The following is a 57,671-nucleotide window of genomic DNA, read 5'->3' on the forward strand; positions in this document are numbered from 1 at the left end:
AATCAAATTATTATGGAACAAACGGTGAACTTACGCTTGCAAGAAGATTTACGAGCTTATCAAGCTGAAGTTAGGGCGCTGGAAGAGGACCTTGCAACACATGATGAGGAAAAAGAGGTGTTAGCAACTAATTTACTAGAAGATGTTGAACGTTTAAGAAAATTAGTTGGTAGTGTGAAAGTTAAGGGGCCAGGAATTGAAGTATCCCTTGAGGATTCTTCCTATGTACCTGAAGGTGCTAATGTAAATGATTATATTGTCCATGAAGCTCACGTACAGTTAGTTGTTCATGAATTATTTGTTTCCGGTGCAGAAGCAATTGCTATTAATGGATACCGCCTTTCACATCAATCTTATATACAATGCGCGGGGCCTGTTATTATGATAGACGGTAATGCTTCAAGTGCACCATTTGTAATAACGGCAATTGGAGACGCAGATAAGTTAGATTCTTCACTTGGATTAATTGGCGGAGTAAAAGATCAACTATTAAATGACGAGATTACTGTACGGATACAGAAAAAAGATGTAATCGAGCTTAATCCTTATTTATCGGAGAGAGGATGAGGCGAAGATGGATAGAAAGTGGATTTTTACGATTATTACGCTCGTCATCGGCTTTATGCTCGCTATTCAGTTCCAAACAACACAAGAACCAGTTGTTCGTGATACAAGAGACATTCGTGAATTAAGAAATGAACTTAGATTTGAGCAAGAAAGACGTCAACAATTAAATGAAGAAATTGAAAAAACGCGTTCGTTACTCTTTCAATATGAAACCTCATTAGAAAATAGAGATGACAACATAATTGAGGTGTTACAAGAGCAGATTGAATTATTACGAGAAGAGGCAGGTCTTACTGAGAAAAAGGGAAAAGGAATCGTAATAACAATTGATAGTCTTAATCAGGATTTTTATCTTAACGAAACGAGAAGAACGCCACCTCCAGCTCTTTTTCGTTATCTAGTAAACGAGTTAAACATTTACGGAGCGAAAGAAATTGCAGTTGGTGATGAACGGATCATATCGATATCGGCGTTTCGTGATGTGAACGGTATTACTCATTTAAATACAAGAAGATTACCACCATTACCGGTTGAAGTGAAGGTAATTAGTGATCAACCAGAACGATTACATAATCATATGGTTGTGTCAGAGTCTTTGGAGTACTTTGAAATCGACGGATACAGTTTTGAAGTGACCGTGGTCGATGAAATAGTCCTACCAGCTTTTGAACAAACACCCCGTGTAAGGTACATGGAAGAAGTAAAGGAGGGCTAATTAAATTATGTGGCTACCAATTTTAGGTTTATTAGTTGGGATCATTTTAGGTGTAATGACGGAATTTAGGGTACCAGCCGAATATTCAAGTTATTTATCTATTGCTGTGTTAGCCGCGTTAGATACATTATTTGGGGGAGTAAGAGCACATTTGCAGGAAACGTTTGATTCAAACGTTTTTGTGACAGGATTCTTTTTTAATATTTTATTAGCAGCAGGTTTGGCTTTTCTAGGTGTTCATCTTGGTGTAGACTTATATTTAGCAGCTATTTTTGCTTTCGGTGTCAGACTGTTCAACAATATTGCTGTTATTCGTCGCTTAATTTTATCAAGATGGGAAGCAAAGAGGACTCAACAGCAAGCTGAAAATGCTCGCTAATTCAAATGAATGAAAAATAATAAAAACAAGTGTTGAAAAAATTAAGAAAATAAGCGTTAATAAGAGGATAAGAGAGTTTCTTGTTGAATATCTCTATATCGATGCTTTAGATATTATATTTTGAGATAGAAATTACAGGAAATCTGAATACATCCTACGCCGTAGCAGATGAAGCGCTAATTAATTTATTTAGGGAGGTGCCACAGATTGAACAACAACGAGATTTACGTAAGTTTAGACATCGGTACATCCAATGTCAGAGTTATCATTGGTGAAATGACAGGTGGGGCCATTAATATTATTGGAGTAGGAAATGCTACTTCAGAAGGAATAAAAAAAGGTTCCATTGTAGATATTGATGAAACAGTAAAATCAATTCGCAGAGCGGTAGAACAGGCAGAGCGGATGGTCGGGCTCTCAATCAAGCAAGTGATTGTTGGAGTGAATGGAAACCATATTCAGTTACAGCCGTGTCATGGTGTGGTAGCTGTTTCTAGTCCTGATAGAGAAATCGGTGACGAAGATATTTCACGAGTTATTGATGCTGCACAGGTTATCTCAATTCCACCTGAGCGAGAAATTATTGATGTCATTCCAAGGCAATTTGTTGTTGACGGTTTAGATGAAATAAATGACCCAAGAGGAATGATTGGTGTACGATTAGAAATGGATGGAACAATTATTACTGGGTCGAAAACAATTTTACATAATTTACTTCGCTGTGTGGAGCGAGCAGGTTTGCAAGTTGCTGATATTTGTTTACAACCACTTGCATCTGGTTCAATTGCTGTATCGAAAGATGAAAAGAGCTTAGGGGTTTGTTTAATTGATATTGGTGGCGGCTCCGTTACCATTTCAGTTTTTGAACAAGGTACGCTTCAATCTTCTTCTGTCCTACCTATCGGTGGTGATCACATTACAAATGATATTGCAATCGGGCTTAGAATTTCAACGGAGGAAGCCGAGCGGATTAAAGTAAAGCATGGACATGCTTTTATCGATGAAGCTTCGGAGGAAGAAAGATTCTCTGTTTCTGCAATCGGTAGCGGTGAAAGTGACGAGTTTTCTCAATATGAATTGGCACATATAATTGAACCAAGAATTGAGGAAATGTTTGAATTAATCTATAAGGAAATAAAAAGGTTAGGGTATAGTGATTTTCCAAGTGGCTATGTACTAACTGGTGGTACCTCGGTTATACCAGGCATGCTAGAGCTGGCGAAGGAAATGCTTCATGCAAATATTCGAGTGGCAATTCCTGATTATATTGGAGTACGCGAACCACAGTACACAACGGGTGTTGGCTTAATTCAGTTTGCTTATAAAAATGTGAAAATTCAAGGTAAAGAAGTAGCTGCATCTGTAAGTAATATTGAATCGGAAGGAGATTCAAACAGCAGCTATGAAAAGCAACAACCGAAAAAGTCTGACAAACCGAAAGCAAAATCAAAAATGAAAAATTGGTTTAAAGTTTTCTTTGAATAGTAAGCAGGTAGATAGTCTTATTAGGGGGACCTCACATGTTAGAGTTTGAAATGGATATGGAACAATTAGCACAAATTAAAGTTATTGGCGTTGGTGGAGGCGGTAGTAACGCCGTTAACAGGATGATTGAAAACGGCCTCCAAGGTGTTGAATTTATCGCGGTGAATACAGATGCACAAGCTCTGCACTTATCGAAAGCAGAAATTAAGCTACAGTTAGGCGGAAAGCTTACACGAGGTTTAGGAGCTGGTGCAAACCCAGATATCGGTAAGAAAGCAGCCGAGGAAAGCCGTGAACAAATTGAGGAAGTTCTTCAAGGAGCAGATATGGTCTTTATTACAGCCGGCATGGGCGGTGGAACTGGAACGGGAGCTGCACCTGTTATAGCAGAAGTAGCAAAGGATATCGGTGCTTTAACAGTCGGTGTCGTGACACGTCCATTTACATTTGAAGGTCGGAAGCGTTCAAATCAAGCTGCAAACGGTATTGCAGCATTAAAAGAAAAAGTCGATACGTTGATCGTGATTCCTAATGACCGCTTATTAGAAATCGTTGATAAGAATACACCAATGTTAGAGGCGTTCCGTGAAGCAGATAACGTTCTTCGACAAGGGGTTCAGGGTATTTCAGATTTAATCGCTGTTCCAGGTCTTATTAATCTAGATTTTGCCGATGTAAAGACCATTATGAGTGATAAGGGATCTGCTTTAATGGGAATTGGGATTGCTACAGGTGAAAATCGCGCCTCGGAAGCTGCTAAAAAAGCAATATCAAGTCCATTACTAGAAACGTCTGTAGATGGTGCACAAGGTGTGCTTATGAATATTACTGGTGGCTCAAACCTTAGCTTATATGAAGTTCATGAAGCTGCGGAGATTGTATCAGCAGCATCTGATGCAGAAGTAAACATGATTTTCGGTTCCGTTATTAATGAAAACTTGAAAGATGAAATTGTCGTTACGGTTATCGCTACCGGTTTTGATGATACAGAAACAAAATCACCACAGCGTCAATTACAGCCGAAGTCTACTAAATCGATCCCGTCACATGAGGAGGCTCCGAAAGAGAATCGTTTCGGCGCACAACCTCAGCAATCTACACCAACTTCAAATGAACCGATGGATACGTTAGATATCCCAACCTTCCTTAGAAATCGAAGAAATCGTTCAAAATAATTACTAAAAAGTACTAGTCATCTGACTAGTACTTTTTTTAATAGGCGGAACGTTTTTTGTTACGCCGGCAGCCGAGCGAAGGGAGGCTCAGTTTTAATAGGCGGAACGTTTTCCAACGGGAAGGTAAGTTTACAATATAGTAATTGCACTCGATATTTCCCTTACTAATTTCCTAAACTCTTTACATGACAGATTTTGTGAAAATCTTTCAAAATAACAGCCTTTGGCTCGTCATGAAATGACAGACTTCCGAATACAATCTAATATATACTTGTTTCAAATCAATAGATGCGAGGTTTAGTATGACCTTATATTTAGATGTCATCTGGTTTTTAAATCTATGTATTGATTATTTACTCATTGCGTTGACTGCCCTTGTTCTAAAAAGGCCTTTTGTTCAAATGCGGTTTTTGGTTGCGGCAGTATTTGCATCTCTAGTTGTTTTTTTCATGTTTACACCTTATGGTATGCTGTTCTATCAACCATGGATGAAAGCATTATATTCAGCCGTAATCGTTCTAATTGCATTTGGATTTAAACGATTTACGTATTTTATTCAAGGTTTACTTATGTTTTATTTTGTAACGTTTATGACAGGTGGAGGATTATTTGCTCTTCATTATTTCTGGCAAACAGAAGTTGACATTCTCACAGGGCTAACATCAGCGAAAGGGATGTATGGGAGTAAAATTAGCTGGGTGTTCGTTTTCATAGGATTTCCGTTAGTATGGTATTTTGCAAAGCAACGGTTTGAAACGATTGAAGTTAAACGAATTCAGTATGACCAACTAGCCTCTATTGATATTGTAATAGAAGGGTATACCTTTACAATGCAAGGATTAATTGATAGTGGTAACCAGCTCTATGACCCAATTACTAAAGTACCTGTCATGATAATTGAAGCCGAACTACTTTATGATGCCTTTGGAAAAACTGTTGTACAAGAGATATTGTCTTATACTGAACAAGAGTCAACGCAGAGTGAACAGGCTACTAAGCTAATGAGTCGTTTACGAATCATTCCCTATCGTGTCATAGGTCAATCGACACCTTTTCTAACAGCGATTAAACCAGATCGAGTCACGATTAAGCATGATAACAAGCTTTATGAAGTCACGAGAGTTTTAATTGGTATTCAGGAACGTGAACTCTCTCCGGAAGGGGCGTATCAATGTATCGTTCATCCAAAGCTGTTAATCAACCAATCCATAAGCCTTGCGCAATAATGAAAGAATAAGGAGGAGAAATATGTTAAAGCTAAAAGTTACATTATTTTGGTACAAGATGATGTATAAACTAGGAATGAAAGCAGACGAAATCTATTACATCGGTGGAAGCGAAGCACTCCCTCCTCCACTCACCAAAGAGGAAGAGGCTGTCCTATTAAAGAAGCTTCCTTCAGGCGATAAAGCTGTTCGCTCAATGCTGATTGAAAGAAATCTAAGATTAGTTGTTTACATTGCGCGTAAGTTCGAAAATACTGGTATAAATATTGAAGATCTTATCAGTATTGGAACGATCGGCTTAATTAAAGCTGTTAATACGTTTAATCCAGAAAAAAAGATTAAACTCGCAACGTATGCGTCACGTTGTATAGAAAATGAAATTCTCATGTACTTGAGAAGAAATAATAAAACACGTTCAGAAGTATCATTTGATGAACCACTGAATATCGATTGGGACGGTAATGAGTTATTATTGTCAGACGTACTTGGCACTGAGGAAGATATTATTACTAGAGGAATTGAAGAAAAGGTCGATCGTAAGTTGCTTGTAAAAGCATTACACACATTAAACGCCAGAGAAAAACAAATTATGGAATTACGATTTGGACTGGCTGGAGATGAAGAAAAAACTCAAAAAGATGTTGCAGATATGCTAGGTATTTCCCAATCATACATATCACGATTGGAGAAGCGAATTATTAAGCGACTTCAAAAAGAATTTAATAAAATGGTGTAATAACTGTACAAAAATCACTTTCAAAAGGGTTATTAGTGAAAATGGTATAGTGAGTAATTATTTAATATGAGCCAATCTCAAAAAAAAATTTTTCAGCATTATTTCGTTGTCATGACAAGCACGGAGACGAGCTATACTTTTATAGTGGCTCAGCTTCGTGCATATTTTTTCCTCACTCGGAGATACTTTACTTGACATCATCTCCCACGTTAGGAGGGAAAGAATTGACACGAAATAAAGTTGAAATTTGCGGTGTAGACACATCTAAATTACCGGTATTAAAGAACTCAGAAATGCGAGAATTATTTCAGGATTTGCAAAGTGGTGACACAAGTGCAAGGGAAAAGCTCGTAAACGGAAATTTACGACTTGTTCTCAGTGTCATTCAACGTTTTAACAACCGAGGAGAATATGTCGATGACCTATTTCAGGTTGGCTGCATAGGGCTGATGAAGTCGATTGATAATTTTGATTTAAGTCAAAATGTTAAATTTTCTACATATGCAGTTCCAATGATCATAGGGGAAATTCGCCGTTATTTACGTGATAATAACCCAATACGTGTATCACGTTCTCTTCGGGATATTGCGTATAAAGCACTTCAAGTTCGCGACCAAATGATGGCAGAGAAGAAACGAGAAAAAGAACCGACCGTTCAAGAAATTGCAAAAGTACTTGATGTTCCAAAGGAAGATGTTGTCTTTGCATTAGACGCCATTCAAGACCCTGTCTCCCTATTTGAGCCGATATATAATGACGGTGGAGACCCAATTTTTGTGATGGACCAGATTAGTGACGAGCGCAATAAGGATGTTAATTGGGTTGAAGAAATTGCATTAAAGGAAGCGATGATCCGTTTAAATGACAGAGAAAAAATGATATTGAATATGCGATTTTTCCAAGGGAAAACACAAATGGAAGTTGCCGATGAAATTGGGATATCTCAAGCACAAGTTTCAAGACTCGAGAAAGCAGCCATTCAACAAATGAATAAGCATGCCCAGATTTAATTGGAAAAGGACGAGCCTGTTAGCTTTGACAGGTCGTCCTTTTTTTCGATTATGCTCATATTCCTTTTAGACGGAAGCATATAGTTAAGCAATAGTGTGTAGGATGGAGTGATACAAATGATGAAAATATCAGAGTTGCAGGCAAAAGACATTGTAAACATGGAAAATGGAAAACGATTAGGTCATATGAACGATTTAGATATTAATTTAACAACAGGTCAAATTGAGGCGATTATAATTAGTGGTGCTGGGAGGGTAATGGGTTTTTTTGGGAAAGACGAGGGGGAGGTTGTTATCCCATGGCACAATATATTAAAAATTGGATCCGATGTCATTTTAGTACGTGTTCCTGATACGTATCGAGTACCGCGAACAAAGCCAAGACAGTGATCAACGAAAAAGAACGAATAGAAGCATGAAGAAAGGAGGGCACTGAAAAAGGGTGCTTTTCGAGGCCGTTGAAAAAACTACTTCTTGTAACTTAAAGAAGAAGTAATGGCTTCGCACGTTGCGCGCCTTTCCCCTGCTATGAGAAAACCACTCGTAGCAGGGCTTTCAAAACCAGGAAACGGATCCGCATATTACTTAAAGGGCACTGAAAAAGGGAAACCCGCCTTTTTTCAGTGCCCTCGAAGAAAGTCGTTTCTTGCCAGCGAGAAAATATGGTAAACTAGAAATAAATCATAATATGCCGAATTCAATTTATGTTTGACCTTTCCTTTCTGTGTAAAGAAAAGTGAAGTTATTTTAGAAAGGAAGTATGTCCCGTGTTGACTTTGGAACCATTTATTGAAAATGATAAAGAATATTTATTGCTTGAGCCATGGCGGCAACTACATCCTGAACTTGTTGTTGGGTTTTCGACGCGAGTAGGTGGAGTCAGTCAGCCCCCTTTTGATAGCCTTAATCTTGGACTACATGTCAATGATAGTTCAAAGGCTGTCATTGAAAATAGACGAATTTTAGCAAAGAAATTGGGGATACCCGTTGAACAATGGGTTGGATCTGAACAGGTTCATAGGGCTTCAATCACTAAAGTCACAGCAAAGGATGCAGGAATGGGGATTTTAGAATTAGATTCCGCGATCAAAGGGATGGACGGCATATATACGAATGAGAAAAACTTATTGCTCACAAGTCTTTATGCTGATTGCGTTCCTTTATACTTTTTCTCTCCAAAACAGATGTATATCGGTTTGGCTCATGCGGGTTGGAGAGGCACGGTAAAAGGAATAGGTCCCAATATGGTTAAGATCTTGTCTGAAGATGAAGGCATCCCTCTTGAAGAGATTTATGTTGCAATAGGTCCTTGTATTAGTCAGGAAGCTTATGAAGTGGACGAGGAAGTGATAGCTGAAGTTAATCACGTTTTACCTGAAAAACATCGAAAATCTTGCTATCATACAAATACTAACAAGGGGTACCAATTAAATTTACGTGAAGTCAATAAATGTCTTTTAATGGAGTCCGGGATTAAAGTCGAGAATATTCTTGTTTCATCTATTTGCACATCTTCTGACTCTAGAATGTATTCCCATCGTACAGAAGCAGGTAAAACTGGAAGGATGATGAGCTTTATTGGCTTAATCTGAAAGGAGGATCCATGTGACTATCAAAGAAAAACTAACTGCTTTACAAACTGAAATAGAAGACATTTGTAATCGAATCAATCGTGATCCAGGAACGGTACATATTGTTGCTGTTACAAAGTACGTAAGTGAAGAAAGAACAAAAGAAGCATTAGATGCCGGGATCGTCCATATTGGTGAGAATCGGGCTGAAAGTGGTGTTGAAAAATGGGAAGCGCTTCATGAACGTGGAGTTTGGCACTTTATTGGTTCTCTACAATCCAAAAAAGTAAAAAAAATTATTGATAAATTCTCGTTTATTCATTCGCTTGACCGCCTTTCTCTTGCAGAGGAATTGGACAAGCGTTGCCCAGATGGTCAAAAAGTAATATGTTTTGTTCAAGTAAATGTTTCAGGAGAGGAGACAAAAGCTGGATTGCATCCAGAAGAAGTAGTCCCTTTTATTAAGAAACTAATGGACTTTCATTCAATTGAAGTAATTGGGTTAATGACGATGGCACCTTTCGAAGATGATCCAGAGAAAACAAGACCTGTCTTTCGTGAACTTCGAAAATTACGTGACCATGTATCAGCATTGAATTTGAAGCATGCACCTTGTAAAGAGCTTTCAATGGGGATGTCAAATGATTTTCGAATTGCACTTGAAGAGGGTGCTACATATATTCGCATTGGCTCCGCATTGGTCGGGGCGGATACGAAATAAACGGAGGAGGAACGAAAATGGGGATGAAATCAAAATTCAAACGATTTTTTGATTTAGAAGACGAAGTACATGAGCTGGAGGAATATGTTGAAGATGGATTTGAAGAGGAGGAGCCTCAGCGCCGTTCAAGAGTTCAGCAGTCTAAACAACAGCAGGCTCAAAACGTTGTTAGCTTACAAAGTGTTCAAAAAGGGGCCAAGGTTATTTTACTTGAACCAAGAACATATGATGAAGCACAGGAGATTGCTGACCATTTGAAAAATCGTAAGGCCGTTATTATAAATTTACAAAGAATTTCCCATGACCAAGCTAAGAGAATAGTCGATTTTTTAAGTGGAACAGTGTATGCTATTGGAGGAGACATTCAAAAAGTTGGTTCAAATATTTTCCTGTGCACACCTGATAATGTTGACGTAACAGGAACTATAACCGAGATGATGCAGGAACGTTATGAGTAGTTACTGCAAGTGAAGGTGGTGAAATGAAAAGTGCAATCAATTGGATTACTTATTTATAATGCGCTCTATATTTATTCATTCTTGATTATCGGCTACATCCTATTATCATGGTTTCCGAATGCAAGAGAATCCTCACCTGGTCAGTTTTTAGGTAGGATTGTTGAGCCGTATTTAGAACCATTTAGACGTTTTATTCCTCCTCTAGGAATGATTGATTTATCACCGATCGTAGCTATTATCGTGCTTCGTTTAGCAAGTGGCGGGGTTCGGACGATTTTTGGTATTTAATGAAATGAGGAACGTTGATGAGTATTTATCAGCATTTTCGTGAAGAAGAACGCTCCTTTGTTGATCAAGTTCTTGAATGGAAGTATGACGTAGGGACGTTACACCAAACAAAGTTGACAGATTTCCTTGACCCGCGTGAACAGGATATTGTCAAAACTGTCATAGGGCATGATGATGATCTTAGCCTCTCTTTATGGGGAGGCTCCAGTTATTCTGAACGAAAAAGGGCGGTTTTATGTCCGTCATATCTTGATATAACAGACGAAGATTTTCAATTATCTTTGTTTGCAATTGATTATCCAAGTAAATTTGTTTCAATTGAGCATCGGGATGTATTAGGTTCATTAATGAATATCGGACTTAAGCGTGAAAAGTTTGGCGACATCGTAATTGAAGATGGCATTGCTCAGCTTGTTGTTGCGTCTGAAATTTCCGATTATGTTGAGTGGAATGTTAAACAAATTGGACGAGCAACTGTAACCTTGAATCATATTCCATTTTCTGCACATATTAATCCAAAGGATGAGTGGGATGAATCGACAGCAACCGTTTCATCATTAAGATTAGATGTTGTTCTTGCTGAAGTTTATAAATTATCTCGAACAAAGGTACTACCGTACATAGAAAAAGGATTAGTGAAAGTCAATTGGAAAGTCTCTGACCAAGCTTCTTTCCTTGTCAAGGAAGGCGATCATCTTTCTGTTCGTGGACTCGGGCGGAGTAAATTGCATGCGATCGAAGGAAAAACGAAAAAGGACAAGCTTCGCCTTCGATTTGGTCGCAAGCGCTAACTAACGTAAGTAAACAAACATTCTGATTTGTATTAAGAAAATAGACGGAGGTGGCAGTATGCCTTTAACGCCATTAGACATTCATAATAAAGAATTTACACGAGGCTTTCGTGGTTATGATGAAGATGAAGTCAATGAATTTTTAGACCAAATCATTAAAGATTATGAAGCGATTTTGCGTGAGAAGAAAGAGCTTTTTGAACGTGTAACCGAGCTTGATGAAAAGCTTGATCATTTCAAAAATTTAGAAGAAACGTTGAATAAATCAATTCTTGTTGCACAAGAATCGGCTGAAGAGGTTCGTCGTAATGCTCAAAAAGAGGCACAGCTTATTGTGAAAGAAGCTGAGAAAAATGCAGATCGAATCATAAATGATGCTTTAGCTAAGTCACGTAAAGTTAGTATGGAGATGGAAGAGCTGAAGAAACAAGCTTCGGTTTATAAAATGCGATTTAAAATGCTAATTGAAGCCCAGCTTGAGATGCTAAAAACGGATGATTGGGATAATGTAACAGAAGAAGAAGAACGTCACATTTATGAAGAACGTTCATAGAATGACTTGCGTTCAAATGATGACTATCATATAATTATTATCACTAATACAGATACGAGAAAGACCGTGATAGGGACAGTATGATTATAAAGTAGTGAACAAGCGATTCAGGGATGGTGCAAGCCTGAACACGAACGTAATCAGAACATCACCCTTTAGTTTTGTACCGAACGATGCTGAAGTGTTAAGTAGGCTACAACGATTCATTCACGTTACGAATGGATGAGTGGATAGACGTTTGTCTATTCATTAGGGTGGTACCACGGGTAGTCTTCTCGTCCCTACTTAGGGATGAGAGGGCTTTTTTTGTGTGTTTGGACTGTCATGAAAGAATGGAGGAAAAGAGAATGGATTACAAAGAAACGCTATTGATGCCGAAAACAGAATTTCCAATGCGAGGTAATTTACCTAATCGTGAACCTGAGCGCCAACAAAAATGGGAAGAGATGGATATTTATAAGAAAGTACAAAAACGCACAGAGAGGCGACCGCTTTTTGTTTTACATGATGGCCCGCCTTATGCAAATGGCGACATTCACATGGGGCATGCACTTAATAAAGTCTTGAAGGATTTTATCGTTCGTTATAAGTCAATGTCTGGTTATCAAGCTCCTTATGTACCAGGATGGGATACACACGGTTTACCAATTGAGACGGCTTTAACGAAAAGTGGTAAAGTAAATCGTAAAGCGATGAGTGTAGCTGATTTCAGAAAGTTATGTGAGCAATATGCCCTTGAGCAAGTCGACCGTCAACGTGAGCAGTTTTTACGTTTAGGTGTACGTGGAGACTGGTGGAACCCATACATCACGTTAGATAAAGAATATGAAGCGCAGCAAATCAAAGTGTTTGGCGATATGGCAAAGAAAGGCTATATCTATAAGGGGAAAAAGCCTGTTTACTGGTCGCCTTCTTCTGAATCTGCTTTAGCAGAGGCTGAGATCGAATATCATGATAAACGCTCACCATCGATTTATGTAGCCTTTGATGTAAAGGATGGTAAATCTGTACTTGATGGTGACGAAAAAATTGTCATTTGGACGACAACGCCATGGACGATTCCTGCCAACCTTGGAATTTCTGTTCACCCTGATCTTGAATATAGTGTTGTTTCTGTAAACAACAACAAATACATCGTTGCTTCTGGATTACTGGAAACGTTGATTTCAGAATTTGAATGGGAAGGCCATGAAGTTTTAAAAACAATTAAAGGGTCTGAACTAGAGTACGTTGTTGCAAAGCACCCTTTTTATGAGCGTGACTCTCTTGTTATTTGTGGAGAACACGTGACACTTGATGCGGGGACTGGTTGTGTTCATACTGCACCAGGTCACGGGGAAGAGGATTACATTGTTGGCCAAAAATATGGGTTAGATGTTCTTTGTCCGGTAGATGATAAAGGGATGATGACAGATGAAGCACCTGGATTTGAAGGGTTATTTTACGATGAAGCAAATAAACCAATTACAGAAAAACTTGATGAACTAGGGGCTTTGTTGAAATTAACGTTTATTACACACTCCTATGCTCATGATTGGAGAACAAAAAAACCAGTTATTTATCGAGCAACAGCGCAGTGGTTTGCATCAATTGAAAACTTCCGTTCAGAATTACTTCAAGCAATTCAAGATGTTGAATGGATTCCAACATGGGGAGAAACAAGATTATTTAATATGGTTCGAGATCGAGGAGATTGGTGTATTTCTAGACAAAGAGCTTGGGGTGTTCCAATCCCGGTGTTCTATGGTGAAAACGGTGAACCAATTATCACAGATGAAACGATTAATCATGTGTCTAATTTATTCCGTCAGCATGGCTCAAATATTTGGTTTGAGTGGGAAACAGAGCAATTACTTCCAGAAGGCTTTTCATCAGAGCACAGTCCTAATGGTACTTTCACACGTGAAATGGATATTATGGACGTATGGTTTGATTCTGGCTCGTCACACCAAGCTGTACTAGAAGAAAGAGAAGACCTACAGCGTCCTGCCGATCTTTATTTAGAAGGCTCTGACCAATACCGTGGATGGTTTAATTCATCGCTCTCAACAAGTGTTGCTGTTACGGGGAAAGCACCATATAAAGGTGTTCTAAGTCACGGTTTTGTACTTGATGGTGAAGGTCGTAAAATGAGTAAATCACTTGGAAATGTCGTTGTGCCAAACGATGTCATGAAACAACTAGGTGCAGACATTTTAAGGTTATGGGTTGCATCTGTTGATTATCAAGCGGATGTTCGTGTATCTGATAAAATTTTAAAACAAGTTTCAGAATCATACCGAAAAATCCGTAATACCTTCCGATTCCTACTTGGAAATTTACATGACTTTGATCCGAAAGAAAATCGCGTAAACGTGGAAGACTTAAAAGGTGTCGATTTATTTATTTTAGTCAAGCTTCAAGATGTAATTGAAAAAGTAAAACAGGCATATGAGCAGTATCAATTTTCAACTGTATACAATACGATTCACAATTTCTTTACAATTGAACTGAGTTCGTTCTATATGGATTTAGCGAAAGATACGCTTTATATTGAGCATGCGAATCATCCAGCTCGTCGTGCGATTCAAACCGTCATGTATGATGTCCTTGTTGCAATGACCAAGCTAGTTTCGCCAATTCTTTCCCATACAGCTGATGAAGTTTGGGAGCATATTCCTAGTGTTGAAGAAGAAAATGTTCAATTAACAGATATGCCAGAAGTTCAAACGTTTGGTGAAGTAACAGAATTAAAAGAAAAATGGAATCACTTTATGACTGTACGAGATGATGTCCTAAAGGCATTAGAGCAAGCAAGAAATGAAAAGGTTATCGGGAAATCGTTAACAGCTGCTATTACCCTTTATGCTAGTGGGGAAGTAAGACAGCTATTAAGCAGCATCGAACAATTAGAGAAATTATTCATCGTATCAGCTGTAAAATTAGCTGGTGAAGCGGATGAAGCTCCAGAAAAGGCAGTAATGTTCGAGAATTTAGCAATCGTTGTGGAAAAAGCAGAGGGTGAAACGTGTGAACGTTGTTGGGTTGTTTCACAAACTGTTGGTCAACACGATGAGCATCCTGGTCTTTGTTCTTCATGTGCAGAAACTGTATTGACGTATTATTAAGATAATGAAAGAACCATCACAGCTCGTGATGGTTCTTGTTATTTTGAGTAATAGCATTTTATGTTGTCTTATTTTTTAACAAATGTTGCTCCGTCTAGTGTCTCGAAGTTCGGAAATGCTATAAATAACGTCATGATTAAAATATGACGTTGTAAGGGGGAGAGACGAATGCAGCAATTTCAAAAGCAGAAAGAAGAACTTTTAGCAAGAAAAGAAACACTTGAACAATTAACGATCTCCGAATATGGAGAAGAAAAGGAATTGGCAAGAAGTGAATCGTTCTCTACAGGTGAACTTTCACAATACGACAACCATCCAGCTGATACGGCAACTGACTTTTACGAGCGTGGTAAAGATATTGCAATTAATGAACATTTACGAAATGAGTACGAGGACATTCTACATGCGTTAGAGAAATTGGATAATGGCACATACGGAATATGCGAAGTTTCGGGAAAACCGATTCCGCTTGAACGACTTGAAGCATATCCGACGGCTCGAACACTTGTCGAGTATCATAATCAAGAATTATCTCAGCATCGACCGATTGAAGAAGAGGTTTTGGACGGTTTCCGAAAATTCAATTTCGATGGTGAGGGTGATGAGACACAGTTTGATGCAGAAGATGCTTATCAATCTGTAGCTGAATTTAACGAGCTTCCAATGGTCTTTGAGGATTCCTCACTCGATGAAAATGGGGAATTAATCGGTTATGTTGAGGAGTTGGAAGGTTTTCTTTCAACAGGAATCGAAGGCTATACTGGAGCAGATCATGTTGACTTTCAACGTAATGTGCATTATGACCAATACTTGAATGGAAAGTAGGGGGGACATCCCCCCTATTTTATGCTACAATTCATAACGTATGGAAATTAGTGGACAGATCGGAGGAAAGACATTGGTATACTACTTAATTGCGCTTTTGGTCATTATCATTGATCAATGGACAAAGTGGCTGGTTGTAAAATCAATGGAAATAGGAGAAAGTATAACAATAATAGAAAATGTTCTTTATTTTACGTCTCACCGTAACAGAGGTGCAGCATTTGGAATTTTACAAGGACAAATGTGGTTTTTTTACTTTATTACGACAATTGTTATTGTGGCGATTATTTATTACATACAGAAAGAAGCAAAAAAGAGTCGTTGGTTTGGTATCTGTTTAGGCCTACTATTAGGTGGCGCTATCGGTAATTTTATTGACCGAATATTCCGTGGCGAAGTGGTTGATTTTGTTGATACGTATATCTTCGGTTATGACTTTGCTATTTTTAATGTTGCTGATTCAGCACTCTGTATAGGTGTAGGATTACTGTTTGTGAAGATGATAAGAGATGAGTATATTGCAAAAAGGAGAGCAGGGCATGACAACGTATGAGTGGACAGTAAGTGCTGAGCAAAAACAAGAACGAATAGATAAATTATTGACTCAGCTAGAAGAGTGGTCTCGAACTCAGGTCCAGCAATGGATTAAAGAAGGGCATGTAGTTGTGAATCAAAAAGCAACAAAGAGTAATTATAAAGTAGAAGAAGGTGACGTTATTGTTGTCACAATCCCAGAACCAGAGCCTCTTGAGGTGGAAGCAGAAAATATCCCGTTAGACATAGTATATGAAGATGAAGACGTAGTCGTTGTCAATAAACCAAGAGGGATGGTTGTACACCCAGCACCGGGTCATTACTCTGGAACACTTGTAAATGCCTTGATGTACCATTGTAACGACTTGTCTGGAATTAACGGTGTGATAAGACCAGGGATCGTTCATCGCATTGATAAGGATACATCAGGCCTTTTAATGGTAGCAAAGAATGATAAAGCGCACGAATCACTCGTTGAACAATTGAAAGCAAAAACAACAAAGCGGTTATATAAAGCGATTGTACATGGGATTATTCCACATCAGCATGGAACGATTGATGCACCAATTGGCCGCGATAAAAAAGATCGTCAAAGTATGACCGTTACGGAAGAGAATAGTCGTGATGCAGTTACTCATTTTACAGTGATTGAATGCTTTGACAAGTTTACTTATGTTCAATGTGAACTCGAAACAGGTCGAACACATCAAATTAGAGTTCATATGAAATATATTGGATTTCCGCTTGCTGGTGACCCAAAATATGGTCCGAAGAAAAAAACTCTTGATATTGAAGGCCAGGCATTGCATGCATCGGTATTAGGATTTGAACATCCTAGAACAGGAGAATTTATGGAGTTTGAGGCACCATTACCTGAAGATATGGTAATTCTCCTAGATCAGTTAAGAAAATAGTCGTTGACAGTGTGCGCGAATTTTGTCATACTGAAATAAGAAATGAATAGTCCTTTAAACGCAGTCCCGTGAGGCTGGAAAGGAAGCGACCTAGGCACTATGAATCCCTTCATAGTGATATTAAACACGCAACCCTTCTGTCTTCATGGCAGAAGGGTTTTTTTGTCAAAAGTTGAAAATGGAGCGGGGTGTGTTACCATGTCACGAAGCATTATGGACGAACAAGCGATTAGAAGAGCAACCACACGAATTGCTCATGAAATTATCGAGCGAAATAAAGGTGTCGAAAATTGTGTCTTAATTGGAATTAAAACAAGAGGAATTTATTTAGCAGAACGACTTGCTGAGCGAATTGAGCAAATCGAAGGTGTGAAAATAGCGGTTGGTGAGGTTGATATTACACTATACCGCGACGATTTAAGCGAAAAATCGAAAACAGAGGGTCCGATATTCCAAGGGACTGATATACCAGTTGATATTAGCAACCGTAAAGTTATTCTTGTTGATGATGTACTTTTCACTGGACGGACAGTACGTGCCGCACTCGATGCTCTAATTGATTTAGGACGCCCTGAGCAAATTCAGCTTGCCGTTCTTATTGATAGAGGACATCGCGAGTTACCAATACGCCCAGATTATGTAGGGAAAAATGTACCAACTTCAAAAAGTGAGCAAATTGTTGCAAAACTAAAAGAAGTTGATTCTACGGATGAAGTAATTATTAAACATATTCAGGACAATGAATAGGAAACATAATAGCAGAACTCAATAATTGAAGTTAAGAGTTAGAAGGGGTTAGACAATGGAAAAGACATCAAAAGATATTGGAATTAGAGAAGTACCTCGTTGGGATAAGTGGATTGTCCTTAGTTTACAACACTTATTTGCAATGTTTGGAGCAACGATACTTGTTCCATATTTGGTAGATTTAAGCCCTGCAGTCGCTTTACTATCAAGTGGACTTGGTACACTGGCATACTTGCTAATTACAAAAGGTCAAATCCCTGCATATTTAGGCTCATCCTTTGCATTCATAGCACCAATTATTGCAGCTTCGACATTAGGTGGACCTGAAGGCGCAATGATTGGAAGCTTTTTAGCAGGGATTGTGTACGGGCTTGTTGCTTTATTGATGAAATTTATAGGGGTAAGGTGGATTATGTATATCCTTCCTCCAATTGTTGTCGGACCGGTTATTATGGTCATCGGGCTCGGTTTAGCAAGTGTCGCTATAGATATGGCAATGTATGTTCCTGGTACAGACGAATATAGTACAACCCACTTTACGGTTGCGCTTGTGACATTAGCGATTACAGTACTTGTCTCCATGTTTGCGAAAGGATTTTTTGGACTTGTCCCTATTCTGTTTGGAATTATCGGTGGTTACCTTTTCGCACTATTTCAAGGTTTAGTTGACTACAGCCCGGTTCGCGATGCTGCTTGGTTTAAAGCACCAGACTTACTCGTACCATTTATTACGTACACCCCGCAGTTTTCATGGACTATTGCTTTTATCATGGTTCCAGTCGCAGTTGTAACGATAGCGGAGCATATTGGGGACCAAATGGTGCTAAGTAAAATTGTAGGTAAAAATTTCATTGAAAAACCAGGCTTGCATCGTTCGATTTTAGGAGATGGTGTTGCCACGATGATTGCATCCATTATCGGAGGTCCACCGAATACAACGTATGGCGAGAATATCGGTGTATTAGCTATCACTCGAGTGTTTAGTGTGTTTGTGATAGGTGGAGCAGCTGTTCTTGCAATTATGTTCGCCTTTGTTGGAAAAATCTCGGCTTTAATTTCAACGATTCCAGAGGCAGTTATGGGTGGGGTATCGATTCTCTTATTCGGTATTATCGCTTCCTCAGGTTTACGGATGTTGATTGATAATGAAATAAAGATTGGTTTAAAACGTAATTTGATTATTTCTTCCGTAATATTAGTAATTGGAATAGGTGGAGCGTTTATTCAAGTAACATCTACTGTTCAAATTGCAGGAATGGCGTTAGCAACCATTACTGGAATTGTCTTGCACCTAGTGTTACCTGGTAAAGAAGAGAGCTATGGAAAGCAAGAAATGTTTTCAGAGGAAAACAAATAGTAAGTAACTTCCAAATAATTGGACCCTTTAACGAGGTACAGAGAGACTTCGAAGGGGCTTTGAGAAACTTGGACTTGTTTTTAAAAAGGCCATCGTTTCTTTATGCCCTGAGAGAGACTCTCAGGGCTTATTTTTACCCTAACCTGAATGGATAGACTTGTTTAACATTATTTGAGGGGGATTGAAAATGTTGGATACATTACAAAATCGAGCAAACGGGTTACACACGGTAACTGAGCTATCGACGGTTGAAGTAGAAGAGTTACTTCAGGAGGCAGTTGAGTTCGCTAGTGGAAAAGAGTGGGTAGCAAATAAAAAGGTATTTGTAGCGAATTTGTTTTTTGAGCCTAGCACGCGTACACGCTTTAGCTTTGAAGTTGCTGAGAAAAAACTAGGATTAGAAGTATTAAATTTTGACGGTGGAACATCCAGTGTTCAAAAAGGTGAAACCTTGTATGATACGGTTAAAACGTTAGAAGCTATTGGGGCAAATGCTCTTGTTATACGACATCCTCAAGAACGATTTTATGAAACAATTAGTAGTAACTTACAAATACCTATCATCAATGCAGGTGATGGTTGTGGTCAGCATCCGACACAGTCCCTTTTAGATTTATTAACGATTAAACAAGAATTTCTATCATTCTCAGGTTTAAATGTAGTGATTGCAGGTGATCTCCACCATAGCCGAGTGGCTCGTTCTAGTGCAGAAGTGTTAACTAGACTTGGTGCAAATGTGATGATTACGGGACCGAAAGTTTGGATGAATGGTTACGATAAATTATATCAATACGTTACAATTGATGAAGCTGTTGAAAAAGCTGATGTTCTCATGCTATTACGAATTCAGCACGAACGTCATGATGGAGTCATGTCATGGACAAAAGAGGCTTATCATCAAGAATTTGGTTTGACGATAGGAAGAGAGCAGCAGATGAAAGAACGGGCGATTATTTTACACCCGGCTCCAGTTAATCGTGATGTAGAAATCGCAAGTGAGTTAGTAGAATGTCGTCGTTCACGGATTTTTAAACAAATGACTAATGGTGTTGCTGTAAGGATGGCAGTCTTAAAACGGGCATTACAGGCTTAATCATTAAGGAGGAATAAAAATGGTAACGAAACTTCAAGGTGGGTATGTTTTAACAGAAGAAGGTACTATGCAAGTAAAAGATTTGTTTATAGTAGAAGGTAAAATTTCATATGACAGCGCGAATGAAGATAAGGTTCAAGAGGTTATTGATGTTTCAGGAAAATTAATTTCACCTGGGTTTGTGGATGTCCACGTACACCTTCGTGAACCTGGTGGAGAGAAAAAAGAAACAATTGAAACTGGAACATTAGCTGCGGCCAGAGGTGGATACACGACCATTTGTCCAATGCCTAATACGAGACCGGTTCCTGATTCAAAAGAGCAAATGGAGTGGCTACAAAACAGGATTAAAGAAACGGCTCACGTACGCGTATTGCCTTATGCATCGATTACAACGAGGCAGCTTGGACAAGAATTAACAGATTTTGAAGCCCTTAAACAAGCGGGAGCGTTTGCTTTTACAGATGATGGGGTGGGCGTTCAATCAGCTGGAATGATGCTTGAAGCAATGAAAGAAGCCGCAAAAGTTAACATGGCAGTCGTTGCACATACAGAGGATAACACGCTTGCACACGGTGGCGCTGTTCATGAAGGAGAATTTTCTAAAAAGTTTGGAATTAAAGGTATTCCTTCTACAGCTGAGTCCGTGCACATAGCTCGTGATGTCCTTTTAGCAGAAGCAGCTGGTGCCCATTATCATGTTTGTCATGTAAGTACAAAGGAATCTGTTCGTGTTATCCGTGATGCAAAGCGTGCGGGTATAAAGGTAACAGCGGAAGTGTCACCGCACCACTTACTACTATGTGATGAAGACATACCAGGTTTAGATACAAATTTTAAAATGAACCCTCCTTTACGTGCAAAAGAGGATCGTGAAGCTCTATTTGAAGGCTTACTAGACGGTACACTTGATTTTATTGCAACAGACCATGCACCTCATACAGAGGAAGAAAAGTCACAATCGATGGAATTGGCACCATTAGGAATTGTTGGTTTAGAAACGGCCTTTCCTTTACTATATACAAACTTCGTAAAAACGAATAAAATCACGTTGAAACAGCTTCTTGATTGGATGACTGTAATTCCAGCTAAAACATTTGGTCTTGAGTATGGAACTTTAAATGATGGTGCGTTAGCTGATATTACGGTGATAGACCTTGAAGAAGTGACTGACATTAATAAAGATGAATTTTTATCTAAAGGCAAAAATACACCATTTCATGGTTGGACATGCCAAGGTTGGCCAATTTACACATTTGTAAATGGAGAAAAAGTTTGGGAGAAGGGAAGAGTAACTCAATGAAACGACAACTAATTTTAGCAGATGGTACGGTATTTGTAGGGGAAGGCTTTGGGGCAGATGTAGCGATGAGCGGAGAAGTGGTTTTTAATACTGGTATGACTGGATACCAAGAAATTTTGTCTGACCCTTCCTATTGTGGTCAAATCGTCATGCTAACGTATCCGTTAATCGGGAATTATGGAATTAATCGTGATGACTTTGAATCAATTTCACCTGCGATTCACGGACTCATTGTCAAGGAAGTTGAGTTGGAGCCGAGTCATTGGCGTTGTGAAGAATCTCTTCATAGCTTGCTTGAGGCAAAAGGAATTCCAGGATTAGCTGGAATTGATACACGTAAATTAACACGCTCAATCCGTGAACACGGTACGATAAAAGGGCGTATATGTTCATTAGATGTCAATGTTGATGAAGTCGTATCAGAACTAAAAGAATCAACGTGGATGACAGATCAGGTTGAAAAAGTCTCAACAAAAGACCCTTATCATGCACCTGGAAAAGGTCACCGAGTCGTACTTGTTGACTTCGGGATGAAGCATGGTATTTTACAAGAGCTTATTGAACGTCATTGTGATGTTGTTGTCGTGCCTTACAATACTCCAGCTGAAGAAATTATCCGTCTTGGAGCTGATGGCATCATGTTAAGTAATGGTCCTGGTAACCCTGTGGACGTCCCAGAAGCGATTCAGATGATTCAAGATTTACTTGGTAAGGTTCCGATTTTTGGTATCTGCTTAGGACACCAATTATTAGCACTTGCATGTGGAGCGAAAACAGAGCGACTTCGTTTCGGACACCGTGGTTCAAACCACCCTGTCCGTGAGCTTGCAACTGGAAAGATTGATATTACTGCACAAAATCACGGCTATACAGTTGTCGAGGATTCATTAGAAGACACTCGTTTAGAAGTTACGCATGTAGCAGTAAACGATGGAACAGTTGAAGGAATTAGACACCTTGATTATCCTGCATTTAGTGTGCAGTATCATCCTGAGGCTTCACCGGGGCCACATGATGCTAACCACTTATTTGATGAGTTTATTGCAATGATGGAAGCAAAGGTAAAATCAAAAGTAACGGTATAATGATGGGAGCGAATAAAAATGGGAAAGCGTACTGATATAAATAAGATTCTCGTAATTGGTTCTGGTCCAATTGTCATTGGACAAGCGGCGGAGTTTGACTATGCTGGTACACAAGCTTGTCAAGCATTAAAAGAAGAGGGCTATGAAGTCATTTTAATTAACTCCAATCCGGCGACAATTATGACCGATACGACGATGGCTGATCGTGTTTACATTGAGCCAATTACTCTTGAATTTGTTAGTCGTATCATTCGTCAAGAGCGTCCAGATGGTATTCTAGCAACTTTAGGTGGACAAACAGGTTTAAACATGGCAATGGAACTTGAAGAGTCTGGAATATTAGACTTATACAATATTGAGTTACTTGGAACGAAGTTAGATGCGATTAAAGAAGCTGAAGACCGTGAGAAATTCCGTTCTTTAATGAATCGCCTAAATGAACCAGTTCCTGAAAGTGAAATTGTTCATACATTAGCTGAAGCACAAGACTTTGTTAAGGAGATTGGTTACCCAGTAATTATTCGTCCCGCTTATACATTAGGTGGAACTGGTGGGGGGATCGCTCATAATGATGAAGAGCTTTATGAATTCGTCTCAAGTGGCTTAAAGTATAGCCCGGTTACACAATGTTTAGTTGAAAAGAGTATTGCAGGCTTTAAAGAAGTTGAATATGAGGTAATGCGTGACGGAAAAGACCAAGCGATTGTTGTTTGTAACATGGAAAACTTTGACCCAGTTGGCGTTCACACGGGTGATTCAATTGTTTTTGCACCGAGTCAAACGCTAACAGATAGAGACTATCAAATGCTTCGAAATTCTTCATTGAAAATTATTCGCGCCCTAGGAATCGAGGGAGGTTGTAATGTCCAGTTTGCCCTTGATGCTGAAAGTAACGATTATTATATTATTGAAGTTAATCCACGTGTAAGTCGTTCATCAGCACTTGCGTCTAAAGCAACAGGGTATCCAATTGCGAAAATCGCTGCGAAAATTGCGGTCGGATATAGTCTAGATGAGTTGAAAAATCCAGTTACTGGAACAACATATGCAAGTTTTGAGCCTGCTTTAGACTATGTAGTTTCGAAAATTCCACGTTGGCCATTTGATAAATTCGAGGCGGCAAACCGTTCACTTGGAACACAAATGAAAGCAACGGGAGAAGTAATGGCGATTGGACGTAATGCTGAAGAATCACTACTTAAAGCAGTTCGTTCTTTGGAGGCTGGTTATGACCATGTCTATGATGCTGATGTTTCGGCATTATCAACGGAAGAGCTTCAAGCAAAAGTCGTGAAGCCAGATGACCAACGTTTATTCGCACTTTCTGAATTATTACGCCGTGGTATTACAGTGCAAGAAATGAACGAATCTACGAAAATTGACCGTTTCTTTTTGCAAAAGCTAGAGCGTATTATTGCAATTGAAAAAGAATTACGTGATGCACCAAATGATTTAGACGTATTAAGAAAAGCAAAAGACCGTGGGTTCTCAGATTCTGCTATTGCTGGATTCTGGAATACAGAAGAAATCGACATATATAACCTACGTATGAATAATGAAATCAAGCCAGTTTATAAAATGGTTGATACGTGTGCAGCAGAATTTGAATCTGCTACTCCGTATTTTTATGGAACGTACGAGGATGAAACTGAATCAATCATTACGGATAAGAAAAGTATTCTCGTTCTTGGTTCTGGTCCAATCCGTATCGGGCAAGGAATAGAGTTTGACTATGCAACGGTTCATACGGTTTGGGCAATTAAAGAAGCTGGTTATGAAGCAATCATCATGAATAATAACCCAGAAACCGTATCAACGGACTTTAGTACGTCTGATAAACTTTATTTTGAGCCATTAACTATTGAAGATGTTATGCATGTTGTCAATCATGAGCAACCAGAAGGCGTAATCGTTCAGTTTGGTGGACAAACAGCGATTAACTTAGCAGCTGACTTAGAAGCACGTGGTGTGAAAATTATCGGAACATCTCTTGAGGATATGGACCGTGCAGAAGACCGTGACAAGTTTGAGCAAACCCTAATGTCACTTGAAATTCCACAACCACTTGGAAAAACTGCAACTTCTGTAGAACAAGCAGTAGCCATCGCAACAGAAATTGGTTATCCAGTTCTTGTTCGTCCTTCATATGTTCTTGGTGGACGTGCGATGGAAATTGTTTATAAAGAAGAAGAACTATTAAACTACATGGCAAATGCCGTGAAAATTAATCCGAAGCACCCTGTATTAATTGATCGTTATTTAACAGGGAAAGAGCTTGAAGTTGACGCAATTTCAGACGGAACGAATGTATATATTCCAGGAATGATGGAGCATATTGAGCGTGCTGGTGTCCACTCTGGTGACTCGATTGCGGTTTACCCACCACAAACCGTACCAGAGCATTTAAAGCAAAAGCTAGTTGACCGTACGATTGCAATTGCAAGAGGTCTAAACATTGTAGGACTTCTTAACATTCAGTTTGTATGGCATCAAGATGAAGTATATGTACTTGAAGTTAACCCACGTTCAAGTAGAACGGTCCCATTTTTAAGTAAAATTACAGGTGTTCCAATGGCGAACCTTGCAACAAAGGTAATGCTCGGAAAAACATTACCTGAATTAGGATATGAAACAGGCTATCATCCAGAAGCTGATGTTGTATCTGTTAAGGTCCCAGTGTTCTCCTTTGCGAAATTACGTCGTGTGGACATTACACTTGGACCAGAAATGAAATCAACTGGGGAAGTAATGGGGCGTGACAAAACGCTAGAAAAGGCACTTTATAAAGGGTTAATCGGTGCAGGGATGAACATTCCAAAACACGGTGCAGTGTTATTTACGATTGCGGATAAAGACAAAGACGAAGCGATGAGTCTTGTCGAGCGCTTCCACCGTATCGGTTATGATATTTTAGCTACTTCTGGAACAGCAAGCATGATTCAAGAAGCGAACATTCCAGTAACTGTTGTGAATAAAATTGGTGATGAAAGTCCACATTTACTAGATGTTATTCGTCAAGGAAAAGCTCAATTTGTGATTAACACTTTAACAAGAGGGAAACAGCCTGCGCGTGATGGCTTCCGTATCCGAAGAGAGTCTGTTGAAAATGGCGTTGTATGTTTAACATCGATTGATACAGCGGCAGCATTATTATCGGTACTTGAATTAATTACTTTCTCATCAGAAAGTATGCCAGCAATGCAATCGTAAGAGGAGGAATCGTGTTGAATAAAAAAGGGCGCTTAACAATTATAAGCCAGCGTCAAATCGCTGATCGAATTTATGAATTGAGATGTGAAGGCGAACTGGTTAACGCCATGACGTCACCTGGACAATTTGTTCATATTAAAGTTGATGACTATGATGATCTTTTGTTAAGACGTCCAATTAGCATTTGTGATGTGAATCTTGAGGAAAGTCAGCTCACAATGCTATACCGTGCTGAAGGTGAGGGAACCAAACGTTTATCGAAACGCTTAGTGGACCAGGAAATTGATGTGTTAGGTCCACTAGGGCAAGGTTTTCCTCTTGAGGAAACAAAAGCAGGAGAGGTTGCGTTATTAGTAGGTGGGGGAATTGGAGTGCCTCCTCTCTACTACCTTTCTAAACAATTGAAAAAGCGTGGCGTGAAGGTTATCCATGTGCTAGGGTTTCAATCGAAGAAGGATGTTTTCTATGAGGATGCGTTTAAGGAACTTGGCGATACATTCGTAACGACCGTGGATGGCTCTCATGGAATTAAGGGATTCGTTACAGATGCAATTGCCCAAGAAGGATTATCTTTTGATACGTTATACTCCTGTGGTCCAAATGCAATGTTAAAAGCTTTAACGGACCGTTTTCGAGAAAAGCGTGCGTTTCTTTCATTAGAGGAAAGAATGGGCTGTGGTATCGGTGCATGCTTTGCCTGTGTATGCCATCTTGAGGATGATCCTGATGGGGCAAGCTATCGTAAAGTATGTACAGATGGTCCAGTGTTTAAAATTGGGGAGGTGGTTTTATGAGTCGTTTAGCGATTGAACTTCCCGGATTAAAAATGAAAAACCCAATCATGCCCGCATCTGGCTGTTTTGGTTTTGGAAAAGAATATGCTGAGTTTTTTGATTTAAGTGAGTTAGGTGCAATTGCAATTAAAGCTGCTACGGCTGAGCCTCGTTATGGGAATCCGACACCAAGAGTGGCGGAAACAAAAGCGGGCATGCTAAATGCAATCGGCTTACAAAATCCTGGTCTTGAAAAGATTGTTAGTAACGAGCTAGCATGGTTAGAAAAATATGATGTACCGATTATCGCAAATGTTGCTGGTTCAGAAGTAGAAGATTATATTGAAGTTGCTGAAAAAATTTCAAAAGCGAAAAATGTTCATGCGTTAGAGTTAAATATCTCATGTCCTAACGTAAAAAAGGGTGGAATAGCGTTTGGTACGATTCCAGAAGTGGCAGCTGACTTAACACGTGAAGTAAAGCGAGTCTCTTCCGTCCCTGTATATGTAAAGCTTTCTCCAAATGTTGCAGATATCGTTGGCATGGCTAAAGCTGTGGAAAAAGCAGGGGCTGATGGCTTATCAATGATTAACACTTTATTAGGCATGAGAATTGATTTGAAATCTCGTAAACCGATTTTAGCAAATCATTATGGTGGTCTTTCCGGACCTGCTATTAAACCTGTTGCGATTCGTATGATTCATCAAGTAAGTCAAGTTGTTGATATTCCGATTATTGGTATGGGTGGCGTCCAAACGGTCGAAGATGTTATAGAGTTCTTTCTGGCTGGTGCAAGTGCAGTAGCTGTTGGAACAGCAAATTTTGTTGACCCTTATGTGTGTCCATCATTAATTGAGAAACTTCCGGCAATGCTTGATGAAATGCAGGTGGACCATATTAGTGAATTAATCGGAGGGAGCTGGAGGGCATGAATAACCCGCTAATTATAGCTTTAGATATTGAGAGTCGTGAGAAACGTCAAGCATTCCTTGACGTTTTTTCAGGGCAACCATTGTATGTAAAAGTTGGAATGGAATTATTTTATCGTGAAGGACGTCCAGTAATTGAAGAGTTAAAATCGGCAGGTCATCACATCTTCTTAGATTTAAAATTACATGACATCCCGAATACAGTTAAACGTTCGATGACTGTACTTGCCGAGATGGGTGTTGATATTGTCAATGTTCATGCAGCAGGTGGAAAGCAGATGATGGAAGCAGCTCGAGAAGGGTTAGAAGCGGGAACGAAGACTGGTGCCATTCGCCCCAAGCTAATTGCTGTTACACAACTTACGAGTACTGATGAAGCAACAATGCAAGAACAACTGTTAATTGAAAAACCATTAACAGAAGTCGTGACTTCTTATGCACAATTAGCAAGGAAAAGTGGTCTTGATGGTGTTGTTTGTTCTGCTCAAGAGGTACCATTAATACATGAGAGTTGCGGTCGTGATTTTATAACGGTTACTCCTGGAATCCGTAATGTCGATGATGAAAAGGGTGACCAAAAGCGTGTTGTAACTCCTGCTCAAGCCCGTGAGCTTGGAAGTTGGGGGATTGTTGTTGGAAGAAGTATTACATCATCGGATAATCCACTACAAACATATTTATCAATGAAATCAGACTGGGAGGGGTAAGTATGAAAGAAGTAATTGCGAAACACCTATTAACGATAAATGCAGTTAGCCTAAGTCCGAATGAGCCTTTTACGTGGACATCAGGTATTAAATCACCAATTTATTGTGATAATCGGATGACACTATCATATCCTGAGGTTCGTCGAGACATTGCACAAGGATTATCACAAATAATTAAAGAAAAATTTTCAGATGTTGATGTGATTGCCGGAACAGCAACTGCGGGAATTCCTCATGCTGCATGGGTGAGTGAAATTCTTGATTTACCGATGGCCTATATTCGTGGCTCTGCTAAAGGCCATGGCAAGCAAAATCAAATAGAAGGTAAGATTGAAAAAGGCCAGAAGGTTGTTATCGTTGAAGATTTAATTTCAACTGGAGGAAGTGTCATAACATCTGCGGAAGCTGTTCGTGCTGTTGGAGCTGAGGTTGTTGGTGTTGTCGCTATTTTTACATATGAACTAGAGAAAGCAGCAAACAATTTTGCAGAAGCTGAGTTAACGACTGAAGTTCTTACTAATTATTCAACATTAGTAGATGTAGCAAAACAATTTGAGAGAATTACTGAGGAAGAATGGACGAAGCTTGTTCAATGGCGTAAAGATCCAACTTCTGAAGCATGGATGACGATTTAAATATGACAATGAAGAAGATGGAAGCAAGTGACTTTGATTCCCTCGTCGGATTTTTTGATGCCATGGCCCAAACGCCATGGCTCTCTCACGTTCATGATGAGTTAAAGGCAATGTCTGGTTCTTGGCTTAATAAAGATGTTTTAGATGTTGGTTGTGGTACAGGAAGACTGCTTGCACGCGGTGTAAACGAGGCAAGAAGCTTAACAGGTGTCGACCTTTCAAAAGAAATGGTCAAAGCAACAACTTCACTGTTAGATGCAAAAGCAGGGGGGATAAAAACTAACGTTGCTGTAGCGGATGCATATGGCTTACCATTTGATGATGAATCGTTTGATAGCAGCATGTCAACATGTGTGATGTTTTTGCTTCCTGAGCCTGAACGTGGCCTTAGAGAATTGTTTCGTGTCACCCGTGTAAACGGAGTCATTTGTATGCTTAATCCTACACCGAAAATGAATCCTAAAGCAGCGAGTGATTATGCAAAAAGACATCAAATAACCGGTTTCGAGGAACGTGCATTATTAAGCTGGTCTACTATCTCAACAACGAGACATCGTTATGATAAACAGTCTTTTTCGGATTTACTTATAAAGGTAGGGGCAGCTAATGTTGAACATAAAGCTGTTTTGGACGACTTAGCGCTAATTACTGTTGCAAGAAAGTAAAAAAATCCGAGCTTACTCTTAAGCTCGGATTTCTTCTTAGTTAGCCTCCATTTCTAAATCATCAATACGCTTTTCTAAATACTCGGTATCCTTACGTGCATTAAAACGGTCAGCTTTTTCAACTTTTACAGCAATGCTGTAATCAGGAATACCGGCAAATTTCTCGTAACGCCCTTTTGGTAAAAGGAAGTTTCCTTCCGGGAAAAGCACGCCAAGATTTCCACGTGAAATCGATACAAACTTCGCGCGACCTTGGAAGACACCAAATTGATTGTATACGACAATCCCTTCGCCTTCATTGATGCTTAATTCTTTAGCATCATCTTCGTTTATTAACACATCGTAACGACCTGATAGATTAAATGGGTCTGTTTCACTATAAACCATCGAGTTAAATTGCTTTCCACGTCTCGTTGTAATATAAAAATCACCTGGTTTTTTATTTAAGTCAGGAATCTCAACGGAAATCAAGTTTCCTTTTCCATCTTGTGTAGGACAAATTCCGTCTTCACATAACCAAGCGCCACCCCATTGGAATACATCCCCTTGTTTTTTCAAATATTGAACCCCATCGTAATTTGGATTTGCTACAGCAATTTCGTCACGAATTGCTTGACCATCTGCGAAGTCAACTAAGTGAGCTGTTTCTGGTTTAACGCGCTTCGCCAAATCTATATAAATCTTCCATTCAGAACGAGCTTCTTTAATTTCATTTTTATTTCCCTCAATTTTTGGTGAGAAATAGACCATTCGTTCAGTAGAAGTAGATGTTCCACCGCCATCTTGCTCATAACGAGTTTTGGCAGGTAATACAATAACGGCTTCTTTGGCATCAACAAGTGTAGAGGTGTTTAAAATAATATCTTGATGAACACGAATGTCCAATTCAGATAATGCCTTTTCTACGAATTCAGGATCTGGCATCGTTTCAAGGAAGTTACCACCAGACATATAGTAAAGTTTAATTTTGCGTTCATTTTCTTCAGGTAGAACGATATTTTCTAAAGTTACCCCGACGATATCACCTTGCCATTTTGGAAGCTCAAATCCCCAAATCTTTTCAATTCGTTCGATATTTTCACCTTTAAAGTCGCCTCCAGGAAGAACAAATGGATCGGCACCCATTTCTCCGCTTCCTTGTACAGAAGAGTGGCCACGGAACGGCATTAATCCACTGTGCTTTCTTCCTAAATAACCACGTAGGAGAGCTAAATTTGCCACTTGTGAGATGTTATCTGTAGCAAAAGAATGCATTGTTAAGCCTAATGCCCAAGCAAATACGGCATTTTTACTTTTTGCTAAAAGCTCTGCTAATTCAAAAATGCGTTCCTTAGAAACACCAGAGGATTCAACAATGTTGTCCCAAGAATGATTTTGAACCGTTTCTTTTAATTCTTCATATCCATTTACATGTTCGTTCACAAAAGCATGGTTTATGGCAGAGCCATGTTCTTGTTCTTCCATATCAAACCAATGCTTCATAATGCCGTGCATAAAAGCAATATCTCCACCAATATTCACTTGATAGAAGTCATCGGCTACTTTCGTTCCAAAAATGGCAGACTCGGGAACAGAAGGAACCCAGTACTTGTCCATAGCTGGTTCTTTATAAGGATTGATTACAATGATTTTTGTTCCCTTTTTCTTTGCTTCAAGCATGTATTTTGTAGATACAGGAGATGCGTTTGAAGCAACACTTCCCCAGAACAAGAGCACATCTGTTCCAATCCAATCTTGGTAGTTCGCTGTAGATGCTCCAACACCAATGGAGCGCTTTAGTGCAGTTTTACTTGGTGAGTGACAAATACGAGATGCATTATCGATATTATTAGTTCCTAAGAACCGAGCAACCTTTGCAGCTACATAATACGACTCGTTCGTAATACCACGAGATGTTAAATAAAAAGCATATTGCTTAGGGTTCAATTTTTTCATTTTATCTGCGATCATATCCATTGCTTCATCCCATGAAATCCGAGAAAACGTTCGCTCACCAGGTTTACGGATCAATGGATAAGGAATTCGTCCCAATTTACGAAGTTCCGTACTTGAATATTTACGTAATTCATCAATATCTGAATGAAGAATGTCTTCTTTAATTGCAGGTGCTGTGTTTAGTCGTAAAACATTAAAGCGAGTTGTACACATATGTGGCCCTGTTAAAGTTTGGTCATATAACCCTGAAACACCGAGAGCACAGCCATCACAAACACCTTTTGTAATGATATTCGCCGCATAGCTAAGATTATCCTTATTTTCCCATACTGTTTTTAACGAATCACGAATATGTTTCGGTTTAACCTTACCTAAGCCAAAAGGAATTGGACTAACCCAATGTTCCGGTGCAGGCATTTTTGACTTTTTCATAGGTCCGGGATGTTTTGTTTTCCCCATGTTTATTCACTCCTAAAGCGTATATTTAAATGTATGAATCCCTAGTTTCAAAGGGTCTTATTTACATATTTATGGTTATTCTTGAAAAAAACCACCGCTCTTTTCTGTAAGAAAGAAAAGGACGGTGGTTAAGTCTTGAGCAGGGGCGCTACCAAGTGCCAAACCTTATTATTATAAAAACTTTTTTTCAATATTTTCATCAAAAACGAAAATGGACATTCCAAAATCACGTTCAATATCAATATCAACAAATAAATCAAGGTATTTACATCCTAAAAACTCTTCCATTTCAGTAGGATGATTTTTGCGATACATATCTTTAACCATTTCAGTTCTGGCTGCTCGGAGCATTTGTTTCCCATCATCTGCAGAGGCAATAAATTTTTCGATTGGTGATAAATTTCCTTCCATCTCGCAAATAGCCCAATTTTTACAAAATGTTGTATTAATTTTGCTCGGACCTTTTCCCATATGTTTTTTACGAAAAGCCCGAACTAAATTACTAAATTCCGCTTCGTATTTATTCATCGACTTCAACCCTTTTTTTATTCTAAAGAAAAGGGTAGTGTTTGTTAGTCAAAAAGTCAACTTGCATGCTTAACCGTTTTGTCCTTTTCTGCGCGGAGTTTCTTCACATCAATTGCAGTGAAAATCGAAACAATCAATGCAACGACAAACAGTCCACCAAAGAATGATAAGCTTCCTGAGTAGCTACCAGTTGTATCTTTAATCCATGCAGCGAATAGTGGACCGACAAGACCGGCTGCTGCCCAAGCTGTTAAGATATAGCCGTGGATGGCTCCCAATTGCTTCGTTCCAAATACATCACCGATAAAGGCTGGGATTGAAGCAAAACCTCCACCGTAGCAAGTATAAACGATAACAACAAAAATCGAGAAGATCACTTGACTCGTGATGGTTGGCAATAGGAAGAAGATAGGGATTTGCAGGACGAAAAATGTAATATACGTATTAACTCGTCCGATGTAGTCTGAGATTGAAGCCCAGGCAAGGCGACCAATTCCATTTGCAATACCTAACGCTCCAACTAATGTTGCTGCCTCGCCAGTAGATAAGCCAATGCTTTCCTCTGCTAATGGTTTCATCGCAGAAATAATGGCGATACCACAGGTAACATTTATAAATAACATGATCCACAAGAAATAAAAACGTTTTGTCTTTATTGCTTCATTTGCTGTTAATTGAGATAAGTCTTCTCTAACTTTTTTAGCTCCTGATTGAACTTTTTCTTTAAATCCTTCAGGTGCCCATCCCTCAGGTGGTTTTTCTAAATAAAGAGAGGATAATATCATTATAATAAAATAAGAACCACCTAAAATATAAAATGTTTGTGCAATTCCTACACTCGAGATTAATGAATTCATAATTGGGCTAGCGATAGCAGCAGCAAATCCAAATCCCATAATAGCCAGTCCAGTGGCTAGGCCTCTACGATCCGGGAACCATTTTACTAAAGTTGAAACGGGTGCGATATAGCCTACCCCTAAACCAACTCCACCTAAAACACCATAAAATAAATAGAGTAATGGCAGTGAACTCATACTTACAGCAAAACCTGATCCCGCGATTCCAATCGCAAAAAAGATTGTTGATACAAGACCTGCTTTTCTTGGACCGTGTTTCTCTACAAAGTGCCCCATAAAAGCAGCTGATAACCCTAAAAATAAAATGGCAATACTAAAGGTTAATTGTACTTGACTAGATGACCAGCCAAATTGTTCAATAAGTGGAGTTGTAAAATTACTCCAGGCATAAACAGATCCAATTGAAATATGAATTCCAACGGCTGCTAATGCAATTAGCCAACGATTTTTCACTTTTTCCATCTACTACCTCTCCTTTTCACAAAAAAACCGTCGCCTTTCCTTTTTGGAACATCGTGATCCCAAAAAGAAATTGCGACGGTTAGTATCTAGCAGGGACGCTACTATCAAACCAACAGTAATCGCTTTCAACTGCAACTTATTTGACCGAAAACAGGGTCGCTATCTCGTATCAAAATTGTTACAGATTTTTGAACTGCATTTGTATAATAACGTGAAATGGACACAAATTCAACACTTTTTTATTAAGAATTTACAGTCATCAAACACGATTCTATTTCCTTTTTAACTTGAGAAATCAAGTTTTTTATGTTTTCATAAAGCGTAAACGAATGGTTTGTATCTATAAAAAGTAGGTGTACGAAAATGGATTTATTGTCTACCCAACGCTTAATTCAGCGATATAATCATAAAGAATGGACAGAAGAATTCGATGATATTGTAAAAGAATATCCACTAACGATACATGTAAATGACCAAGAATTCGCGACAATTGTTTGTTCACCAGAATATCTAGAAGAAATGGTTGTTGGTTTTTTAGCTTCAGAGGGAATGCTCCGAATTCATGAACAAGACGTGAAAAAAATAATAATTGATGAAGAAAAGGGTTTTGCATATGTGACATTAACGAAAGACCATGTTGCGAGCCAAGATTTTTATTCTAAGCGCTTTATCGGATCTTGTTGTGGGAAAAGTCGGCAATCCTTTTATTTTCAAAATGATGTGAAAACAGCAAAAACATCCATGACAAAGACAACAATAAAAGCTGAGCGGTGTTTAGCATTGATGAAACAAGTGCAGCAAGACAGTGAAGTATTCCTAGCAACTGGTGGGGTTCATAATGCCGCAATTGCTACACAAGATGATATAATAGTGACAAGAGCAGATATTGGTCGACATAATGCGCTTGATAAATTATTTGGTCATTGCTTAATTAACCGAGTAGCAGTCCGAGACAAAGTTCTTTTGTTTAGTGGTCGAATTTCTTCTGAAGTTTTGCTTAAGGCTGCAAAGATGGGGGTGGGGATTATGCTCTCTAAATCTGCACCGACTGATTTGGCATTAGCAATGGCTGATGAATTAAATATGACAACGGCTGGATTTATTAGAGGCGAACGGATGAATGTGTATACGCACGCTCATCGAATCGTTCGATAATACTTTGCGCTAGAAGGAGGATGGAGATGATGAAACTTAAAGAGGCTAAAATGTTCGATAAGCTGAAACGACCACTTCGGGATTTACGGATATCTGTTACGGATCGCTGTAATTTTCGTTGTCATTACTGTATGCCAGCGGAACTCTTTGGCCCAGACTATCCTTTTTTAAAGAAGGATGAAGTCTTAAGCTTTGAAGAGTTAAATCGCCTTGTTTTCCTCTTTCATGAAGCAGCATCACTTGAAAAGCTTAGAATAACCGGTGGGGAGCCGTTGATGCGTAAAGACGTTGACAAGCTCATTGAGATGCTTTCCAAAACGACAGGAATTACTGATATTGCGATGACAACGAACGGCATCCTTTTACCTAAATATGCGCAGAAGTTAAAAAATGCAGGTCTGAAACGGGTGACAGTTAGTTTAGATAGTTTAGATAGTAAACGATTTGGAGAAATTAACGGTCGAGGAATCGGAATTGAACCAGTTCTTGAAGGAATGGAAGCAGCAAGTCAGGCTGGACTCGGTGTGAAAGTCAATATGGTCGTTCAAAAAGGGGTTAATGACCAGGATATTATACCGATGGCTAAATTTTTTAGAGAAAAAGGTTACATTCTTCGGTTTATTGAGTATATGGATGTCGGTAATACAAATGGTTGGTGTTTTGATGATGTGATATCCAAAAAAGAAATTATCTCAAAAATTGACGAAGAAATGCCACTTGAACCAATTGCGCCGAATTATCCTGGTGAGGTTGCTACAAGATTTCGCTACAAGGGTTCAGATGATGAAATTGGTGTGATTTCATCCGTGTCTGACGCTTTTTGTGGAGCATGTAACCGAGCACGTTTATCAGTAGAAGGTAAGCTATATACTTGTTTATTCGCAACAAAAGGATTTGATTTTCGGGAACTACTTCGTTCTGATGCAACGGATGAGGACATAAAAGCAACTTTGGTTGATTATTGGGAAAAGCGAGAGGACAAATATTCTGAAGAACGATCGGAAGAATCATCTAAAACTCGAGCGAAAATTGAAATGTCACATATCGGTGGGTAATAGAAAAGGTGTGTCCTAGGATGGGGAGCACTGAAAAACTCGTTTCACGTAGCTCTCTAAAGGCGCAACGTGCGAAGCCATTACTTCTTCTTTGAGTTACAAGAAGTAGTTTTTCAGTGGCCTTCCTATGATGGACACAACTCTTTTTGAGTGAACTCTCTTAACGACTTCTTAAAGTTAAAGCGAGGTCTTCGCTTGGGGTGACATATAACGTCGTTTGATTATCATAGATTACAAAACCTGGTTTCGCCCCGTTTGGTTTTTTTACATGTCGAATTTTCGTGAAATCAACAGGGACGGAGCTTGATTGCTTTGCTTTACTGAAATAGGCAGCTATTGTAGCTGCTTCCTTAAGGGTTACTTCGTCTGGGTCCGTGCTTCGAATAACAACATGTGAGCCAGGGATGTCCTTTGTATGTAACCAAATTTCATCTTGCCTAGCAAAGCGGTTCGTTAAATATTCATTTTGTTTATTGTTTTTTCCAACAAAAAATTCAAGGCCAGTAGAGGAGACATACTTCTCAAATTGTGGCTTTTCGTCTTTCCGTTTTTTCTTTTGTTTTTGGCGACGACGTATATAGCCTTCCTCAATTAATTCTTCACGTATCTCTTCAACATCCTTTGGTGATGCACTTTCCATTTGTTGCGTCAATTGCTCAAAGTAGTCAATTTCTGCGTTTGCTTTTTCAATTTGTTCTTCAACTATAGCAACAGAGTTTTTGGCTTTGTTGTATTTTTTAAAATAAGATTGAGCATTATCTGAAGGAGATTTCAAAGGATCAAGGGGAATATCAATCATTTTTCCTTCTTCATCATAGTAATCAATAACTTCAATTGATTTATCTCCACGCTTCACCGCATGTAAATTCGCAGTTAGAAGTTCTCCAAGTTTTTGAAACGTTTTTGCTTGTTCTGCTTGGCTAAGAGTTTGTTCGAGTTTTTTAATTTTCTTTTTGTTTTTCTGTAATTCATTTCGTAAAAAGCGTTCTAAATCAAATGCTTGCTGCTTGACACGGTCTCTTTCGGCTTTACCGTAATAGAAACGATCGAGCATGTCACTTGTTGTAGAAAATGTTTTTCGTTCGCCTTCAACCTGAGTAAGCGTAACAACTGAGAAGTATTCTTTTCCTGCAAACACGATTTCCGGTTTATAGCGATGTTGTCTAATTGGTTCAATAACGTCTTCAAAAGCCTTAGGCAAGGATTGTCGGTTAATCATCCCCGCTCTCGTTGTGATTTCCTTAGCAATCAGTGGAGAGAGTCCTGCAAATTTTTCAAGCAATTGTCGATCAATTTTGCCAGAGTTGAAATCAATGCGTTTTAGTAATTCTTCCGCATTCACATCAAGTGGATTCACTTTTTCTTGCTCCGGAGGGAGTTTATACGTCTGCCCAGGTAATACGGTTCGATAGCTGCTTTGGGCTAAACCGATATGCTTAATACTATCTAGGATGAGATTTGATTTTCGGTCAATTAAAATAATATTACTGTGACGTCCCATAATTTCGACAATTAATTGTTTGTAGGTAACATCACCTAATTCATCTTTATTCTTGACGTCAATAGTGATAATCCGTTCCATTCCAATTTGCTTAATATTCTCAATAATACTTCCCTCTAAGTGCTTACGTAATAACATACAAAACATAGGTGGTTCTGCTGGGTTTTCATATTTTTCATTAGTTAAGTGAGCTCGAGCAAAATTTGCATTGGCTGAAAGCAATAATTGATGATTTTTTCCATTTGCTCGTATTGTTAAAATAAGCTCTGTTTTGTATGGCTGATATATTTTCGAAATTCTCCCTGTTGTTAACGCATCCGTTAATTCTTTTGTAATGGCCCGCGTCATAATACCGTCAAATGACATGGTTTCTTCACCTCTCGTAATTCCAGCTTTCATGAGTATAGCATGTTTTTGCAAGTGACTGAATAAGATGGCTTGTATAAACAGGAAGTGAGACAAAATGTCACGCTACCAGTAAGAAAGGGAAGATGTGGGGTGGAGGAATGAATTGGTTTGAAATGGACGAAAAACAGGTTCTCTCTTCGACAGGAACGAGTAAGGAAAAAGGATTAACAGAAAAGGAAGTGCAAAAAAGACTTAGGGCGCATGGTGCCAATAAATTGGACGAGGGCGAACGACCTTCTGCGTTATTTGTTTTCCTTGGACAATTTAAAGACTTTATGGTGTTGGTTCTTTTGGCTGCAACGCTAATTTCAGGTCTCTTAGGAGAATACATTGATGCCATTACGATTATGTTTATTGTTCTTATTAATGGGATTTTAGGTTTTGTTCAAGAACGTAAGGCGGAGAAGTCACTTGATGCATTAAAAGAACTTTCTGCACCGCAAATGAATGTTCTTCGTGACGGTATATGGCAAAAAGTTCTTTCCTCTCAAGTTGTTCCAGGAGACATCGTGAAATTGATAAGTGGAGATCGGATTGGAGCTGATCTTCGACTTATTGAAACGAGTGGTTTGCGTGTAGAGGAATCTTCATTAACAGGTGAATCCGTTCCCGTTCAGAAGCATGAGCGCCCATTAATAGGACAGCATATTGAAATTGGTGATCAGGATAACATGGCTTTTATGGGAACCATGGTTACCCAAGGAAGTGGAATTGGTATTGTTGTTGGGACAGGGATGAAAACTGAAATGGGAAAGATTGCCCATCTGCTGCAATCAACTGAAACATTAATGACTCCTTTACAGCGAAAGCTTGAACAGCTTGGAAAAATACTTATCGCTGTAGCCCTATTATTGACCGCACTTGTTGTTTTGTTTGGAGTGCTACAAGGTCATGACATGTATACGATGTTTCTATCAGGGGTTTCTCTAGCAGTTGCCGCAATTCCGGAAGGGCTGCCTGCTATTGTAACTGTAGCACTAGCACTTGGAGTACAACGAATGATTAGGCGAAAAGCGATTGTTCGAAAATTACCAGCAGTTGAAACTTTAGGGTGCGCATCGGTTATTTGTTCTGATAAAACAGGAACACTTACACAAAACAAAATGACGGTTACCCATTTATGGAGTGGTGGAAAGCTGTGGAATGTATCAGGTACTGGTTTTGAGCCGATTGGAAAGTTTAGCGAAAATGGAAAAACAATTACACCTGATCAAAATAGAATGTTTCAACAGTTATTAAGCTACGGCCTGCTTTGTAATAACGCAACGATTCAGACGACAACAAAGAAACAAGGGATGCTACGTAAACCATCAATTGAGTATGTGCTAGATGGGGATCCAACGGAAGGAGCTTTAGTCGTAGCTGCCGAGAAGGCTGGATACAGTATTAACGGTTTAAACAAACAATTTACACGAGTAAAAGAATTTCCGTTTGATTCAGCACGGAAAATGATGAGTGTGATTGTAAAAGATCGCCAAGGACGTTCGTTCATCATTACAAAAGGCGCACCTGATGTAGTCCTTGGCCAATGTACAAAGCTCACGTATGATAATCGGGCCGAGGCATTGACAACGAAGCGTAAAGAAGAAGTCAGTGAAGTGATTACGTCACTTGGAAGTCAGGCTTTACGTACAATTGCGGTTGCTTTTCGACCTTTGGAAACAAACGAGACGTGTTCAAGTGCGTTTGAAGCGGAGCGCTCCTTAACATTAATAGGACTACAAGGCATGATTGATCCGCCGAGACCAGAAGTAAAAGACGCCATTCATGAATGCCGTCAAGCTGGAATTAAAACGGTGATGATAACAGGTGATCACCAAATTACAGCAGCCGCGATTGCTAAGCAACTTCATATTCTCCCACAAGGTGGAAAAGTTCTTGATGGTCAAGCATTATCTAGCATGAGTGTAGAAGAATTACAGGATGTTGTCGATGATGTTTATGTCTATGCAAGAGTGTCTCCTGAACACAAATTGAAAATCGTAAAAGCCTTACAAGCAAAGGGGCATATTGTTGCAATGACGGGAGATGGTGTGAACGATGCCCCAGCGATAAAAGCAGCAAATATTGGTATAGCCATGGGGATAACAGGAACTGATGTGGCCAAAGAAGCATCGTCGCTCATCTTAAGTGATGATAACTTTTCAACAATTAAAGCAGCGATTAAAGAGGGAAGAAACATTTATGAGAACATCCGTAAATTTATTCGTTATATGATGGCTTCAAATGTTGGAGAGATTCTTGTCATGTTATTTGCAATGATGCTCGGAATGCCACTTCCTTTAGTCGCAACACAAATTCTTTGGATAAACCTAGTAACAGATGGTTTACCTGCTATGGCACTAGGGATGGATCAGCCAGAAGGGGACGTTATGAAACGCGCCCCTCGTAATCCGAATGAAGGCGTATTTGCAAGAGGTCTAACATGGAAAATTCTAAGTCGTGGTTTTATGATCGGTGTTGTCACTTTAGTAGCCTTTTGGATTACACTACAAGCAAATCCAGATGATTTAACGAGGGCACAAACCGTTGCTTTTATCACACTTGTCATGGCACAACTGATTCATGTATTTGATTGTCGTAGTGAATACTCAGTTTATCACCGAAATCCATTTGAAAATCGTTATTTAGTCGGTGCGGTGATTATTTCAACCTTGTTAATGTTGGCTGTTATTTATTACCCACCTTTACAACCAATCTTTCATACAGTTTCGGTGACGGGGAGAGAGTGGTTACTAATTTTAGCAATGGCTTCTATTCCGACTGTTGTGCTCGGTGGTTTTCGTTTATTTAAAAAATAAAATGAATGTAGGATGTCTTTAAAGAGTTTACTTTACAGACATCCTTTTTCTTGTCTAAAGGTTGTAAAGTTGAAACCTTTCAGTTGGAATTTAAGTAAAAGATATTAAGCTTCCTACTTGTTGGCGAGAATAAAGTTCGTTAAAATAGAAAAGTGGATGTGATATAAAATGCATAGTATGACTGGTTATGGACTTGCCAAAATTGAAAAAGAAAATATTAAAGTTATTGTTGAAGCAAAATCTGTCAACCATCGTTTTTTAGAATGCTCCATTCGAATTCCGCATTCTTTTTTATTTTTAGAGGAACAAATTCGAAAAGTAATAAAATCAATCCTTTATCGCGGGAAAATTGACCTATTTATTAGTGTTGAGGGTGAAGGGCTTGTTTCGAAAAAACTGGAACTTGACGTTAACTTATTGAAGGAATATAAGGAGGCTGCTGCTGTAATTGAATCCGTAATCGGTACTTCAACGCCACTAGATGTGAACAGGCTTCTTCAAAATGAGCGGATTGTAGCAATGGTAGAGGAAGAAACAGAGCAAGTTGATCTTGTGAGTTCTTTAGTCTTAGCTGGGGTTGAGGATTGTCTTCAAAAATTAATGGTAATGCGGAAAAAGGAAGGAGAATTTATTCACAACAATTTTGAGCAGATACTAGTCGAATTAGAAGCTTCGGTAGCGTCAGTTGAACAGCTTGCTCCTCAGATGGCTGAACATTACAAAGAACGCCTTGAAAAACGAATGCGTTCCTTTACAAAAGATTTAGATATGGATTTAGACGAAGGCCGTCTTTTAACAGAGATTGCGATATTTGCTGAGAGAGTTGATATTTCTGAGGAACTCGTGCGGTTGTTAGCTCATATTGAACAATTTCGTCAAATTTGTAATGAGAATCAGACGATAGGCCGAAAATTAGATTTTCTTGTTCAGGAAATGAACCGTGAAGCCAATACGCTAGGGTCAAAAGCAAACCATACAGAAATTCGTCAGTGTGTAGTAGAAATGAAAAGTTTAATTGAGAAGCTTAAGGAACAAGTACAAAATGTTGAATAAATCGTAGAATTGGAACGGATTTTCGTATATAGTAAGATTAGTTTGGATAAAAATGATGAGAGTGGTAAGCTGCACTCAAGTGGGGGAAATTGGATGAATATTAAACTAATTAATATCGGTTTTGGAAACATCGTTTCAGCAAATCGTATTATTTCGATTGTAAGTCCAGAATCGGCGCCAATTAAAAGAATTATTCAAGATGCTAGAGATAGAAATATGCTTATTGATGCAACCTATGGACGTCGAACAAGGGCAGTTATTATTGCAGATAGTGACCATGTTATTTTGAGCGCTGTACAGCCTGAAACGGTCGCACAACGGTTAACTAATAAAGATGATTCTAATGAGGATGCTTAATTGATTTCATTTAATAAAGAAAACTGTATGTAGAACTCGGGAAAAAGGAAAAACTAGTCCTACTTCATCTGTTGAAAGGCTTAGTAAGTTTTCTCTGTTATACATAAGTCAATACATAATTTATGTAAGGTTCTTCGAAAAATCTAGGAGGTTTTCATGAAAAAAGAAAAAGGATTATTAATCGTGTTGTCTGGCCCAGCAGGTGTTGGAAAAGGCACGGTTTGCGGAGCGCTTCGGAGAGAAAACACCTCAATCCAATACTCCGTTTCTGCAACAACTCGGGCACCAAGAGATGGAGAAGTTAATGGTGTAAATTATTTCTTCAAAACGCGTGAACAATTTGAAACGATGATTGCAAACGATCAACTATTAGAATGGGCAGAATATGTTGGCAATTATTATGGAACACCGATTGACTATGTACGTGAAACGATCAATAATGGTCAGGACATCATTCTTGAAATCGAAGTACAGGGTGCTTTGAAGGTTCGGGAACGTTTCCCGGAAGGTATTTTTATCTTTTTAATGCCTCCAAGTCTAGCCGAGTTAAGAAACCGTATTGTTGGTAGAGGAACTGAGACTGAGGATGTTATAGATAAACGAATGACTGTGGCTAGAGATGAAATTGAAATGATGAAGAGATATGACTACGTTGTTGAAAATGATCAAGTTCATCTAGCGGTTGAACGCATAAAGGCTATTGTCACTGCTGAACATTGCAAGCGAGAACGTCTTATTGAAAAATACAAAGAGTTAGTGGAGGTCAAATAATATGTTATACCCTTCAATCGATTCCTTAATGGAAAAGTTAGATTCAAAATATACACTTGTCACCGTTTCTTCAAAAAGAGCTCGAGAAATTAAAGAAGACACGAAGCGCGGGCCACTTATTGCTCGTCCAAGCTCATATAAACCAGTTGGAATGGCCTTGGAGGAAATTGTTGAGGAACAGCTTCGTTTTGAACGTTTTGATACTGAATCAGAAAAAGAATAGTCTTTCAAAACAACCTATTTTGAATAAAAATAGGTTGTTTTCATATCAGTTTGAACAGGGAAAGGTGGGAGAGGTTTGTTAACAAATAAGAAAATATTGTTATGTGTCTGTGGGGGAATCGCAGCATTTAAAGCAGCAGCTTTAACTAGTAAGCTTGTTCAAGAGGGAGCCTCCGTTAAAATCATTATGACTGAATCTGCTAAGGAATTTGTCACGCCACTTACCTTTCAAGCGCTATCACGTCAACCAGTGTATGATTATACGTTTTATGAACCAAATCCAGAGAATATTGCTCATATCGATCTTGCAGATTGGGCAGATGTCGTCTTGATTGCACCTGCTACAGCAAATGTTATAGGCAAGCTAGCGAATGGGATAGCAGATGACATGTTAACGACGACACTCCTAGCTACGAAAGCACCTGTCTATATAGCCCCAGCTATGAATGTAAATATGTATAACCATCAAGCTGTTCAAAAAAATATGCAGATATTAAGGCAGTACGGTTATCACTTTGTTGAGAGTGGAGAAGGCTTTTTAGCTTGTGGTTGGATTGGTAAAGGGAGATTAGCAGAGCCGGAGGACATTCTCGAAGTGTTGAAGAAGCATTTTCAACCAACGATAGGGGGATTATCTGGAAAGCGTGTCGTCATTACAGCTGGTCCAACACAAGAAAAAATCGATCCTGTTCGTTATTTTACGAATCACTCTTCTGGAAAAATGGGGTATGCGTTAGCGAAAGCAGCTAAGGAGCGTGGCGCGAACGTGCTCCTTATTTCTGGGCCTGTCACACTGTCACCTCCTTATGGTGTAGAAGTAGTCCCGGTGACATCGGCAAAAGACATGTATGAAGCTGTCATGACTCATTTTGAACAAGCGGACATTGTAATAAAGTCCGCTGCAGTTGCAGACTACCGCCCAAAGGAAACGTTTGAACAGAAACGAAAAAAGCAGCCGGGGGTTTGGAGTATCGAAATGGAGAGGACGACCGATATATTACAAACGCTTGGTGAACAAAAGGACGCACAAATCCTTGTTGGCTTTGCAGCTGAATCGGAACAAGTTGAATTTTATGCGAAGGATAAGCTTAAAAGGAAAAACCTTGACATCATCATTGCCAATGATATTTCCGCCGAAGGGGCTGGTTTTAAATCAGATACGAATATTGTGACGGTGATAACACGAGATCACCGTAAAAAGACGTACCCGCAGCTTTCAAAGGATGAGGTTTCATTTAATATATTAAATGAAATTGAGTTGTATATGGAAAGGAATGCTATTAAATGATAGCAAGAGTCATTGTAGATGTACCAGCATCTCAGACGGACCGACTATTTGATTATAAAATTCCTGAAAAATGGGTTGATTTCGTTCAACCGGGTATGCGTGTCATCGTTCCTTTTGGCCCAAGGCAAATCCAAGGCTTTGTTGTTGAACTAAGTGAAGGAACGAATGTTGACAAAGTAAAACCTTTGTCAGATGTGTTAGATATAACCCCTGTTTTAACAAATGAACTTATTTCTTTAGGAAATTGGTTAACGGAACAAACACTTTGTTTTAAAATATCTGCTTATCAAGTAATGCTACCTGCTGCATTACGGACAAAGGTAAAGAAAGAACTGCATCGGTCAGTTGCTGTTGAAAAGCTTGACCCGTTTATTAAGCCGCTGTTCAGTGAGAGCGCATGTGTTGATTGGGCGAAGGTAACAGAGGCATTCCCTACTCAATTAAAAAAGGTTCAACAGCTAATTGAAAAAGGTGATCTTGAGGTTCGCTACATTGTAAAAGAAAAAGGTAATAAGAAGACAGAAAAGGTCATTTCGCTTGCCAATAAGGAAATGTCTTTGTCAGCCATTCTTGACCAAGTGTCAAAACGGGCTCAAAAGCAACGGGACGTTCTTGAATTTTTGTATGAGCAGGAGGGCCCTTTAAGAACCCAGGACTTACTTTCGCAATTAAAAATTAGCCGAGCAACATTAAAACCATTGTTAGAACAAGAAATCCTTGTAGAAAATGACAATGAAATTTACCGTGATCCATTAATGGGAATTCAACATAAAAAAACCGAACCCCTCCCCCTTACACCTTCGCAACAATCTGTTATAACACCGATTATAGCGGCGCTTGAGGAGAAAAAGCATGTTCCGTTCCTATTACATGGAGTGACAGGGAGCGGAAAAACAGAAATCTACTTACAAGCCATTCAAGAGTCATTAAAAACTGGACGTGAAGCGATCGTTCTCGTCCCTGAAATCGCGTTAACCCCACAAATGGTGGAACGATTTAAAGGGAGGTTTGGTTCTCTAGTAGCTGTTTTACATTCAGGGTTATCAATGGGTGAAAAATACGATGAATGGCGGAAAATTCATCGAGGTGAAGTGAAAGTTGTTGTCGGAGCAAGGTCAGCTATCTTCGCTCCTTTTAAGAAGCTAGGGATTATTATTATCGATGAAGAACATGAGACAAGCTATAAACAGGAAGAAAATCCGCGTTATCATGCCCGTGAGGTTGCCCTATATCGTGGGCGTTATCATCAATGTCCGGTTGTTTTAGGTAGTGCGACCCCTTCTCTTGAATCGTTTGCTCGAGCAAAGAAGGAACTGTATACATTACTTCCTCTACATGAACGTGTTGGGAATCGACCAATGCCAAAAGTAGATGTAGTAGATATGCGAGAAGAGTTAAGACTTGGGAATCGGTCGATGTTTTCTAGGGCATTACTAGAAAAATTACAGGAACGTTTAAAACGAAATGAACAAAGTGTTTTATTTTTAAATCGACGTGGGTATTCAACGTTTGTCATGTGTCGAGACTGTGGATATGTAGCAACCTGTAATCATTGTGATATTTCATTTACTTATCATCGAAGTCATCATGCACTTAAGTGTCATTATTGCGGGCACGAAGAACCGATGCCAAAGACATGTCAATCATGTGAAAGTGAGCATATTCGCTTTTTTGGCTCTGGGACGCAAAAAGTTGAAGAAGAGTTGACGAGAGTTCTTCCAGAAGCTCGAGTAATTCGAATGGATGTAGATACAACAAGGAGAAAAGGTGCCCACGAAAAATTACTGTCTGCTTTTGGTCAAGGGGAGGCGGATATTTTACTCGGAACGCAAATGATTGCAAAAGGATTAGATTTTCCAAAAATAACGCTTGTCGGAGTGTTGGCGGCTGACTCTATGCTTCACATCCCTGATTTTCGTTCAGCGGAGCGAACATTTCAATTAATGGAACAGGTAAGTGGTAGAGCGGGAAGGCATGATTTATTAGGCGAAGTTGTGATTCAAACCTATACGCCTGAGCATTATAGTATTGAGCTTGTTACATCACATAATTATGAGCACTATTTTCAGATGGAAATGCTTCAACGTAAAAGAGGTGGTTACCCACCATATTTTTATATGGTGCTAATCAATGTCTCACATCCGGAGTTAACAACCGTTATATCGGTAACGGAAAAAATCGCTCATTTTCTTAAAAGCGAGCTGTCCGAAGAGACAATGGTTTTAGGCCCAGTCGTGTCGCCAATTGCAAGGATAAAAGATAGATATCGCTATCAATGCATGATAAAATACAAAAATGAACCAAAATTGACCAAAACGCTACGCGATATACAGCAACATTACATAAGAGAAACAAATCAGGGACAACTACAAATTAGCATTGACCTGAATCCGTATTTGTTTATGTAAGAATGAAAGGCAGGATCTTAGTATGAATATTGTTTTTATGGGGACACCAGATTTTTCTGTTCCAGTTTTAAAGCAGTTAATAAATCAGTATAACGTAACAGCAGTTGTTACACAGCCTGATCGACCTGTAGGACGTAAAAAAGTGTTAACACCCCCACCCGTTAAAGCCGAAGCGTTAAAACACAATGTTTCAATCTTACAGCCGGAAAGAATTCGTGAAAGTGATGAGATTGAACACGTTCTTTCACATAAACCAGATTTGATTGTAACTGCAGCTTTTGGTCAAATCTTACCAAAAGAGCTGCTTGACTATCCTAAATATGGTTGTATTAATGTTCATGCTTCATTACTACCTAAATATCGTGGAGGGGCCCCGATTCATCAAGCGATAATTGACGGTCAACAAGAATCAGGTGTCACGATTATGTATATGGTGGAAAAGTTGGACGCTGGTGATATGATAAGTCAGGTCTCTGTACCAATCGAGGAACGCGATCATGTGGGGACATTACATGATAAGCTTAGTGAGGCTGGAGCAACCCTTTTAATGGAGACGATCCCTAAACTACTTGACGGAACGGCTTCCCCCGTAAAACAGAATGAAAATGAAGTGACGTTTGCTCGAAATATTACTCGTGAAATGGAACTAATAGATTGGGGGAAAACTGGAGAAGATTTATATAATCAAGTAAGAGGCCTCCATCCATGGCCTGTTGCTTATACCATTCTTGAAGGAAAACCTTTAAAGGTTTGGTGGGCTGAAAAAGTATCAAAGGGCCAACAGGGTGAACCGGGGACTATTTTGTCTATTGAAGAGGATGGCATGATTGTCGCGACTGGAAATGAAACAGCTCTAAAGCTCATTGATATTCAGCCTTCAGGTAAGAAAAGAATGGATGCTGGTTCCTTTCTTAGAGGAGCCGGTTCACATCTTGTAAGTGGAATGAAGCTAGGAGTGGGACATGACTAAACAAGTTCGTGAGGTAGCAGTTGAAGTGCTACTACAAATCGAGAAAAACCAGGCATATAGTAACCTATTATTAAATCAAACAGTCAATCGAACAAAGCTCGAGCGGCGAGACATTGGATTATTAACTGAATTAGTTTATGGAACAATTCAACGTCGAGATATGCTGGACTTCTTTTTGACCCCATTTGTAAAAAAAGGTCTCCATACTTTAGAAGACTGGGTCAGGATTTTGTTACGATTATCTGTTTATCAATTAGCTTACCTTGACCGCGTACCAGATCGGGCAGTTGTCCACGAGGCGGTTAATATCGCGAAAAAACGTGGGCACAAAGGAATTAGTGGTATGGTCAATGGGGTATTAAGGTCAATTCAACGCGAAGGTCTTCCAACATTTGAAACAATTACGGACCCAATAGAAAGACTTGCCATTGAAACAAGTCACCCCCTTTGGCTAGTAAAGCGCTGGGTTGAACAATATGGGTTTGAAGAAACGACTTTAATATGTCAGTCAAGTCTGATTCCCCCGTCGGTAACGGTTCGTGTAAATCGGATAAAGGCTACGCCCGAAGAAGTAATTGAGAAATTAGCACATGAAGATATTACTGCTAGAAAAGGGGAACTTTCTGAAGACGCGATTGTCATTGAATCGGGAAATGTATTTGAGACGGCGGTATTTAAGGACGGTTTTGTAACGGTTCAGGATGAAAGTTCTATGCTCGTAGGTCGTGCCCTTGGAGCTTTAAGTGGGATGTCAGTGCTTGATGCATGTGCAGCACCAGGGGGGAAATCCACTCATATTGCGGAGCAGATGGATAATATGGGGAGGCTGTTTTCAGTCGATTTGCATGAGCATAAAGTTAAGCTGATTGTAGAGCAGGCAAATCGTTTAGGACTGTCGATGATTGAAACAAAGGTGTCTGATTCTAGGAAGTTAGATACGATTTTTGAGAAAGAAACATTTGATCGGATATTAATTGATGCACCGTGTAGTGGATTTGGTGTTATTCGACGTAAGCCTGATATTAAGTGGGCAAAAAGAGAAAAAGATATTGACGCAATTAAGCGAATTCAGCAAGAGATTTTAACGGCCGTGGCACCATACTTGAAAAAAGGTGGGACGCTTGTATATAGTACTTGTACTGTGGATAAAGATGAAAATGAGGAAACCGTTCGGGAATTCCTTACAAAGCATCATGATTTTGTGCATGACGATACGCTACAGGAGCGGTTACCGGAAAAGGTCGTTGCATCCTCTAGATACCAATCTGGAATGGTTACGATTCTACCACACGATTTTCAATCAGATGGTTTTTTCATTGCGGGTTTTAAAAAAAAGTGAAATATAGAGCGAAAGGTGTGTCATTGTGGAAGAACTAAAAAAAGAAGTTGAACGACCGGAAACTAGTCAACTTCGTTCGATTTACTCTCTACAATTAGAGGAATTACAAAGCTGGCTAAAGGAACAAGGGGAGCCGAAGTTTCGTGCAACTCAAATTTTTGAATGGCTCTATCAAAAAAGAGTCGTAAATTTTGAAGAGATGTCAAACTTATCAAAGGATTTGCGAACGAAATTAGCGAATCATTTTATGTTGACAACATTAAAAACGGTCACCCAACAAACATCGTCTGATGGAACTGTAAAGTTTTTATTTGAACTACATGATGGTTTTTCTATCGAGACCGTCGTTATGCGTCATGATTATGGGAACAGTGTATGTGTAACAACTCAAGTTGGTTGTCGGTTAGGGTGTACATTCTGTGCATCAACATTAGGTGGGTTAAAACGGAATTTAGAAGCCGGTGAAATTGTTGCTCAAGTACTCGAGGCTCAAAGAGTAATGGATGAACTAGGAGAGCGTGTAAGTTCTGTCGTGGTAATGGGAATTGGTGAACCGTTTGACAATTACAATGAACTATTATCGTTCTTAAAAACGATAAACCATGAAAAGGGTTTAAATATCGGTGCTCGCCATATTACCGTGTCAACAAGTGGGGTTGTTCCAAAAATCTATCAGTTTGCAGATGAAAAAATGCAAATTAATTTTGCAATTTCTCTTCATGCGCCAAATACGGAAATTCGTAGCAAATTAATGCCAGTAAACCGTGCATGGCCTTTGCCTAAGTTAATGGAATCAATTCGCTATTATATTGAAACAACTGGAAGACGTGTTTCCTTTGAGTACGGCTTATTCGGTGGAGTAAATGACCAAGTCGAGCATGCCGAAGAACTAGCTGACTTAATTAAGGGGATAAAGTGCCATGTGAACTTGATTCCAGTAAACTATGTGTTAGAGCGCGACTATGTACGTACACCTCGGGAGCAAATCTTTGCCTTTGAAAAAATATTAAAAAAACGTGGTGTCAACGTTACGATTCGTCGCGAGCAAGGGCATGATATTGATGCTGCCTGTGGCCAACTTCGCGCTAAGGAGAGAAAAGAAGAGACGAGGTGATCGGGAGTGGAGAAAAAGTTTACGTTCAGAACAGATGTAGGACAAGTGCGCTCACATAATGAAGATAATGGTGGTATTTTTACGAACCAGATAGGCATCTTAGCTGTTGTGGCCGATGGAATGGGTGGACACCGGGCAGGGGATGTCGCTAGTTCAATGACAATAACCTTATTGAAAGAAGCGTGGGAACAGCATCCAGCTCTTAAGACGGTTGTAGAAGCTGAGACATGGTTAAAAGAGCAATTTACATTAGTAAATGACGCTCTTTTTCAACATGCAAGTGAGCATGAAGAGTGTCAAGGTATGGGGACAACGTTAGTTGCTGCAATATGTACGGATGATTTTATTACAATAGGCCATATTGGTGACAGCCGAGCCTATCTATCGAATGAATACGGCTTTTCTGTCAAAACAGACGATCATTCACTTGTTCATGAACTTGTTCGAACAGGGCAAATATCAGAGGAAGAAGCTGAACATCATCCTAGAAAGAATGTCCTGCTACGTGCGTTAGGTACAGAACGAGATATTAAAATTGATATCCTTACTCTACAAGCTGATGAATATCAAACACTGATGCTTTGTTCAGATGGGTTATCAAATAAACTAACGACCGATGAAATGAATGATGTTCTTCAGGGTGAAGGGACGCTTGAACAAAAGGCGGATTCATTTATTAAGATAGCGAACGAACGTGGTGGAGAGGATAATATCTCAGTGGCACTCATTCAATATTTGAATGAGAGTAAAAGGTGAAGCCTATGATTGGAGAAAGAATTAGCGGTCGTTATCAAATCCTTGAAACCATCGGCGGGGGCGGAATGGCAAATGTATATAAAGCATTGGATGTTATTCTAGACCGTCATGTTGCAGTGAAAGTATTACAACCACAGTTTTCAGATGACGAGCAATTTATTAAACGATTTCGTCGTGAAGCACAAGCTGCAACAAGCTTAGCTCACCCTAATGTCGTTAGTATTTATGATGTGGGTGAAGAAGGAAATATTTATTATATTGTTATGGAATACGTAAGAGGACAAACCTTGAAAGAAATGATCCAGAAAAACGGTCCTCTTCCAGTAGAGCAAGCATTGAATTTTTTTGAACAAATGATGTCGGCATTATCTCATGCACACGCAAATCAAATTGTCCATCGTGATATTAAACCTCATAACATTTTAGTTTCTGAAGAAGGGGTTGTTAAGGTAACTGATTTTGGTATTGCACGTGCGATGTCATCCGCAACAATAACACATACGAATTCTGTAATGGGTTCGGTGCACTATTTATCCCCTGAGCAAGCAAGGGGAGGGCATGTAACGAATAAATCAGATATTTATTCGTTAGGAATCGTTTTATATGAAATGGTGACCGGCACGCTTCCTTTCTCTGGAGATACTGCTGTGTCCATTGCGATAAAACATCTCCAAAATGAAATTCCATCGGCAAAAGCCATCGTCCCAGCTCTACCACAGAGTGTCGAGAATATTATCCGAAAAGCAACGGTAAAAGATCCACTTAAACGTTATGAATCCATTCACGAGATGGAAGAGGATGTTGAAACAGCCCTCGAGCCTAGACGTATACACGAGAAGCCGTTTGTTTTAGAACATGAAGACGAAGAAGCGACAAAGGCGATTCCGATTGTCGGGAAAATGACAAGCCATGATCCGGATCAAACGATTGTTAACACTCCGAAGGAAAATCGGTCGTTAGAAGAGACGGGAGCGGAAGAGAAACAAGATAAAAAGAATAGAAAAAAGTGGTTTTTTGTCCCTATAATCATTCTTACTTTATTTATTGTGTCTGCCATAGTAGCCTTCGCGTTACTGCCGAATCTTCTAAAGGTTGATGAAGTTGAAGTTCCTGATGTAACAGAGTTATCATACGATGAAGCTGAAGAACAACTTATAGCCTTAAATTTAATCGTTAAACGTGAGGATGTCCCTGATGAAACCGTCCCTTTAGACCATGTCGTACGACAAAATCCACGTCCGGGCTCAATGGTGAAGGAGCAGGCTACTGTTAGATTATATGTAAGTTCAGGTAAGGAACAGGTGAAAGTTGAAAACTATGTAGGACTGGAAATTGACCGTGCAGAGTCGATGCTCAAGTCCCTAGATTTTAATGTAGAGAGGATTGAACGTGAAACGGATGAGCAATCGCCGGGGGTAGTCCTGTCCCAATCGCCAGTTGAGGGAGAGATGGTCGTTGCAGAAGAAACAACGATTTATTTGACATATAGTGTCGAGCCGCAGATTCGCTTAAATAATCTTGAAGGTGAAACGGATGAGCGAGTACGCGATTACTTTAACCGAGTTGAGTTGCGGGGACGCTTCCAAATGCAGCATCATGACCAGGTTGAAAAAGGTCGCGTAATTTCCCAAGATCCTGCTCCTTTTACGATGTTGCATAAGGGTGATGAGGTAAAGGTAGTCATATCGGAAGGGCCGAAACCAGAACAAGAGCCGGTTCAACCTCCAGCAGAGTCGGAAGAAGAGCAAACGAGGTTGTTTGAGGTTAACCAGCCTGTTGAGGTTAAGGAAGAAGATCGTGAAGCAGGGAAAACATACACGATTCGTATCGTGTATCGCGATTTCACAACGGATGGTCAAGAGCGTCAGTTTGTCGATGAGACAATCAATGAATCGAAAAAATATACGATCCCACTTCGTGTAAGCCGAAGTCAAAGTGGTTCATTTGAAGTATACGTTAATGATGAACTAGCACATAAATCAAAGGAATATACGTACGAATAAGCCGCAGAATCTTTGTAAAAAAGAACAGGAGCACCCTAAAAGATAATGGATTAGGGCTCCTCTTCTTCGGTTCTTGTTAGTATTTGTGAATAAATAGGAGGTCATGCATGGCAACAGGAATGATTGTAAAGGCGTTAAGTGGATTTTACTATGTTCAAAGTGAAGATGGTTTTTTCCAATGTCGCGGTAGGGGGAATTTTCGTAAACGTAATATTAAACCTCTTGTCGGAGATGAAGTTGAGTTTGAGGCTGAGAATCGTACTGATGGTTACATACTCGAAGTGTTTGAACGAAAAAATGAATTAATTCGTCCTCCAATATCAAATGTTGATCAAGCATTGCTCGTTTTCTCAGCTTTAGAACCTGATTTCAGTACGCTCTTATTAGATCGTTTTCTAGTGCATATTGAGGCAAATGAAATTGAGCCGATGATTATTATTAGCAAAACAGATTTATTGACAGATGATCAACGAGCGGAGATGGTGAAGTATAAACGAGATTATGAAAACATCGGATATAATGTACTTTTTACATCAACAGTAGCAGAGGATGGAGTTGCAGACATTTTTCCGTATCTTAAGAACAAAGTCTCAGTTATAGCTGGCCAATCAGGTGTTGGGAAATCATCTCTTTTAAACAGTTTAAAACCGACACTTGAAATTGAAACAAATGAAATCTCTACCCACTTAGGTCGAGGTAAGCATACAACAAGACATGTTGAACTTTTATCCATAGGGGAAGGGCTAATCGCTGATACACCTGGTTTTAGTTCTTTGGAATTTCATGAGATGGATGCGGAAGATTTATCACTTTGTTTTCCTGAAATGGCTGAACGTGTTCCTGATTGCAAATTTCGTGGTTGTACGCATACTTCCGAACCTCACTGCGCAGTAAAGCAGGCGTTAGAGAACGGAGAAATTATTCAGTATCGATATGATCATTATCAACAATTTTTAGAAGAAGTAAAGAACCAGAAGCGGAGGTATGACAGGTGATAAAAATCGCTCCATCAATTTTAGCAGCAAATTTTGCCCAATTAGGAGAGGACATTCTCGATGTTGAACAAGGAGGGGCTGACTACATTCACGTTGATGTAATGGATGGCCATTTCGTTCCGAATATCACATTTGGACCGTTAGTTGTCGAGGCTATTCGTCCAAAAACAAAGCTCCCATTGGATGTTCATCTTATGATTGAAAATCCAGATCGATACATTGAGGATTTCGCAAAAGCAGGGGCAGATATTATTTCAGTTCACGTTGAAGCTTGTCCACACTTACATCGAACCATCCACTTAATTAAAGAACAGGGTGTAAAAGCAGGTGTAGTATTAAATCCAGCTACACCAGTATCCATGATCGAACCAATTTTAGAGGATGTGGATCTTGTTCTATTAATGACTGTTAATCCAGGCTTTGGTGGACAAACCTTTATTCATTCGGTACTAGCCAAAATTGAAGCTGTCGCTAACATGGTGAAAGATAAAAATCTTAATATTGAAATTGAAGTGGATGGCGGGGTAACTCCTGAAACAGCAAAACTGTGTACGGGCGCTGGGGCAAACGTGCTAGTAGCTGGTTCGGCGATATACAATGAAAAAAAACGAGCACAGGCTATATCTAATATTCGTGGATAAAAGGAAGAAGAGGATGATGCAGCAAACTGTCAGCATCCTTTTTTATTTAGTTAAATAGTGCTTCGGTTGTTACATAAAAGAATATTTAAATCAATGAACATTCCTGCCTGCCTAGACATATATTGACCGTGGATGCATATGTATAGTGATAAGGAGACAAGGTAGCAACTACCACATTCTCAAAAAAAAAGGAATAGTTTGTCGCCTCTGAATATACTAGTAGAAATGAGCATTTGTTTTTATCCTTTTCATTATCCGATAAGTATTTATGGAACGAAAGGATGGAGACGACTTCGCTTAAGCCATTTAAGGTGGTAAGCTAAGTTTCTTTATCATTAATCCCCGTGGTATTCACGTTGAGGAGGAGGAGCTATGAAATTCTACACTATCAAGCTGCCAAAATTCCTAGGTGGGTTTGTGCGAGCAGTCTTAAACTCATTCAAAAAAGGGTAATGCAAAAAAGCACCGTAGGAACGGTGCTTTTTTGTAAGCTTTTATTATTATACGCGCTCTACTTTACCTGACTTAAGTGCGCGTGCAGATACGTAAACACGTTTTGGTTTACCATCTACTAAAATACGTACCTTTTGTACGTTAGCACCCCAACGGCGCTTTGTTTTATTTAGCGCGTGTGAACGCTTATTGCCACTGCGAGCCTGTTTCCCAGTAATATAACATTTACGTGACATTTCATGCACCTCCTCATATAACGATGACTCTCAAATCATACTTGAATATAGTAGCATAGCCCCTATAAGATTGCAATAGGGACAACAAAAGTTTATCAAGTATTATTGCTTGACAGCTTTACAGCTTTTAAATTAACTAAGAGTATAGTAAAATAAACGATAGCCTGTTTTGAAAGGGAGGAATTTCGAAATGTCAATCGAAATGAAAACGCAATTAGGAACGGTTGATGTATCAAAGGAAGTTGTTGCAACAATTGCTGGTGGAGCAGCAGTAGATTGCTACGGAATTGTTGGGATGGCTTCTCAAAAGCAAATAAAAGATGGAATTACAGATCTACTAAAGAAAGAGAATTTTCGTCGCGGAGTAGTTATTCGTGAGGAAGAGGATGACATTCACATAGATATGTATATCATTGTTAGCTACGGTACTAAGATTTCTGAAGTGGCCTATAATGTCCAAACAAAAGTAAAATATCAACTAGAACAAATGTTAGGTCTTGATGTAGATTCGGTGAACATTTTTGTTCAGGGAGTTCGCGTCACTAATCCTTAACCTAGAAAGTTAGGAGGAACTTTTCTTGTCATCAGTTAAACAAATTGAAGGTAAAAAGCTTGCGCAAATGTTTATCGAGGGAGCGTCTAATTTATCAAAACATGTGAAAGTTGTCGACTCTCTCAATGTGTTTCCTGTCCCTGACGGTGATACTGGAACCAATATGAATCTTTCTATATCTTCTGGAGTAAAAGAAGTAAAACAAAATGTGCATGAAGATTCCAGCAAAGTTGCTTCAGCCTTTGCAAAGGGACTTCTTATGGGGGCACGAGGTAACTCTGGTGTTATCCTTTCTCAGCTTTTTAGAGGCTTTTCAAAGGATATTGAAGGAAAGAAGACGATTACAACGTCTGACTTTGCGCATGCCTTAGATAAAGGTGTAGAGACAGCCTATAAAGCCGTCATGAAACCTGTTGAAGGTACAATTTTAACGGTAGCCAAAGATGTCGCGAAACATGCAATTAAAGTAGCAAAAAAACAACAGGATTTTGTTGTTTTGATTGATGAGATAGTAAGCGAAGCAAAGAAATCGTTGAAGCGGACACCTGATTTGCTTCCTGTGTTGAAAGAGGTTGGAGTTGTTGACTCAGGTGGCCAAGGTCTTGTCTATATATACGAAGGATTTTCTGCTGTTATAAAAGGTGAAAAGCTTCCTGATTCCCTACCAGAACAACCAAAGATGGAGGAGCTTGTTCGAATCGAGCATCATTCTGCCCAAAGTCATATTGCAACTGAAGATATTGAGTTCGGGTATTGTACAGAAGTCATGGTTCGCTTTGAGGAAGAAAAGGTCGCCCAAAGACCATTTAATGAAGAGTCATTTCGTGAGGAACTAAGTGAGTGGGGAGATTCGTTACTCGTAGTTTCGGATGAAGATTTATTAAAAATACATATCCACGCTGAGCAGCCTGGGGAAGTCATCACGAAAGCGCAACGATATGGGAATTTAATCAATGTTAAAATTGAAAATATGCGTGAGCAACATACGCATCTACTTGAAGAAACAAAGGCTGTATACGGGGAAGAGGCTGAAAACGCTTCAAAAGAAAAAAGCGAATATGGCATCGTAACAGTCTCAATGGGTGATGGGATTGCTAAGCTCTTCAGAGGAATGGGCGCAGGTGTTGTTATTCAAGGTGGACAAACAATGAACCCGAGTACAGAGGACATTGTTAAAGCAATTGAACAAGTTCATGCAAAGAAAGTTATCATCCTTCCGAATAACGGTAATATTATAATGGCTGCTGAACAGGCAGCTGAAGTTGTTGATGCTGAGGCTGTTGTTGTGCCTTCTAAAACAGTTCCACAAGGATTAGCAGCGCTACTCTCATTTAACCCATCACAAAGCTTAAATGAGAATGTTGCCGTAATGACTAATACGATGGCAGGTGTAAAGACTGGACAAGTAACGTTTGCAGTTAGGGACACGAGCATTGATGGAGTTAACATTAAAAAAGATGACTTTATGGGGATTGCTGAGAAAAAAATAGTCACTTCAGGTCCAGATATGCTAGAGGTTGCCAAAACCTTACTAACACAAATGATTAAGGCTGACAGTGAGATTATTACCATTCTCCAAGGAGAAGATGCAAGTGATGCTCAAAATGAGGCTTTACTTACTTTCCTAGAAGAGGAACACCCGGAAATTGAAGTCGATGTCCATAAAGGAAATCAGCCAATATACTCTTATATTTTCTCGGTAGAATAAGTCGAACGAGTTAAGGAGAGATTTATATGTCAAAAGTGAAAATTGTAACCGATAGTACAGCTGATATTCCTAAGGAGCTTGCGG

At 39.3% G+C, this 57,671-nt stretch carries 55 protein-coding genes and 1 other annotated feature (2 of these 56 only partly in view); of the genes, 50 read left to right on the forward strand and 5 right to left on the reverse strand.

Annotated features, from left to right (window positions below):
• From B1R93_RS16230 to B1R93_RS16375, 30 genes are all read left to right on the forward strand, one after another.
• A protein-coding gene (locus B1R93_RS16230) for a DUF881 domain-containing protein (RefSeq protein WP_088105006.1) crosses the window boundary here: on the forward strand, positions 1-567 show its 3' portion. Its footprint begins 150 nt before the window's first position; only the last 567 of its 717 coding nucleotides appear in the window; its start codon lies beyond the left edge, outside the window; it ends in the stop codon at positions 565-567.
• 7 nt (positions 568-574) lie between these two features.
• Positions 575-1,282 carry a DUF881 domain-containing protein gene (locus tag B1R93_RS16235; protein WP_088105007.1) on the forward strand — a complete coding sequence of 236 codons (708 nt, stop codon included), beginning with the start codon at positions 575-577 and terminating at the stop codon, positions 1,280-1,282.
• A gap of 7 nt (positions 1,283-1,289) precedes the next feature.
• The gene (locus B1R93_RS16240; protein ID WP_088105008.1) at positions 1,290-1,661 is read left to right on the forward strand and encodes a small basic family protein; all 372 of its coding nucleotides are present in this window, start codon (positions 1,290-1,292) and stop codon (positions 1,659-1,661) included.
• A gap of 207 nt (positions 1,662-1,868) precedes the next feature.
• Positions 1,869-3,146 (forward strand): cell division protein FtsA, encoded by a 1,278-nt coding sequence (gene ftsA, locus B1R93_RS16245; RefSeq protein ID WP_088105009.1) that lies wholly within the window; start codon positions 1,869-1,871, stop codon positions 3,144-3,146.
• Positions 3,147-3,181: 35 nt separating this feature from the next.
• Entirely contained in the window at positions 3,182-4,321 is a 1,140-nt protein-coding gene (ftsZ, locus tag B1R93_RS16250; protein WP_088105010.1) for a cell division protein FtsZ, read from the forward strand.
• Between the two features lie 302 nt (positions 4,322-4,623).
• Positions 4,624-5,547 carry a sigma-E processing peptidase SpoIIGA gene (spoIIGA, locus tag B1R93_RS16255; protein WP_088105011.1) on the forward strand — a complete coding sequence of 308 codons (924 nt, stop codon included), beginning with the start codon at positions 4,624-4,626 and terminating at the stop codon, positions 5,545-5,547.
• A 22-nt stretch (positions 5,548-5,569) separates the two neighbouring features.
• Complete coding sequence (gene sigE, locus B1R93_RS16260; protein WP_088105012.1) at positions 5,570-6,283, forward strand: RNA polymerase sporulation sigma factor SigE; 714 nt, start codon at positions 5,570-5,572, stop codon at positions 6,281-6,283.
• Positions 6,284-6,474: 191 nt separating this feature from the next.
• Complete coding sequence (sigG, locus tag B1R93_RS16265) at positions 6,475-7,293, forward strand: RNA polymerase sporulation sigma factor SigG (protein ID WP_425348968.1); 819 nt, start codon at positions 6,475-6,477, stop codon at positions 7,291-7,293.
• A 117-nt stretch (positions 7,294-7,410) separates the two neighbouring features.
• Positions 7,411-7,683: a YlmC/YmxH family sporulation protein gene (locus tag B1R93_RS16270; RefSeq protein WP_088105014.1), complete on the forward strand. Its 273-nt coding sequence runs from the start codon at positions 7,411-7,413 to the stop codon at positions 7,681-7,683.
• 377 nt (positions 7,684-8,060) lie between these two features.
• Positions 8,061-8,885, forward strand: a complete 825-nt coding sequence (pgeF, locus tag B1R93_RS16275) for a peptidoglycan editing factor PgeF (protein WP_245308313.1) — start codon at positions 8,061-8,063, stop codon at positions 8,883-8,885.
• Between the two features lie 13 nt (positions 8,886-8,898).
• Positions 8,899-9,585 carry a YggS family pyridoxal phosphate-dependent enzyme gene (locus B1R93_RS16280; RefSeq protein WP_088105015.1) on the forward strand — a complete coding sequence of 229 codons (687 nt, stop codon included), beginning with the start codon at positions 8,899-8,901 and terminating at the stop codon, positions 9,583-9,585.
• Positions 9,586-9,602: 17 nt separating this feature from the next.
• On the forward strand, positions 9,603-10,043 hold the full coding sequence (locus tag B1R93_RS16285; RefSeq protein WP_088105016.1) for a cell division protein SepF: 441 nt from the start codon (positions 9,603-9,605) through the stop codon (positions 10,041-10,043).
• A gap of 30 nt (positions 10,044-10,073) precedes the next feature.
• Entirely contained in the window at positions 10,074-10,331 is a 258-nt protein-coding gene (locus B1R93_RS16290; protein ID WP_088105017.1) for a YggT family protein, read from the forward strand.
• A gap of 17 nt (positions 10,332-10,348) precedes the next feature.
• Entirely contained in the window at positions 10,349-11,122 is a 774-nt protein-coding gene (locus B1R93_RS16295; protein WP_088105018.1) for a YlmH family RNA-binding protein, read from the forward strand.
• Positions 11,123-11,180: 58 nt separating this feature from the next.
• Complete coding sequence (locus tag B1R93_RS16300) at positions 11,181-11,675, forward strand: DivIVA domain-containing protein (protein WP_088105019.1); 495 nt, start codon at positions 11,181-11,183, stop codon at positions 11,673-11,675.
• 57 nt (positions 11,676-11,732) lie between these two features.
• Positions 11,733-11,961 (forward strand) — a binding site (T-box leader).
• Positions 11,962-12,022: 61 nt separating this feature from the next.
• Positions 12,023-14,782, forward strand: coding sequence for an isoleucine--tRNA ligase (gene ileS, locus B1R93_RS16305; RefSeq protein WP_088105020.1), 2,760 nt, complete (start codon positions 12,023-12,025; stop codon positions 14,780-14,782).
• A gap of 168 nt (positions 14,783-14,950) precedes the next feature.
• Positions 14,951-15,607, forward strand: coding sequence for a TraR/DksA C4-type zinc finger protein (locus tag B1R93_RS16310; protein WP_088105021.1), 657 nt, complete (start codon positions 14,951-14,953; stop codon positions 15,605-15,607).
• Between the two features lie 73 nt (positions 15,608-15,680).
• Positions 15,681-16,160, forward strand: a complete 480-nt coding sequence (lspA, locus tag B1R93_RS16315; RefSeq protein ID WP_088105022.1) for a signal peptidase II — start codon at positions 15,681-15,683, stop codon at positions 16,158-16,160.
• On the forward strand, positions 16,147-17,055 hold the full coding sequence (locus B1R93_RS16320; protein ID WP_088105023.1) for an RluA family pseudouridine synthase: 909 nt from the start codon (positions 16,147-16,149) through the stop codon (positions 17,053-17,055). The genes lspA and B1R93_RS16320 overlap by 14 nt, the downstream gene beginning before the upstream one ends.
• 198 nt (positions 17,056-17,253) lie before the next feature.
• Positions 17,254-17,802, forward strand: coding sequence for a bifunctional pyr operon transcriptional regulator/uracil phosphoribosyltransferase PyrR (gene pyrR, locus B1R93_RS16325; RefSeq protein ID WP_088105662.1), 549 nt, complete (start codon positions 17,254-17,256; stop codon positions 17,800-17,802).
• A gap of 55 nt (positions 17,803-17,857) precedes the next feature.
• Positions 17,858-19,159 (forward strand): solute carrier family 23 protein, encoded by a 1,302-nt coding sequence (locus tag B1R93_RS16330; RefSeq protein ID WP_088105024.1) that lies wholly within the window; start codon positions 17,858-17,860, stop codon positions 19,157-19,159.
• Between the two features lie 187 nt (positions 19,160-19,346).
• A complete protein-coding gene (locus B1R93_RS16335) occupies positions 19,347-20,252 on the forward strand; it encodes an aspartate carbamoyltransferase catalytic subunit (RefSeq protein ID WP_088105025.1) in 906 nt (301 codons plus the stop codon).
• A gap of 19 nt (positions 20,253-20,271) precedes the next feature.
• A complete protein-coding gene (locus B1R93_RS16340; protein WP_088105026.1) occupies positions 20,272-21,555 on the forward strand; it encodes a dihydroorotase in 1,284 nt (427 codons plus the stop codon).
• On the forward strand, positions 21,552-22,640 hold the full coding sequence (locus tag B1R93_RS16345; protein WP_088105027.1) for a carbamoyl phosphate synthase small subunit: 1,089 nt from the start codon (positions 21,552-21,554) through the stop codon (positions 22,638-22,640). Before B1R93_RS16340 ends, B1R93_RS16345 begins: the two co-directional genes overlap by 4 nt.
• Positions 22,641-22,658: 18 nt before the next feature.
• Positions 22,659-25,850, forward strand: coding sequence for a carbamoyl-phosphate synthase large subunit (gene carB / locus B1R93_RS16350; protein ID WP_088105028.1), 3,192 nt, complete (start codon positions 22,659-22,661; stop codon positions 25,848-25,850).
• 14 nt (positions 25,851-25,864) lie between these two features.
• Entirely contained in the window at positions 25,865-26,644 is a 780-nt protein-coding gene (locus B1R93_RS16355; RefSeq protein WP_088105029.1) for a dihydroorotate dehydrogenase electron transfer subunit, read from the forward strand.
• The gene (locus B1R93_RS16360; RefSeq protein WP_088105030.1) at positions 26,641-27,555 is read left to right on the forward strand and encodes a dihydroorotate dehydrogenase; all 915 of its coding nucleotides are present in this window, start codon (positions 26,641-26,643) and stop codon (positions 27,553-27,555) included. Before B1R93_RS16355 ends, B1R93_RS16360 begins: the two co-directional genes overlap by 4 nt.
• On the forward strand, positions 27,552-28,259 hold the full coding sequence (gene pyrF, locus B1R93_RS16365) for an orotidine-5'-phosphate decarboxylase (protein WP_088105031.1): 708 nt from the start codon (positions 27,552-27,554) through the stop codon (positions 28,257-28,259). Before B1R93_RS16360 ends, pyrF begins: the two co-directional genes overlap by 4 nt.
• Positions 28,260-28,261: 2 nt before the next feature.
• Positions 28,262-28,894 (forward strand): orotate phosphoribosyltransferase, encoded by a 633-nt coding sequence (gene pyrE / locus B1R93_RS16370; protein ID WP_088105032.1) that lies wholly within the window; start codon positions 28,262-28,264, stop codon positions 28,892-28,894.
• 2 nt (positions 28,895-28,896) lie between these two features.
• Positions 28,897-29,559 carry a class I SAM-dependent methyltransferase gene (locus B1R93_RS16375; protein WP_245308314.1) on the forward strand — a complete coding sequence of 221 codons (663 nt, stop codon included), beginning with the start codon at positions 28,897-28,899 and terminating at the stop codon, positions 29,557-29,559.
• Between the two features lie 36 nt (positions 29,560-29,595).
• Here B1R93_RS16375 and B1R93_RS16380 read toward each other — a convergent pair whose 3' ends face one another.
• The 3 genes from B1R93_RS16380 to B1R93_RS16390 form a co-directional block, all read right to left on the reverse strand.
• A complete protein-coding gene (locus tag B1R93_RS16380; protein WP_088105033.1) occupies positions 29,596-31,953 on the reverse strand; it encodes an FdhF/YdeP family oxidoreductase in 2,358 nt (785 codons plus the stop codon).
• Positions 31,954-32,124: 171 nt separating this feature from the next.
• On the reverse strand, positions 32,125-32,481 hold the full coding sequence (locus B1R93_RS16385) for a Na-translocating system protein MpsC family protein (protein ID WP_088105034.1): 357 nt from the start codon (positions 32,479-32,481) through the stop codon (positions 32,125-32,127).
• 56 nt (positions 32,482-32,537) lie between these two features.
• Entirely contained in the window at positions 32,538-33,800 is a 1,263-nt protein-coding gene (locus tag B1R93_RS16390; protein WP_088105035.1) for an L-lactate MFS transporter, read from the reverse strand.
• Between the two features lie 363 nt (positions 33,801-34,163).
• Between B1R93_RS16390 and fdhD the strand changes: the two genes are divergently transcribed.
• Positions 34,164-34,955, forward strand: a complete 792-nt coding sequence (fdhD, locus tag B1R93_RS16395) for a formate dehydrogenase accessory sulfurtransferase FdhD (protein WP_088105036.1) — start codon at positions 34,164-34,166, stop codon at positions 34,953-34,955.
• Positions 34,956-34,984: 29 nt separating this feature from the next.
• The gene (gene moaA / locus B1R93_RS16400; protein ID WP_245308356.1) at positions 34,985-36,010 is read left to right on the forward strand and encodes a GTP 3',8-cyclase MoaA; all 1,026 of its coding nucleotides are present in this window, start codon (positions 34,985-34,987) and stop codon (positions 36,008-36,010) included.
• 160 nt (positions 36,011-36,170) lie between these two features.
• Here moaA and B1R93_RS16405 read toward each other — a convergent pair whose 3' ends face one another.
• Complete coding sequence (locus B1R93_RS16405; protein WP_088105038.1) at positions 36,171-37,877, reverse strand: Rqc2 family fibronectin-binding protein; 1,707 nt, start codon at positions 37,875-37,877, stop codon at positions 36,171-36,173.
• A gap of 140 nt (positions 37,878-38,017) precedes the next feature.
• Here B1R93_RS16405 and B1R93_RS16410 point away from each other — a divergent pair, with 140 nt between their 5' ends.
• From B1R93_RS16410 to spoVM, 15 genes are all read left to right on the forward strand, one after another.
• Positions 38,018-40,720: a calcium-translocating P-type ATPase, SERCA-type gene (locus B1R93_RS16410; protein WP_088105039.1), complete on the forward strand. Its 2,703-nt coding sequence runs from the start codon at positions 38,018-38,020 to the stop codon at positions 40,718-40,720.
• 168 nt (positions 40,721-40,888) lie between these two features.
• Complete coding sequence (locus B1R93_RS16415) at positions 40,889-41,773, forward strand: YicC/YloC family endoribonuclease (protein WP_088105040.1); 885 nt, start codon at positions 40,889-40,891, stop codon at positions 41,771-41,773.
• Positions 41,774-41,866: 93 nt separating this feature from the next.
• Positions 41,867-42,130: an extracellular matrix/biofilm regulator RemA gene (gene remA, locus B1R93_RS16420; RefSeq protein WP_088105041.1), complete on the forward strand. Its 264-nt coding sequence runs from the start codon at positions 41,867-41,869 to the stop codon at positions 42,128-42,130.
• Positions 42,131-42,286: 156 nt separating this feature from the next.
• On the forward strand, positions 42,287-42,901 hold the full coding sequence (gene gmk, locus B1R93_RS16425; protein ID WP_088105042.1) for a guanylate kinase: 615 nt from the start codon (positions 42,287-42,289) through the stop codon (positions 42,899-42,901).
• Position 42,902: 1 nt separating this feature from the next.
• On the forward strand, positions 42,903-43,124 hold the full coding sequence (gene rpoZ, locus B1R93_RS16430; RefSeq protein ID WP_088105043.1) for a DNA-directed RNA polymerase subunit omega: 222 nt from the start codon (positions 42,903-42,905) through the stop codon (positions 43,122-43,124).
• A gap of 75 nt (positions 43,125-43,199) precedes the next feature.
• Entirely contained in the window at positions 43,200-44,411 is a 1,212-nt protein-coding gene (coaBC, locus tag B1R93_RS16435; protein WP_088105044.1) for a bifunctional phosphopantothenoylcysteine decarboxylase/phosphopantothenate--cysteine ligase CoaBC, read from the forward strand.
• A complete protein-coding gene (gene priA, locus B1R93_RS16440; RefSeq protein ID WP_088105045.1) occupies positions 44,408-46,819 on the forward strand; it encodes a primosomal protein N' in 2,412 nt (803 codons plus the stop codon). Before coaBC ends, priA begins: the two co-directional genes overlap by 4 nt.
• A 22-nt stretch (positions 46,820-46,841) precedes the next feature.
• Positions 46,842-47,789, forward strand: a complete 948-nt coding sequence (gene fmt / locus B1R93_RS16445; RefSeq protein WP_088105046.1) for a methionyl-tRNA formyltransferase — start codon at positions 46,842-46,844, stop codon at positions 47,787-47,789.
• Positions 47,782-49,128 carry a 16S rRNA (cytosine(967)-C(5))-methyltransferase RsmB gene (gene rsmB / locus B1R93_RS16450; protein ID WP_088105047.1) on the forward strand — a complete coding sequence of 449 codons (1,347 nt, stop codon included), beginning with the start codon at positions 47,782-47,784 and terminating at the stop codon, positions 49,126-49,128. The genes fmt and rsmB overlap by 8 nt, the downstream gene beginning before the upstream one ends.
• 25 nt (positions 49,129-49,153) lie before the next feature.
• Positions 49,154-50,242, forward strand: coding sequence for a dual-specificity RNA methyltransferase RlmN (rlmN, locus tag B1R93_RS16455; RefSeq protein ID WP_088105048.1), 1,089 nt, complete (start codon positions 49,154-49,156; stop codon positions 50,240-50,242).
• Between the two features lie 6 nt (positions 50,243-50,248).
• A complete protein-coding gene (locus tag B1R93_RS16460; RefSeq protein WP_088105049.1) occupies positions 50,249-50,998 on the forward strand; it encodes a Stp1/IreP family PP2C-type Ser/Thr phosphatase in 750 nt (249 codons plus the stop codon).
• A 5-nt stretch (positions 50,999-51,003) separates the two neighbouring features.
• Positions 51,004-53,001, forward strand: a complete 1,998-nt coding sequence (gene pknB / locus B1R93_RS16465) for a Stk1 family PASTA domain-containing Ser/Thr kinase (RefSeq protein ID WP_088105050.1) — start codon at positions 51,004-51,006, stop codon at positions 52,999-53,001.
• A 107-nt stretch (positions 53,002-53,108) separates the two neighbouring features.
• On the forward strand, positions 53,109-53,996 hold the full coding sequence (gene rsgA / locus B1R93_RS16470; protein ID WP_088105051.1) for a ribosome small subunit-dependent GTPase A: 888 nt from the start codon (positions 53,109-53,111) through the stop codon (positions 53,994-53,996).
• Positions 53,993-54,637: a ribulose-phosphate 3-epimerase gene (gene rpe, locus B1R93_RS16475; protein WP_088105052.1), complete on the forward strand. Its 645-nt coding sequence runs from the start codon at positions 53,993-53,995 to the stop codon at positions 54,635-54,637. Before rsgA ends, rpe begins: the two co-directional genes overlap by 4 nt.
• A gap of 372 nt (positions 54,638-55,009) precedes the next feature.
• Positions 55,010-55,090: a stage V sporulation protein SpoVM gene (spoVM, locus tag B1R93_RS16480; protein WP_017727263.1), complete on the forward strand. Its 81-nt coding sequence runs from the start codon at positions 55,010-55,012 to the stop codon at positions 55,088-55,090.
• A gap of 47 nt (positions 55,091-55,137) precedes the next feature.
• On the opposite strand, the gene rpmB is transcribed toward spoVM, so the two are convergent.
• On the reverse strand, positions 55,138-55,326 hold the full coding sequence (gene rpmB / locus B1R93_RS16485) for a 50S ribosomal protein L28 (protein ID WP_088105053.1): 189 nt from the start codon (positions 55,324-55,326) through the stop codon (positions 55,138-55,140).
• A 190-nt stretch (positions 55,327-55,516) separates the two neighbouring features.
• Here rpmB and B1R93_RS16490 point away from each other — a divergent pair, with 190 nt between their 5' ends.
• The 3 genes from B1R93_RS16490 to B1R93_RS16500 all read left to right on the forward strand — a co-directional run.
• A complete protein-coding gene (locus B1R93_RS16490) occupies positions 55,517-55,879 on the forward strand; it encodes an Asp23/Gls24 family envelope stress response protein (protein ID WP_088105054.1) in 363 nt (120 codons plus the stop codon).
• A 67-nt stretch (positions 55,880-55,946) separates the two neighbouring features.
• The gene (locus B1R93_RS16495; RefSeq protein ID WP_088105664.1) at positions 55,947-57,587 is read left to right on the forward strand and encodes a DAK2 domain-containing protein; all 1,641 of its coding nucleotides are present in this window, start codon (positions 55,947-55,949) and stop codon (positions 57,585-57,587) included.
• Positions 57,588-57,613: 26 nt separating this feature from the next.
• Positions 57,614-57,671 carry the start of a DegV family protein gene (locus tag B1R93_RS16500; RefSeq protein WP_088105055.1) on the forward strand. It continues 803 nt past the right edge of the window, so 58 of the gene's 861 nt are visible here — the first part of the coding sequence; it begins with the start codon at positions 57,614-57,616; the stop codon falls past the right edge of the window.

The sequence above is a fragment of the Halalkalibacter urbisdiaboli genome (genome assembly GCF_002156385.1).
In the GTDB taxonomy this organism is placed as follows: Bacteria; Bacillota; Bacilli; order Bacillales; family Bacillaceae_D; genus Halalkalibacter_A; species Halalkalibacter_A urbisdiaboli.

Bases quoted from the DNA above. Each gene is read 5' to 3' on its own strand.
- pyrF (WP_088105031.1), top strand. From the start codon at position 27,552: ATGAATAACCCGCTAATTATAGCTTTAGATATTGAGAGTCGTGAGAAA.
- B1R93_RS16340 (WP_088105026.1), top strand. From the start codon at position 20,272: ATGGTAACGAAACTTCAAGGTGGGTATGTTTTAACAGAAGAAGGTACT.
- B1R93_RS16375 (WP_245308314.1), top strand. From the start codon at position 28,897: ATGACAATGAAGAAGATGGAAGCAAGTGACTTTGATTCCCTCGTCGGA.
- B1R93_RS16235 (WP_088105007.1), top strand. From the start codon at position 575: ATGGATAGAAAGTGGATTTTTACGATTATTACGCTCGTCATCGGCTTT.
- pknB (WP_088105050.1), top strand. From the start codon at position 51,004: ATGATTGGAGAAAGAATTAGCGGTCGTTATCAAATCCTTGAAACCATC.
- B1R93_RS16410 (WP_088105039.1), top strand. From the start codon at position 38,018: ATGAATTGGTTTGAAATGGACGAAAAACAGGTTCTCTCTTCGACAGGA.
- B1R93_RS16380 (WP_088105033.1), bottom strand. From the start codon at position 31,953: ATGGGGAAAACAAAACATCCCGGACCTATGAAAAAGTCAAAAATGCCT.
- remA (WP_088105041.1), top strand. From the start codon at position 41,867: ATGAATATTAAACTAATTAATATCGGTTTTGGAAACATCGTTTCAGCA.
- carB (WP_088105028.1), top strand. From the start codon at position 22,659: ATGGGAAAGCGTACTGATATAAATAAGATTCTCGTAATTGGTTCTGGT.
- B1R93_RS16345 (WP_088105027.1), top strand. From the start codon at position 21,552: ATGAAACGACAACTAATTTTAGCAGATGGTACGGTATTTGTAGGGGAA.
- spoVM (WP_017727263.1), top strand. From the start codon at position 55,010: ATGAAATTCTACACTATCAAGCTGCCAAAATTCCTAGGTGGGTTTGTG.
- fmt (WP_088105046.1), top strand. From the start codon at position 46,842: ATGAATATTGTTTTTATGGGGACACCAGATTTTTCTGTTCCAGTTTTA.
- B1R93_RS16490 (WP_088105054.1), top strand. From the start codon at position 55,517: ATGTCAATCGAAATGAAAACGCAATTAGGAACGGTTGATGTATCAAAG.
- B1R93_RS16270 (WP_088105014.1), top strand. From the start codon at position 7,411: ATGATGAAAATATCAGAGTTGCAGGCAAAAGACATTGTAAACATGGAA.
- rpmB (WP_088105053.1), bottom strand. From the start codon at position 55,326: ATGTCACGTAAATGTTATATTACTGGGAAACAGGCTCGCAGTGGCAAT.
- ileS (WP_088105020.1), top strand. From the start codon at position 12,023: ATGGATTACAAAGAAACGCTATTGATGCCGAAAACAGAATTTCCAATG.
- B1R93_RS16335 (WP_088105025.1), top strand. From the start codon at position 19,347: ATGTTGGATACATTACAAAATCGAGCAAACGGGTTACACACGGTAACT.
- B1R93_RS16295 (WP_088105018.1), top strand. From the start codon at position 10,349: ATGAGTATTTATCAGCATTTTCGTGAAGAAGAACGCTCCTTTGTTGAT.
- rsmB (WP_088105047.1), top strand. From the start codon at position 47,782: ATGACTAAACAAGTTCGTGAGGTAGCAGTTGAAGTGCTACTACAAATC.
- pyrR (WP_088105662.1), top strand. From the start codon at position 17,254: ATGTCACGAAGCATTATGGACGAACAAGCGATTAGAAGAGCAACCACA.
- B1R93_RS16330 (WP_088105024.1), top strand. From the start codon at position 17,858: ATGGAAAAGACATCAAAAGATATTGGAATTAGAGAAGTACCTCGTTGG.
- B1R93_RS16360 (WP_088105030.1), top strand. From the start codon at position 26,641: ATGAGTCGTTTAGCGATTGAACTTCCCGGATTAAAAATGAAAAACCCA.
- B1R93_RS16300 (WP_088105019.1), top strand. From the start codon at position 11,181: ATGCCTTTAACGCCATTAGACATTCATAATAAAGAATTTACACGAGGC.
- B1R93_RS16405 (WP_088105038.1), bottom strand. From the start codon at position 37,877: ATGTCATTTGACGGTATTATGACGCGGGCCATTACAAAAGAATTAACG.
- moaA (WP_245308356.1), top strand. From the start codon at position 34,985: ATGAAACTTAAAGAGGCTAAAATGTTCGATAAGCTGAAACGACCACTT.
- spoIIGA (WP_088105011.1), top strand. From the start codon at position 4,624: ATGACCTTATATTTAGATGTCATCTGGTTTTTAAATCTATGTATTGAT.
- priA (WP_088105045.1), top strand. From the start codon at position 44,408: ATGATAGCAAGAGTCATTGTAGATGTACCAGCATCTCAGACGGACCGA.
- B1R93_RS16390 (WP_088105035.1), bottom strand. From the start codon at position 33,800: ATGGAAAAAGTGAAAAATCGTTGGCTAATTGCATTAGCAGCCGTTGGA.
- fdhD (WP_088105036.1), top strand. From the start codon at position 34,164: ATGGATTTATTGTCTACCCAACGCTTAATTCAGCGATATAATCATAAA.
- B1R93_RS16310 (WP_088105021.1), top strand. From the start codon at position 14,951: ATGCAGCAATTTCAAAAGCAGAAAGAAGAACTTTTAGCAAGAAAAGAA.
- sigE (WP_088105012.1), top strand. From the start codon at position 5,570: ATGTTAAAGCTAAAAGTTACATTATTTTGGTACAAGATGATGTATAAA.
- B1R93_RS16285 (WP_088105016.1), top strand. From the start codon at position 9,603: ATGGGGATGAAATCAAAATTCAAACGATTTTTTGATTTAGAAGACGAA.
- B1R93_RS16320 (WP_088105023.1), top strand. From the start codon at position 16,147: ATGACAACGTATGAGTGGACAGTAAGTGCTGAGCAAAAACAAGAACGA.
- B1R93_RS16240 (WP_088105008.1), top strand. From the start codon at position 1,290: ATGTGGCTACCAATTTTAGGTTTATTAGTTGGGATCATTTTAGGTGTA.
- rpoZ (WP_088105043.1), top strand. From the start codon at position 42,903: ATGTTATACCCTTCAATCGATTCCTTAATGGAAAAGTTAGATTCAAAA.
- rsgA (WP_088105051.1), top strand. From the start codon at position 53,109: ATGGCAACAGGAATGATTGTAAAGGCGTTAAGTGGATTTTACTATGTT.
- B1R93_RS16495 (WP_088105664.1), top strand. From the start codon at position 55,947: ATGTTTATCGAGGGAGCGTCTAATTTATCAAAACATGTGAAAGTTGTC.
- B1R93_RS16385 (WP_088105034.1), bottom strand. From the start codon at position 32,481: ATGAATAAATACGAAGCGGAATTTAGTAATTTAGTTCGGGCTTTTCGT.
- ftsZ (WP_088105010.1), top strand. From the start codon at position 3,182: ATGTTAGAGTTTGAAATGGATATGGAACAATTAGCACAAATTAAAGTT.
- B1R93_RS16415 (WP_088105040.1), top strand. From the start codon at position 40,889: ATGCATAGTATGACTGGTTATGGACTTGCCAAAATTGAAAAAGAAAAT.
- pyrE (WP_088105032.1), top strand. From the start codon at position 28,262: ATGAAAGAAGTAATTGCGAAACACCTATTAACGATAAATGCAGTTAGC.
- gmk (WP_088105042.1), top strand. From the start codon at position 42,287: ATGAAAAAAGAAAAAGGATTATTAATCGTGTTGTCTGGCCCAGCAGGT.